43 protein-coding genes are annotated in these 40,722 nt (G+C 70.3%); 18 read left to right on the top strand and 25 right to left on the bottom strand.

The window, feature by feature from the left end; translation table 11 throughout:
• The 4 genes from dxs to A5714_RS18705 all read right to left on the bottom strand — a co-directional run.
• Positions 1–1,912 (bottom strand): 1-deoxy-D-xylulose-5-phosphate synthase (gene dxs, locus A5714_RS18720; RefSeq protein ID WP_068287653.1); only part of this gene is annotated, 1,912 nt, incomplete at its 3' end.
• A gap of 58 nt (positions 1,913–1,970) precedes the next feature.
• Positions 1,971–3,434: a cation:proton antiporter gene (locus A5714_RS18715; RefSeq protein ID WP_068287651.1), complete on the bottom strand. Its 1,464-nt coding sequence runs from the start codon at positions 3,432–3,434 to the stop codon at positions 1,971–1,973.
• Positions 3,435–3,549: 115 nt separating this feature from the next.
• The gene (locus A5714_RS18710; RefSeq protein ID WP_156747384.1) at positions 3,550–4,755 is read right to left on the bottom strand and encodes a class I SAM-dependent RNA methyltransferase; all 1,206 of its coding nucleotides are present in this window, start codon (positions 4,753–4,755) and stop codon (positions 3,550–3,552) included.
• A complete protein-coding gene (locus A5714_RS18705) occupies positions 4,755–6,749 on the bottom strand; it encodes an APC family permease (protein WP_068287642.1) in 1,995 nt (664 codons plus the stop codon). Before A5714_RS18705 ends, A5714_RS18710 begins: the two co-directional genes overlap by 1 nt.
• A gap of 124 nt (positions 6,750–6,873) precedes the next feature.
• Between A5714_RS18705 and A5714_RS18700 the strand changes: the two genes are divergently transcribed.
• Both A5714_RS18700 and A5714_RS18695 read left to right on the top strand, forming a co-directional pair.
• Complete coding sequence (locus A5714_RS18700; RefSeq protein ID WP_197502933.1) at positions 6,874–7,542, top strand: TrkA family potassium uptake protein; 669 nt, start codon at positions 6,874–6,876, stop codon at positions 7,540–7,542.
• Between the two features lie 55 nt (positions 7,543–7,597).
• On the top strand, positions 7,598–8,272 hold the full coding sequence (locus A5714_RS18695; RefSeq protein WP_068074035.1) for a TrkA family potassium uptake protein: 675 nt from the start codon (positions 7,598–7,600) through the stop codon (positions 8,270–8,272).
• A 3-nt stretch (positions 8,273–8,275) separates the two neighbouring features.
• Here A5714_RS18695 and A5714_RS18690 read toward each other — a convergent pair whose 3' ends face one another.
• Positions 8,276–8,932 (bottom strand): DUF3159 domain-containing protein, encoded by a 657-nt coding sequence (locus A5714_RS18690; RefSeq protein WP_068074037.1) that lies wholly within the window; start codon positions 8,930–8,932, stop codon positions 8,276–8,278.
• Between the two features lie 59 nt (positions 8,933–8,991).
• Positions 8,992–9,360, bottom strand: a complete 369-nt coding sequence (locus tag A5714_RS18685; protein WP_068074039.1) for an OB-fold nucleic acid binding domain-containing protein — start codon at positions 9,358–9,360, stop codon at positions 8,992–8,994.
• A gap of 137 nt (positions 9,361–9,497) precedes the next feature.
• Between A5714_RS18685 and A5714_RS18680 the strand changes: the two genes are divergently transcribed.
• A complete protein-coding gene (locus A5714_RS18680; RefSeq protein WP_068287641.1) occupies positions 9,498–10,199 on the top strand; it encodes a hypothetical protein in 702 nt (233 codons plus the stop codon).
• Here the strand turns inward: A5714_RS18680 and A5714_RS18675 are convergent.
• On the bottom strand, positions 10,196–10,972 hold the full coding sequence (locus A5714_RS18675; protein WP_068287638.1) for a DUF3710 domain-containing protein: 777 nt from the start codon (positions 10,970–10,972) through the stop codon (positions 10,196–10,198). The genes A5714_RS18680 and A5714_RS18675 overlap by 4 nt on opposite strands.
• Positions 10,973–11,012: 40 nt before the next feature.
• Positions 11,013–11,477, bottom strand: a complete 465-nt coding sequence (gene dut / locus A5714_RS18670; protein WP_068287635.1) for a dUTP diphosphatase — start codon at positions 11,475–11,477, stop codon at positions 11,013–11,015.
• A 25-nt stretch (positions 11,478–11,502) separates the two neighbouring features.
• Here dut and A5714_RS18665 point away from each other — a divergent pair, with 25 nt between their 5' ends.
• A complete protein-coding gene (locus tag A5714_RS18665) occupies positions 11,503–11,982 on the top strand; it encodes a DUF3093 domain-containing protein (RefSeq protein WP_068074047.1) in 480 nt (159 codons plus the stop codon).
• A 9-nt stretch (positions 11,983–11,991) separates the two neighbouring features.
• Here the strand turns inward: A5714_RS18665 and A5714_RS18660 are convergent, their stop codons facing one another.
• Entirely contained in the window at positions 11,992–12,294 is a 303-nt protein-coding gene (locus A5714_RS18660) for a DUF4193 domain-containing protein (RefSeq protein WP_067115263.1), read from the bottom strand.
• Positions 12,295–12,488: 194 nt separating this feature from the next.
• Between A5714_RS18660 and cei the strand changes: the two genes are divergently transcribed.
• Positions 12,489–13,139 (top strand): envelope integrity protein Cei, encoded by a 651-nt coding sequence (cei, locus tag A5714_RS18655; protein WP_068074049.1) that lies wholly within the window; start codon positions 12,489–12,491, stop codon positions 13,137–13,139.
• Between the two features lie 6 nt (positions 13,140–13,145).
• Here the strand turns inward: cei and A5714_RS18650 are convergent, their stop codons facing one another.
• Positions 13,146–14,015: an inositol monophosphatase family protein gene (locus A5714_RS18650; RefSeq protein WP_068287632.1), complete on the bottom strand. Its 870-nt coding sequence runs from the start codon at positions 14,013–14,015 to the stop codon at positions 13,146–13,148.
• 102 nt (positions 14,016–14,117) lie between these two features.
• Between A5714_RS18650 and ppgK the strand changes: the two genes are divergently transcribed.
• From ppgK to A5714_RS18635, 3 genes are all read left to right on the top strand, one after another.
• Positions 14,118–14,927, top strand: a complete 810-nt coding sequence (ppgK, locus tag A5714_RS18645) for a polyphosphate--glucose phosphotransferase (RefSeq protein WP_068074053.1) — start codon at positions 14,118–14,120, stop codon at positions 14,925–14,927.
• 176 nt (positions 14,928–15,103) lie between these two features.
• Positions 15,104–16,603, top strand: a complete 1,500-nt coding sequence (locus tag A5714_RS18640; protein ID WP_156747383.1) for an RNA polymerase sigma factor — start codon at positions 15,104–15,106, stop codon at positions 16,601–16,603.
• A gap of 122 nt (positions 16,604–16,725) precedes the next feature.
• Complete coding sequence (locus tag A5714_RS18635; protein ID WP_068287625.1) at positions 16,726–17,139, top strand: RidA family protein; 414 nt, start codon at positions 16,726–16,728, stop codon at positions 17,137–17,139.
• Here the strand turns inward: A5714_RS18635 and A5714_RS26730 are convergent.
• Positions 17,088–17,456 carry a DUF952 domain-containing protein gene (locus A5714_RS26730; protein WP_068287623.1) on the bottom strand — a complete coding sequence of 123 codons (369 nt, stop codon included), beginning with the start codon at positions 17,454–17,456 and terminating at the stop codon, positions 17,088–17,090. The two genes, A5714_RS18635 and A5714_RS26730, sit on opposite strands and share 52 nt — an antisense overlap.
• 126 nt (positions 17,457–17,582) lie before the next feature.
• Between A5714_RS26730 and A5714_RS18625 the strand changes: the two genes are divergently transcribed.
• Both A5714_RS18625 and A5714_RS18620 read left to right on the top strand, forming a co-directional pair.
• Positions 17,583–17,771: a hypothetical protein gene (locus tag A5714_RS18625; RefSeq protein ID WP_068074061.1), complete on the top strand. Its 189-nt coding sequence runs from the start codon at positions 17,583–17,585 to the stop codon at positions 17,769–17,771.
• A gap of 63 nt (positions 17,772–17,834) precedes the next feature.
• Entirely contained in the window at positions 17,835–18,824 is a 990-nt protein-coding gene (locus tag A5714_RS18620; protein ID WP_068287621.1) for a YihY/virulence factor BrkB family protein, read from the top strand.
• A 1-nt stretch (position 18,825) separates the two neighbouring features.
• Here the strand turns inward: A5714_RS18620 and A5714_RS18615 are convergent, their stop codons facing one another.
• Positions 18,826–19,065, bottom strand: a complete 240-nt coding sequence (locus tag A5714_RS18615; RefSeq protein WP_068074065.1) for a DUF3039 domain-containing protein — start codon at positions 19,063–19,065, stop codon at positions 18,826–18,828.
• 80 nt (positions 19,066–19,145) lie between these two features.
• Between A5714_RS18615 and A5714_RS18610 the strand changes: the two genes are divergently transcribed.
• The 3 genes from A5714_RS18610 to A5714_RS18600 all read left to right on the top strand — a co-directional run bounded on the left by A5714_RS18610 (position 19,146) and on the right by A5714_RS18600 (position 21,511).
• Complete coding sequence (locus A5714_RS18610) at positions 19,146–19,568, top strand: DUF3099 domain-containing protein (protein ID WP_156671283.1); 423 nt, start codon at positions 19,146–19,148, stop codon at positions 19,566–19,568.
• A 139-nt stretch (positions 19,569–19,707) separates the two neighbouring features.
• On the top strand, positions 19,708–20,697 hold the full coding sequence (sigB, locus tag A5714_RS18605; protein WP_068074069.1) for a sigma-70 family RNA polymerase sigma factor SigB: 990 nt from the start codon (positions 19,708–19,710) through the stop codon (positions 20,695–20,697).
• A gap of 124 nt (positions 20,698–20,821) precedes the next feature.
• A complete protein-coding gene (locus A5714_RS18600; protein ID WP_068074071.1) occupies positions 20,822–21,511 on the top strand; it encodes a metal-dependent transcriptional regulator in 690 nt (229 codons plus the stop codon).
• A gap of 21 nt (positions 21,512–21,532) precedes the next feature.
• On the opposite strand, the gene A5714_RS18595 is transcribed toward A5714_RS18600, so the two are convergent.
• Positions 21,533–22,585, bottom strand: a complete 1,053-nt coding sequence (locus tag A5714_RS18595) for a DUF4192 domain-containing protein (protein ID WP_068287620.1) — start codon at positions 22,583–22,585, stop codon at positions 21,533–21,535.
• A gap of 113 nt (positions 22,586–22,698) precedes the next feature.
• On the opposite strand from A5714_RS18595, the gene sthA reads away from it, so the two are divergent.
• Positions 22,699–24,114 carry a Si-specific NAD(P)(+) transhydrogenase gene (gene sthA, locus A5714_RS18590; protein WP_068074075.1) on the top strand — a complete coding sequence of 472 codons (1,416 nt, stop codon included), beginning with the start codon at positions 22,699–22,701 and terminating at the stop codon, positions 24,112–24,114.
• A gap of 10 nt (positions 24,115–24,124) precedes the next feature.
• On the opposite strand, the gene A5714_RS18585 is transcribed toward sthA, so the two are convergent.
• The gene (locus tag A5714_RS18585; RefSeq protein ID WP_068287616.1) at positions 24,125–24,961 is read right to left on the bottom strand and encodes a serine protease; all 837 of its coding nucleotides are present in this window, start codon (positions 24,959–24,961) and stop codon (positions 24,125–24,127) included.
• A gap of 229 nt (positions 24,962–25,190) precedes the next feature.
• On the opposite strand from A5714_RS18585, the gene A5714_RS18580 reads away from it, so the two are divergent.
• Genes A5714_RS18580 through A5714_RS18570 form a run of 3 tightly spaced genes read left to right on the top strand, consistent with a single transcriptional unit; the run spans position 25,191 to position 27,986 of the window.
• Entirely contained in the window at positions 25,191–26,180 is a 990-nt protein-coding gene (locus tag A5714_RS18580; protein ID WP_068074079.1) for a proteasome assembly chaperone family protein, read from the top strand.
• A gap of 42 nt (positions 26,181–26,222) precedes the next feature.
• A complete protein-coding gene (locus tag A5714_RS18575; RefSeq protein WP_068074081.1) occupies positions 26,223–27,254 on the top strand; it encodes an alpha/beta fold hydrolase in 1,032 nt (343 codons plus the stop codon).
• 33 nt (positions 27,255–27,287) lie between these two features.
• Positions 27,288–27,986 carry a PhzF family phenazine biosynthesis protein gene (locus A5714_RS18570; RefSeq protein ID WP_068287613.1) on the top strand — a complete coding sequence of 233 codons (699 nt, stop codon included), beginning with the start codon at positions 27,288–27,290 and terminating at the stop codon, positions 27,984–27,986.
• 15 nt (positions 27,987–28,001) lie between these two features.
• Here the strand turns inward: A5714_RS18570 and A5714_RS18565 are convergent, their stop codons facing one another.
• From A5714_RS18565 to A5714_RS18555, 3 genes are all read right to left on the bottom strand, one after another.
• Positions 28,002–28,487 (bottom strand): peroxynitrite isomerase, encoded by a 486-nt coding sequence (locus A5714_RS18565; protein ID WP_068287610.1) that lies wholly within the window; start codon positions 28,485–28,487, stop codon positions 28,002–28,004.
• A gap of 18 nt (positions 28,488–28,505) precedes the next feature.
• Positions 28,506–28,970, bottom strand: coding sequence for a transcriptional regulator NrdR (nrdR, locus tag A5714_RS18560; protein ID WP_068074087.1), 465 nt, complete (start codon positions 28,968–28,970; stop codon positions 28,506–28,508).
• A 140-nt stretch (positions 28,971–29,110) separates the two neighbouring features.
• A complete protein-coding gene (locus A5714_RS18555; RefSeq protein ID WP_068287607.1) occupies positions 29,111–29,608 on the bottom strand; it encodes a LysM peptidoglycan-binding domain-containing protein in 498 nt (165 codons plus the stop codon).
• A 296-nt stretch (positions 29,609–29,904) separates the two neighbouring features.
• Here A5714_RS18555 and lexA point away from each other — a divergent pair, with 296 nt between their 5' ends.
• Complete coding sequence (gene lexA / locus A5714_RS18550) at positions 29,905–30,603, top strand: transcriptional repressor LexA (protein WP_068074091.1); 699 nt, start codon at positions 29,905–29,907, stop codon at positions 30,601–30,603.
• 9 nt (positions 30,604–30,612) lie between these two features.
• Here the strand turns inward: lexA and A5714_RS18545 are convergent, their stop codons facing one another.
• The 8 genes from A5714_RS18545 to A5714_RS18510 form a co-directional block, all read right to left on the bottom strand.
• Positions 30,613–32,781, bottom strand: a complete 2,169-nt coding sequence (locus tag A5714_RS18545) for an LGFP repeat-containing protein (RefSeq protein WP_068287605.1) — start codon at positions 32,779–32,781, stop codon at positions 30,613–30,615.
• A 422-nt stretch (positions 32,782–33,203) separates the two neighbouring features.
• Positions 33,204–34,364 carry an acyl-CoA dehydrogenase family protein gene (locus tag A5714_RS18540; RefSeq protein ID WP_068287604.1) on the bottom strand — a complete coding sequence of 387 codons (1,161 nt, stop codon included), beginning with the start codon at positions 34,362–34,364 and terminating at the stop codon, positions 33,204–33,206.
• A gap of 114 nt (positions 34,365–34,478) precedes the next feature.
• A complete protein-coding gene (gene hflX / locus A5714_RS18535; RefSeq protein ID WP_068287601.1) occupies positions 34,479–35,900 on the bottom strand; it encodes a GTPase HflX in 1,422 nt (473 codons plus the stop codon).
• A 46-nt stretch (positions 35,901–35,946) separates the two neighbouring features.
• Positions 35,947–36,816, bottom strand: a complete 870-nt coding sequence (gene dapF / locus A5714_RS18530) for a diaminopimelate epimerase (protein ID WP_068287593.1) — start codon at positions 36,814–36,816, stop codon at positions 35,947–35,949.
• A 4-nt stretch (positions 36,817–36,820) separates the two neighbouring features.
• Positions 36,821–37,744, bottom strand: a complete 924-nt coding sequence (miaA, locus tag A5714_RS18525; protein ID WP_068287657.1) for a tRNA (adenosine(37)-N6)-dimethylallyltransferase MiaA — start codon at positions 37,742–37,744, stop codon at positions 36,821–36,823.
• Positions 37,745–37,752: 8 nt separating this feature from the next.
• Positions 37,753–38,454, bottom strand: coding sequence for a hypothetical protein (locus A5714_RS18520; protein ID WP_068287590.1), 702 nt, complete (start codon positions 38,452–38,454; stop codon positions 37,753–37,755).
• Positions 38,455–38,494: 40 nt separating this feature from the next.
• Positions 38,495–39,463, bottom strand: coding sequence for a DMT family transporter (locus A5714_RS18515; RefSeq protein ID WP_068287588.1), 969 nt, complete (start codon positions 39,461–39,463; stop codon positions 38,495–38,497).
• A gap of 199 nt (positions 39,464–39,662) precedes the next feature.
• On the bottom strand, positions 39,663–40,589 hold the full coding sequence (locus A5714_RS18510; RefSeq protein ID WP_197513791.1) for a DMT family transporter: 927 nt from the start codon (positions 40,587–40,589) through the stop codon (positions 39,663–39,665).
• Positions 40,590–40,722: the final 133 nt, after the last annotated feature.

The following is a 40,722-nucleotide window of genomic DNA, read 5'->3' as shown; positions in this document are numbered from 1 at the left end:
AGTCCAGGCGCTCGCGGATCTCGGGCTCCGCCTCGGAGCTGCCGAGCGCGGCGACCCACCCGGTGATGCGGCGCGCCACGTCCTGATCGGTCAACCCCAGCTCGGCCAGCAACTCGCCGCGCGAGGCGTGCTCGAAGAACTCCTGCGGCAGGCCGACGTCGCGGCAGGGCACGTCGATCTCGGCGCGCCGCAGCGCCGCCGACACCGCCGACCCGACGCCGCCGTTGACGCCGTTGTCCTCCAGCGTCACCAGCAGCTTGTGCCGCGTCGCCAGGTCGAGGATGCCCGGCGACACCGGTAACACCCAGCGCGGGTCGATCACCGTCACGCCGATGCCCTGGTTGTGCAGCCGCTTGGCCACCGACAGCGCCATCGACGCGAACGCGCCCACGGCCACCAGCAGGACGTCGTGGTTGGACCCGCCCGCCGGCACCGCGAGCACGTCGACGCCTCCCACCCGTTCGACGGCCGGGATGTCCTCGCCGACGTCGCCCTTGGGGAACCGCAGCGCGGTGGGACCGTCGTCGATGTCCAGGGCCTCGCCGAGTTCCTCGCGCAGCCGGGTGGCGTCGCGGGGCGCGGCCACCCGGATGCCGGGCACGATGCCCAGCATCGACAGGTCCCACATGCCGTTGTGGCTGCCGCCGTCGGAGCCGGTGATGCCCGCCCGGTCGAGCACCATGGTGACGGGCAGCTTGTGCAGCGCCACGTCCATCATGATCTGGTCGAAGGCGCGGTTGAGGAACGTCGAATAGATGGCCACGACGGGGTGCATGCCGCCCATCGCCAACCCGGCCGCCGACGTCATCGCGTGCTGCTCGGCGATGCCGACGTCGAACAGGCGGTCGGGGAACTGCTCCCCGAACGGCGCCAGCCCGGTGGGCCCCGGCATCGCCGCGGTGAGCGCGACGACGTCGCGACGCTTGCGGGCGTAACCGATCAGCGCCTCGGAGAACGTGGCCGTCCAGCCGGGGCCCGCGATGGCGGTGGCCTGCCCGGTGACCGGGTCGATGACGCCGCAGGAGTGCATCTGCTCGGCCTCGTCGTCCTCGGCGGGGCCGAAGCCCATTCCCTTGCGGGTCACCACGTGCACGATCACGGGGCGGCCGAAGCCGCGGGCGTGCCGCAGCGCGGCCTCCACCGCGCGTTCGTCGTGGCCGTCGACCGGGCCGACGTACTTGAGCCCGAGGTCGGTGAACAGCAGCTGCGGGGACAGCGAGTCCTTGATGCCGGCCTTGACGCTGTGCATGAAGCGGTAGGCGATCTTGCCGAACAGCGGCATGGCCCGGATGGCGTCGCGGCCCCTCTCCAGGGCCTGCTCGTAGACCGGCTGCAGGCGCAGCGTCGCCAGGTGGTCGGCGACGCCGCCGATGGTCGGGGCGTAGCTGCGGCCGTTGTCGTTGACCACGATGATCACCGGGCGGCGCGACGCCGCGATGTTGTTGAGGGCCTCCCAGCACATGCCGCCGGTGAGCGCCCCGTCGCCCACCACCGCGACCACGTGCCGGTTGCGGTGCCCGTTCAGCTCGAACGCCTTGGCCAGCCCGTCGGCATAGGACAGGGCGGCGCTGGCGTGGCTGGACTCCACCCAGTCGTGTTCGCTCTCGGCGCGCGACGGATACCCCGACAGGCCACCCTTTTTCCGCAGGCCCTCGAAGTCCTGCGCCCGCCCGGTCAGCATCTTGTGGACGTAGGCCTGGTGCCCGGTGTCGAAGATGATCGGGTCGTGCGGCGAGTCGAACACCCGGTGCAGCGCCAAGGTCAACTCGACAACGCCGAGGTTGGGCCCCAGGTGTCCCCCCGTGGCAGCCACTTTGTGGATCAGGAACTCGCGAATCTCGCCGGCCAGTTCCCGCAGCTGTTGACCCGACAGGTGCTGCAGATCAGCGGGGCCGCGGATCTGTTCCAGCATCCCGACAGTCTACGCAGCCAGCGCGGCCGGCACCGGGTAGCGGCGGGCGCCGGTCGGCTCAGGGGGCGCTGAAAAGCCCGGTCAGCGTGTGATGAAGTTCCGGATCGGCCAGGATGACGACCTCGTCACCGGCCCGCAGTTCGGTGTCGCCGCGCACCGGGACCAGCCCGGTGGCACGCACCACGATGCTCACCCAGATGTCGCCGACGCGGTCGCCGAGCTGCTCGACGGTGCAGCCCTCGGCGGCGGACCCGGCGGCCACGCTGAGCCGATGAGCCCCCTCGGGCTCGTCCGCGAGCCGCACGCCGATCTCCCAGGGCCGGGTCGTCACGGTGCGCATGGGCACCCGCAGCAGCCGCGCGACGCCGGGGACAGCGCCGCCCTGCACCAGCACCGAGAACACCACGACGACCACCACCACGCCGTAGAGCCGTTCGGCGTCACCGACGTGGGCGACCCGCACGAGTTCGCCGAGCAGGATCGGCACCGCGCCCTTCAGCCCGGCGAACAGGATGAAGGCGCGTTCGTTGCGCTCGAGCCGCACCCCCAGCAGACAGGCGCCCACCGCCACCGGGCGAATCAGCGCCGTCAGGGCCACCCCGAGCAGCAGCCCGGTGAGCCAGACGTCCGGGTGGGCGAGCACGGCGAGGTCGACGGTCAGGCCCAGGATGGCGAACGCGACGATCTCGGCCAGGCCCGCCAGGGCGGCGTGGAACCGCTTGATGTCCGGCTTGTAGGGCGCGTGGGCGTCGCCGATCACGATGCCGGCGACGAACACCGCCAGGAATCCCGAGCCGTGCGCCAGGGTGGCGATGCCGTAGAGCATCAGGCTGCAGGCCAGCGTCCGCAGCGGGTAGAGCGCCTCACTTGGCAGCGCGACGCGGCGCATGAAGACGAGCAGGGCGCGGCCGCCGAGCAGCCCGACGGCCAGGCCGACCGCCATTTGCAGTGCGAATTGCGTTGCGACATCCGCGAATCCGGCAGCGCCGAGGCCGCCGGCGGCGAGCAGGCCGGCCATCAGCGAGATGCCGACCGGATCGTTGGCGCCGGACTCGCCCTCGAGAATGGTGCCGCTGCGACCCCGGATCTCGCGCTTGCCCAGCACGGAGAAGACGACGGCCGGGTCGGTGGGAGCGACCGCGGTGGCGACCAGGACCGCGGGGAACCAGTCGATGCCGCACACGTAGTGCAGCACCAGGGCCGCGCCGGCCGCGGTCAGCGCGGTACCCGCGACGCCCACCGACAGGATGGGGGCCGCCGCCGCGCGGAACCTCGAGGGCCCGATGTGCATACCGCCGTCGAACAACACCAGCACCAACGCGATGGTGATCACCCGTTCGACGATCCGCTCCGACGGCGGCTGCACGGCCGGTGCCACGTGCGCCGCCACCGCGGCGCCGATCAGGACCAGCAGCGGCACCGGGACCTTCACCCGCTCGGTCAGGCGGTTCGCCAGGACGGCCACCAAACCCAATGCGCTGCAGAACAATACGATGAGCGCGTAGCGCGGGACGTCGGTCATGGTCGCGGCGATCCGACGCGGGTGGTCAGCACGCAGGCCTCCTCGTGGCACGACAACGACTTCGCCGACCAGACTTCCCGGCACACCGCGATGGAGTCTAGCCGCCAGGCGCCCGCTAGGAGCGGCTCAGCAGCGCGACGCATTCGGTGTGGTGGGTCAGCGGGAACGCGTCGAACACCTTGATCCGCTCGACGACATAGCCCTGGCCCAGGTAGCACCCGATGTCGCGCGCGAAAGACGCTGCCTCGCAACCGATGTGCACCACCCTCCGGACTCCCGCCGCGGCCAGCGCGTCGATGACCTCGCGCCCGGCGCCCGCGCGCGGCGGGTCGAGCACCGCGACGTCGGCGCCGGCCCGCTGCGCCGCGAGCGCGCGCCGCACCGAATCGGTGACCACCTGCACCTGCGGCAGGTCGGCCAGCGCGGCGCGCGCCGCCCGGGTCGACGCGCGCGAGGTGTCGACGGTGAGCACCCGGCCCGACTCCCCCACCGCGTCGCCGAGCGCCGCGGCGAAAACGCCTGCGCCGCCGTACAAGTCCCAGGCGCTCATGCCCGCGCTCGGCTGCGCCCAGTCCGCGACGAGGGCGCTGTAGGCCGCCGCCGCGTCGCGGTGCGCCTGCCAGAAGGCCGTCACCGGGATTCGCCAGGTGCGGCCGGCCACCCGCTGCACGGCCTCGTAACTGCCCTCGGCCACCGTGGTGGACGTCCGCTTGCCCTGCCGCGTCGTGCGCACGATGTGCCGCGCACCGTCGTCGTCGAGCGCCACGTGCAGCTGCGCCGACGGCGGCCAGTCGGTCTCGGCGATCCCGTCGAGCATGCCGTCGGGCACCTGCGCGCAGCGCAGGTCGGTCACCAGTTCGTCGCTGTGGTAGCGGTGGAAGCCCGGCCGCCCGTCGGCGCCCACCTCGAGCCGCACCCGGGTGCGCCAGCCGGAGGGCGCGCTGTCCGCCAGCGGCTCGGCCTCGCCGCGCCACCGGTATCCGCCAAGGCGTTCCAGCTGATTGGCCACCACCTCGGCCTTCAGCGCGCGGGCCGCCTCGGGAGCCACGAACGCCAGGTCACAGCACCCGGCGCCGCTCACGCCCGCGATGGGGCACAACGACGCGGTGCGGCCGGCCGCCGGCTCGAGCACCTCGATCGCCTCGGCGTGCCAATAGGATCCGCGCTGCGCGGTGACCCGGGCCCGGACCCGCTCACCCGGCAGCGCGTAGCGGACGAAGACCACCCGGCCCTCGTGATGGGCCACGCAGCTACCACCGTTGGCCGGGGCGCCGGCGACCAGGGTCAGCGACTGCGGCGGCGCGCCGGACGATTCGCGGATCAATCGAAGATCCCCCGACGGGCGTCACCGGGCGCCATGTGCGGTTGCAGCGTCTTACGCCGCTCCGACGAACTCAATTGCCACGGAACCGAAGTCACCATGACGCCGGGCATGAACAGCAGCCGCCCCTTGAGCCGCAGCGCGCTCTGATTGTGCAGCACCTGCTCCCACCAGTGGCCCACCACGTACTCCGGGATGAACACCGTGACCACGGTGCGCGGTGACTCCTCCCGCGCCCGCTTGACGTAATCGAGGACGGGCCGGGTGATTTCGCGGTACGGCGAGGCGATGACCTTGAGCGGCACGCTGATGTCGCTCTCCTCCCACTTATGCACCAGCTCGCGGGTCTCGGCGTCGTCGACGCTCACCGTCACGGCCTCCAGCACGTCGGGGCGGGTGGCCCGGGCGTAGGCCAGCGCGCGCAGCGTCGGCAGGTGCAGCTTCGACACCAGGACCACGGCGTGGTTGCGGCTGGGCAACACCACGTCATCCTGGTCGGCGGCCTGCTCCTGAAGCTCCCGGTTCACCGTCTTGTAGTGCCGGTGAATCATTTTCATGATCACGAACAACAGGCTCATCGCGAACAGCGCGATCCACGCACCGGCGAGGAACTTGGTGACCAGCACGACCAGCAGGACGGCGCCGGTCGACAGCAACCCGACCGTGTTGACCACGCGGGAGCGCATCATCTTGCGACGCGCCCGCGGGTTTGTCTCGTTGCGCAACAGGCGGGTCCAGTGCCGGACCATCCCGATCTGGCTCAGCGTGAAGGAAATGAACACCCCGACGATGTAGAGCTGGATCAACGCGGTGACCTCGGCCCGGAAGGCGATGATCGCCAGCAGCGCGGCGGCCGAGAGGAACAGGATCCCGTTGGAGAACGCCAGCCGGTCGCCGCGGGTGTGCAGCTGGCGCGGCAGGTAACTGTGCTGCGCCAGCACCGAACCCAGCACCGGGAAGCCGTTGAACGCGGTGTTGGCCGCCAGCACCAGGATGAGCGCGGTCACGGTCGCGATCAGCAGGAAGCCGAGGTGGAAGCTGCCGAACACCGTCTGCGCCAGCTGCGTCACCAGGGTCTTCTGGTAGTACCCGGGCGGCGCGCCGGACAGCTGCGTGGCCGGGTCCTCGACCAGCTGCACCCCGATCTGCTGAGCCAGCACGATGATGCCCATCAGCAGGGCCACCGCGATGCCGCCCATCATCAGCAGCGTGGTAGCCGCGTTGCGCGACTTGGGTTTTTCGAACGCAGGGACCCCGTTGCTGATCGCCTCGACACCCGTCAGCGCCGCGCAGCCCGAGGAGAACGACCGGGCCACCAGGAACGCCAGCGCCAGGCCGACCACCTGGCCGTGCGCGGCGTGCATCTGAAATCCGGCGGACTCCGCGCGCAGCGGGTTGTTGAGCACGAAGATCCGGATCAGCCCCCAGCCGATCATGATGAACACCCCACCGATGAAGGCGTAGGTGGGCACCGCGAAAGCGACCCCGGACTCCCGGATCCCGCGCAGGTTCAAGCCCATCACCAGCAAGATGGCGACCACGCAGAAGGCCACCTTGTGCTCGGCCACCAGCGGGATCGCCGAGCCGATGTTCGACATCGCCGAGGCCGTCGAAACGGCCACCGTCAGAACGTAATCCACCATCAACGCGCTAGCCACCACGAGGCCGGCGGTGTCGCCGAGGTTGGTGGTGACCACCTCGAAGTCGCCACCCCCGGACGGGTAGGCGTGCACGTTCTGCCGGTAGCTGGCCACCACGACCATCATCACCGCGGCCACCGCCAGCCCGATCCACGGCGTCAGCGCGTAAGCGGTGACCCCGGCGACCGAGAGCATGAGGAAGACCTCCTCGGGCGCGTAGGCGACCGAGGACAGCGCGTCGGAGGCGAACACCGGCAAGGCGATCCGCTTGGGTAGCAGCGTGTGCGCCAGGCGGTCGCTGCGAAACGGCCGACCGATGAGCAACCGACGAGCCGCGGTTGAAAGTTTGGACACGAGAGCCAAGAGTAAGCCCACCGGCCTATCGCGGTAGGTTTCATAGGAGAATGTTCGCCGACCGCAACGGTTGCCCGACGTGGTTTGCCGGTGGGGGCGCGCGACGCAGCCGAGAGGACCTCAAGTGCGCGTAGTGGTGATGGGCTGTGGCCGCGTGGGCTCCTCGGTCGCCGACGGGCTGTCGCGAATCGGCCACGACGTCGCGGTGATCGACCGCGACAGCACCGCCTTCAACCGGCTCAGCCCGGAGTTCGCCGGCGAGCGGGTGCTGGGCCAGGGGTTCGATCGCGACGTTTTGCTGCGGGCCGGCATCGAGGAGGCCGATGCGTTCGCCGCGGTGTCATCCGGCGATAACTCCAACATCATCTCGGCGCGGCTGGCCCGAGAGACGTTCGGCGTCAAACGGGTCGTCGCCCGCATCTACGACGCCAAGCGCGCCGAGGTCTACGAACGCCTGGGGATCCCGACCATCGCGACGGTGCCGTGGACCACCGACCGGCTGCTCAACGCCCTGCTGCGGGAGAGCGAGACCGCCAAGTGGCGCGACCCGACCGGGACCGTCGCCGTCGCCGAGGTGGTGTTGCACGAGGATTGGATCGGCCAGCGGGTCACCGACCTCGAGCAGGCGACCGGCGCCCGGGTGGCGTTCCTCGTCCGGTTCGGTTCGGGCGTGCTGCCGGAACCGAAGACGGTCATCCAGGCCGGCGATCAGGTGTACGTCGCCGCCATCTCCGGGCGCGCCGCCGAGGCCGTGGCCATCGCGGCGCTGCCGCCCAGCGAAGACGCGCAGTGAAACCGAGCCCCGGGGTCCTGGGGGGACCACCCGCTTGCGGGGGAAAGTGGCGGACATGAAAGTAGCTGTCGCCGGCGCCGGCGCGGTCGGCCGCTCGGTCACCCGCGAACTGCTCGGCAACGGGCACGACGTGACCCTGATCGAGCGCAACCCGGACCACGTCGACGTCGACGCCATCCCGGCGGCGCACTGGCGCCTCGGCGACGCCTGCGAGCTGAGCCTGCTGGAGTCGGTGCACCTGCACGAGTTCGACGTGGTGGTCGCCGCGACGGGCGACGACAAGGCCAACGTCGTGCTGAGCCTGCTGGCCAAGACCGAGTTCGCGGTGCCGCGGGTGGTGGCCCGGGTCAACGATCCGCGCAACGAGTGGCTGTTCACCGACGCCTGGGGCGTGGATGTCGCCGTGTCGACGCCGCGCATGCTGGCCTCGCTCATCGAGGAGGCGGTGGCCGTGGGGGATCTGGTGCGCCTGATGGAGTTTCGCAAGGGGCAGGCCAACCTCGTCGAGATCACGCTGCCCGACGACACCCCGTGGGGCGGCAAGCCGGTGCGCAAGCTGCAGCTGCCCCGCGACACCTCGCTGGTGACGATCCTGCGCGGCCCGCGGGTGATCGTCCCCGAGGGGGACGAGCCGCTGGAAGGCGGCGACGAGCTGCTGTTCGTCGCCGTCGCCGACGCGGAAGAGGCCCTGCAGAAGCTTCTGCTGCCGGGCGATCAGACCCCGGACTAATCGCTAATCGCGCACGGCGTCCGGCCGCGCCGCGGCGTCGTCGGTGGCGGCCGCCGCGAGGGCGCGCTGCGCCGCCTTGATCGCCGCGTAGGTCACCAGCGCCGCCAGCGCGGTGAGCGGCCAGCCCATCCCGATCCGCGCCGTCGCCAGCCAGCCGGTCTTGTCGGCGTCGTAGAGCAGCCGCTGGACCACGAAGCGGGCGGCGAACACCAGCACCCACCCGATCGTGGCGATGTCGAAGGCGTGCACGGCGCGCGGAACGGCGCGCCAGGCGGCGTCGCGACCGGTGGACCAGGCCCACCCGAAGCCCACCAGCGGCCGCCGGATCGCCACCGACGCCGCGAACACCACCGCCCACAGCAGCGACGTCCAGATCCCCAGCAGGAAGTAGCCCTTCGACTGCCCCACCACGTAGGCGATCGCCGCACAGATCGCGACGCCGAAGAACCCGGAGACGGCCGGCTGCACGGAATCGCGTCGCAGCAGCCGCCACAGCAGGACCAGCGCGGCCACCCCCAACGCGGACAGGACGGCGGTCGATAGGCCCGACACACTCGACGCGCCGACGAAGACGACCACGGGCAGCGACGAATAAACGATGCCGCTCAGCCCGCCCAGCTGAGCCAGCAGGCGTTCGGGATTCATCCGGTCGGCGCTCACCCCCTCGGGCGGCTCCGATTCTCCTGACGACGAAGGTGCCCCCGCATCACCGCGGGTGGTCACCGCTGAATTTCGTAGTGGGGGTTGTAAATCGCCTTGGTGCCGTTCTCCAGCTTGCCCAGCCGGCCGCGGACCCGCAGCGTGCGCCCCGAGTCGATGCCGGGGATGCGGCGCTGACCCAGCCACACCAGGGTGACCGTGTCGCTGCCGTCGAACAGCTCGGCGCGGACCCCGCCCGCGCAAGCCTTGCCGTTACATTCCACGCTGCGCAGCGTCCCGACCATCGTGACCTCCTGGCCCCGCTGGCAATCGATTACGCGTTGCGCGCCGGTACTTGCGACCTCGTCGGACAGTTCCTCGGAGTCGCGCAGCTCCGGATCTTCCGTCAACCGACGGGTGAGCCGGCGCAAATACCCTTGGGCCCCCATGGCCACTCCTACAGTGCTGCTACAGCTATCGGCGCTTCCAACAAATCAACGGCCACCGTAGACCTCTTGGTTCCCCGGCGCCAACCGAATCAAACTTGACGTTGGAGCGTGGGTGAACGCCGGGGCACTATCGAGGAGTGGTTGCCCATCTGCGCGGTGTCACGACCGTGCTGCTACCCGGAACCGGTTCCGACGACGACTACGTCGACCGGGCGTTTTCCGGTCCCCTGCGCGAGGTCGGCGCCGTGCCGGTGACACCGGCGCCGCGGCCGGATCGCCTGATCGACGGCTACCTGGCGGCGTTGGACGACGCCGCGGAGACGGGCCCGATCGCGGTGGGCGGCGTGTCCATCGGGGCCGCCGTGGCGGCGGCGTGGGCGCTGGCCCACCCGGACCGGACGACCGCCGTGCTGGCCGCCCTGCCGGCCTGGGCCGGTGAACCCGGGGCAGCGCCCGCGGCGCTGGCCGCGCGCTATTCGGCGGCGCGGCTGCGCGACGACGGCCTGGCGGCGACGACGGAGCAGATGCGGGCGTCCAGCCCGCCGTGGCTGGCCGACGAGCTAACCCGGTCGTGGCGGGCGCAATGGCCCGTTCTGCCCGACGCCATGGAAGCCGCGGCCGGTTACGCGGCGCCGAGCCTTGCCGAGCTGGGCCGGCTGTCGGCCCCGATGGGGGTGGTCGGCGCGGTCGACGACGCGATTCACCCGCTGCAGGTCGCGCGCGCGTGGGCGGGCGCGGCGCCGCGGGCGGCGCTGCGCACGATCACCCTCGATCAGTTGGGCGCCGATCCCGCGGCGCTCGGCGCGGCCTGCCTGGCCGCGCTGGGCGAGCTGGGTTAGCCCCCGGTGGTGGTGCGCAGTTGCTGCATGGCCGACCCGTCGGCGCTGCGTCGGGCCGCCGGCTCGGCGGGCGGCGGGGCCTGCTGGCTCTCGGCGGCGGCGGCCTGTTGCGCCGCGGCGGCCTCGCGCAGTTGCTGCGTCATCGGCTCGGGCAGCTGCACGGTCAGCGGCGTGCGCACCGGCAGCGGGGTGTCGCCGCGCCGTACCACGGTGTCGGCCAACGCCGCTCGCGCCTCGGCCTCCAACGCTTCCATCGTCTCGTGGGTGCCGTTGATGACGCAGCGGATCATCCATCGGTAGCCGTCGACGCCGATGAAACGCACCACGCCGGTCGCGGTGCCGACCACCTCGCGGCCCCACGGCCCGTCCTTGATGCTGACCTGAGCCGAGTCCTTGCGCAGCGACTCGGCGAGTTCCGCGGCCACCTCGCGCCACAGGCCGCCCGTCTTCGGCGCGGCGTAGGCGGCGATGGTGAACCGGCCGTTGGGCGTGACAACCCAGACGGCGCTGGGCACCCCGGTCTCGGTCAGCTCCACCTGCAGCTGCCCGGCCTCGGGCATCGGAATGAGCACCGACCCCAGATCGAGGCGGGCCAGCTCGGCGACCGCGGGGTCGTCGAAGTCGTCGATGTCGAACGGGCCCTCGAGGTCGTCGAGGGCGTCGGCCGCCGGCGCGTCAGCGGCCTGCGCCGCGGCGTCGTCCGATCGGTCGTCCCCGCCGGCGGGCGTGGCGCCGCCGTCGTCGTCGCCCGAGCGCCTACCAAATCCCACCATCAGCGCCGCCCACTTTCCCTCGTCGCTTCGCTTTGCACCGTCACAGGCTCGCATGCCCGCCGGAAGAACCATGACCGCCGTCGCCGCGGGAGGTCCCCGCCAGGCCCGCTTCGTCGAACGACGACACCTCGACCAGCTCGACCAGCTCCACCCGCTGCACCAGCAGCTGCGCGATGCGGTCCCCGCGGTGCACCTCGATGGGCTCGTCGGGGTCGAGGTTGATCAGCGAGACCTTGATCTCGCCGCGATACCCCGCATCAATGGTGCCGGGGCTGTTGACGATCGAAAGGCCCACCCGCGCAGCCAATCCCGAACGCGGGTGGACCAGGCCGACCATCCCGAACGGGATCGCGACGGCGACCCCGGTGCCCACCAGCGCGCGCCGGCCGGGCCCCAGGGTGACGTCCTGCGCGCTGTAGAGGTCCACGCCGGCGTCACCCGCGTGGGCGCGACTCGGCAACGGCAACTCGGGGTCGAGGCGGACAATGGCCAAACTGGTCGACACGGGGCCACAGATTACCCTTGACTGCGTGTCCGCTACGCGCGTCGCGCCGCACAGTGTGCGATATCGCGAACGATTATGGGTCCCGTGGTGGTGGTGGCCGCCAGCCTTCGCGCTGGCCGGGCTGATCGCCTTCGAGGTCAACCTCGGCGTCCGTTCACTGCCCCAATGGTTGCCGTACGCGGTGCTGTTCGTAGTCGCCGCCGCGACGCTGTTGTGGCTGGGCCGCATCGAGGTCCGCGTCACCGCCGACCCCACCGGTGGAGTGGAGTTGTGGGCCGGCGAGGCGCACCTGCCGGTCACCGTGATCTCCCGGTCGGCGGCGGTAGCGCCGTCGGCCAAGTCGGCCGCGTTGGGCCGCCAACTCGATCCGGCGGCGTTCGTCGTGCACCGCGCCTGGGTGGCGCCGATGATCCTCGTGGTGCTCGACGACCCGGACGACCCGACCCCCTACTGGCTGGTGAGCTGCCGGCACCCGGACCGGGTGCTGTCGGCGCTGCGAAGCTGAGGACGGCGGTCAGGCCGCGCAGTCGGTACAGATCATCACGCCGTTCTTCTCGCTGGCCAGCCGGCTGCGGTGCTGCACCAGGAAGCAACTCGAGCAGGTGAATTCGTCCGCCTGCTTCGGAATGACGCGGACCGACAACTCCTCACCGGACAGATCGGCGCCCGGCAGCTCGAAAGATTCGGCGGTTTCTGACTCGTCGACGTCGACCACGGCCGAGGCCGCCTCGTTGCGTCGCGCTTTGAGCTCCTCCAGCGAATCCTCCGAAACATCATCGGTTTCGGTCCGCCGTGGCGCGTCATAATCGGTAGGCATATCTGTTCCCCTGCCCCTATTGCCTTCGCATGCCCTCGTAACCCAAGCATCGCTTTGTACCAGCGTCGAACGCATCCACCAAACGATTCGTGCCCGGATGACCGGCATCTAATGTGTGATTTACGTCACACTGCCGCTCTGGGCCTTGAGTTCGCCCCTGAACAGTGCGTTTGGCGTGCCGCTAGAGTGCAGCTGTGGTCGCACAAATCACGGAGGGAACCGCCTTCGACAAGCACGGCCGGCCCTTCCGGCGGCGCAACCCCCGGCCCGCCATCATCGTGGTCGTCCTGCTCTCGGTCGTCACCGCCGTGGTCTGGACCATCGCGCTGACGCGGCCGGCGAAAGTGCACGAGGCGATCGTGTGCAACCCTCCGCCCAAACCCGCCGGCTCGGCGCCGGCCCAACTCGGCGAAGAGGTATCGCGCAGCGCGATGATGGACGTCACCCCCGCGAAGCTCGCCGACACCAAGGTGCGCGTCCTCAACGCCAGCGGCCGGGGCGGCCAGGCCGGTGACGTCGCGGGCGCGCTCAAGGACCTCGGCTTCGCCCAACCCACCGCCGCCAACGACCCCCTCTACGCCGGGACCCGGCTGACCTGCCAGGGCCAGATCCGTTTCGGCACCGCGGGCCAGGCCACCGCCGCCGCGGTGTGGCTGGTCGCGCCGTGCACCGAGTTGTTCAACGACAACCGCGCCGACGACTCCGTCGACCTGGCCCTGGGGACCGACTTCTCCGCGCTGGCCCACAACGACGACATCGACGCCGTGCTTGCCACCCTGCGCCCCGGCGCCACGGAACCCTCCGACCCCGCCCTGCTCGCGAAGATCCACGCCAGCAGCTGCTGAGGCGCGTCAGTCGGCGATCGGGTCCAGGCCGTTGAAGCGGCCCAGCACGGCCAGCAGCTCGTCGGCGATGCCGGGCGCGGCGGCCAGCACCAGCCCGGCCCCGGGCACGTCCGGCGAGGGCAGGGACACCCGCGCGCCGGCTTCGGCCGCGATCAGCGCCCCGGCGGCGCGGTCCCACACCTGCAGCCCGTGCTCGTAGTACGCGTCCAGGCGACCCTCGGCGACCATGCACAGATCCAGCGCCGCCGAGCCGATGCGTCGCACGTCGCGGACCACCGGCAGCAGGCGCGCCAACAACGCCGCCTGCGCCGCCCGGCGCTGGCGCGCGTAGCCGAATCCGGTCCCCAGCAACGCCATCGACAGATCGTCGACGGCCGCGCACTGCAGCGGGCGGGTGCCGTGCTGGTCGACGACGTGGGCGCCGAGGCCGGCAGCGGCCGAGAACACCCGTGCGCCGACGACATCGGCGACGGCCCCCGCCACCGACACGCCACCGATCTGCACGCCCACAGACACCGCGTAGGCGGGGATGCCGTAGACGAAGTTCACCGTGCCGTCGATGGGGTCGAGCACCCAGGTGACCGCGTGCTCGTGGTCGGCCGCGGCGTCGGCCGGGCCGCCGCCCTCCTCGCCGAGAATCGGTTCGCCAGGCCGTAATTCGGCCAACCGGTCGCGCAGCAGCCGCTCGGTCTCGGTGTCGACCACCGTCACCGGGTCCGTGGGCGTGCTCTTCGAGCGCACCGCCCCGTTCGGGCCGCCCGGGGCGTCCGCGCCGAACACCTCGGCGCGGCGGCGGCGCGCGAATTCGGCGGCCTCGCCGGCCAGGGCCTCGGCCACGGAACGCAGCCGCCAAAGCTCTTCATCGGGTGGCGTCACGGGTACATCGCATCACAGCGCCCGGCGCCGCGCAGACGCCGCCGACGGCGTCGTCACCGGGCTAAGGTGATCGGACACAGCCCCGCTCGACCAGGAGTCTCGATGACCAGCACCGACTCGACCACGGATCCGCCCGGCACCGACGCGTCCAACGGCGCCGGCCCGCGTCGCGGGTTCGGCATCGACGTGGGCGGCAGCGGCATCAAGGGCGGCATCGTCGACATGGACACCGGCCAGCTCATCGGGGACCGCATCAAACTGCTCACCCCGCAACCCGCGACACCGACGGCCGTCGCCAAGACCATCGCACAAGTCGTCAACGGCTTCGGCTGGACCGGCCCGCTCGGCGTGACCTACCCCGGCGTCGTCACGCACGGCGTCGTGCAGACGGCCGCCAACGTCGACAAGTCCTGGATCGGCACGAACGCGCGCGACATCATCAGCGCGGAACTCAACGGCCAGGAGGTGACGGTTCTCAACGACGCCGACGCGGCCGGCCTGGCCGAGGAGCACTACGGGGCGGGCAAGGGACAGTCGGGGCTGGTGGTGTTGCTGACCTTCGGCACCGGCATCGGCTCCGCGGTGATTCACAACGGCGTCCTGATACCCAACACCGAATTCGGCCACCTCGAAGTCGGCGGCAAGGAGGCCGAGAAGCGCGCGGCGTCCTCGGTCAAGGAGAAGAACGACTGGTCGTTCGAGAAGTGGGCCAAACAAGTCACCAAAGTGCTGGTGACCATCGAGAACGCGGTGTGGCCGGACCTGTTCATCGCGGGTGGGGGCATCAGCCGCAAGGCCGAGAAGTGGGTGCCGCTGCTGGAAAATCGCACCCCGGTGGTCGCCGCGGCCCTGCTCAACACCGCCGGTATCGTCGGCGCGGCGATGGCCGCCACCTCGGACGTGACGCACTGATTTTTGCCCGGCAGAGCCGTTTGACGGCGCACTGTCGTTACAATGGTGTTCGGCGACCGCCCGAACGAGAGCGTGCTGGCACGCACGCAGATACCAACGCCGACATCGACATAGCAGACACTTTCGGTTAACCATGCCCTTACCCACCGGAAGTGAGTCCAAACGAAGGGGTGTAAGTGGCAGCGACCAAGGCAAGCCCGGCAACCGAAGCGCCGGTGAAACGCAGCGCCACGAAGGCGCCCGCGGCACCCGCCAAGCGCCCGGCCGCCAAGGCCGCTAACGGCTCGGCCCCCGCGAAGCGGGCCGCCAAGGCCGACGGGGGCGACGCGACCGCGAAGGGCCGCGGCGCCGCGAAGGCGCCGGCGGGTCGCGGGACGAAGGCGGCCAAGGGCGGCCCGTCGGACCCCGACGCCGACCTGAACGCCGCCGAGTCCGACGGTTCGGAGGAGCTGGAGAGCGAGCCCGATCTCGAGGGCGAGGACCTCGATATCGACACGGACCTGGCCCTCGACGACCTGGAGGACGAGGTCGCATCCGACGGTGACGAGGCCGAGGCGAGCGACTCCGACGAGGGCGAGGACGAGGAAGCCGAAGAGCCCGGCGAAGCCGCGCCCAAGGCGAAGGCCCCGGCCGCCGCCGAGGACGACGAGGAGATCGCCGAACCGTCCGAAAGAGACAAGGCTTCGGGTGATTTCGTTTGGGACGAGGACGAGTCCGAGGCGCTGCGGCAGGCGCGCAAAGACGCCGAGCTCACCGCCTCGGCCGACTCGGTGCGCGCCTATCTCAAGCAGATCGGCAAGGTGGCGCTGCTCAACGCCGAGGAAGAGGTCGAGCTCGCCAAGCGCATCGAGGCCGGCCTGTACGCCACCCAGCTGATGGCCGAGCTGTCCGAGCGGGGCGACAAGCTGCCCGCCGCGCAGCGCCGCGACATGATGTGGATCTGCCGCGACGGTGACCGCGCCAAGAACCACCTGCTGGAGGCCAACCTGCGCCTGGTGGTGTCGTTGGCCAAGCGCTACACCGGTCGCGGCATGGCCTTCCTGGACCTGATCCAGGAGGGCAACCTCGGCCTGATCCGCGCGGTCGAGAAGTTCGACTACACCAAGGGATACAAGTTCTCCACCTACGCCACCTGGTGGATCCGGCAGGCGATCACCCGCGCCATGGCCGACCAGGCCCGCACCATCCGCATCCCGGTGCACATGGTCGAGGTGATCAACAAGCTGGGCCGCATCCAGCGCGAGCTGCTGCAGGACCTGGGCCGCGAGCCCACTCCCGAAGAGCTGGCCAAGGAAATGGACATCACGCCCGAAAAGGTGCTGGAGATCCAGCAATACGCGCGTGAGCCGATCTCGCTGGACCAGACGATCGGTGATGAGGGCGACAGCCAGCTCGGCGACTTCATCGAGGACAGCGAGGCCGTGGTTGCGGTCGACGCGGTGTCCTTCACCCTGCTGCAAGACCAGTTGCAGTCGGTGCTGGAGACGCTGTCCGAGCGCGAAGCCGGCGTAGTACGGCTGCGCTTCGGCCTCACCGACGGCCAGCCCCGTACCCTCGACGAGATCGGGCAGGTCTACGGAGTGACGCGCGAGCGCATCCGTCAGATCGAGTCGAAGACGATGTCGAAGTTGCGCCACCCCAGCCGTTCTCAGGTGTTGCGCGACTACCTGGACTAGTCCTGGGCTAATCGCGTCGCGAAAAGCATTCGCGCGCAGCATCTTCCGACGTGTGCTTGAATCTTGCTGGAAATCCGGCACATTCGGCTGCGCTCGGCGGACGTCGGTCGTACCGTGAGGTCATGTCGGTAGGCCGCACGCTCGTCTCGTCAGGATCCGGTTTCGAGGACGCCGTGGGGTATTCGCGCGCCGTGCGCGTGGGCCCGCACGTCGCGGTCGCCGGCACCACCGGGGCCGGGCCGGCGAACGACATCGCAGCTCAGACGCGAGACGCCTTGCGACGCATCGAGATTGCGTTGCACGAGGCGGGTGCCGCGCTGGCCGACGTGATCCGCACCCGGATCTACGTCACCGACATCTCACGCTGGCACGAAGTCGGGGCGGTGCACGCGCAAGTGTTCGGCGCGGTCCGGCCGGCCTCCACCATGGTGCAGGTCGCCGCCCTTATCTCGCCGGAGCTGCTTGTGGAGATCGAGGTCGACGCCTACGTCGACTCCCCCACGGGCGGGAAGGTGCCGTCGGGCAACGGCCGGTAGGGGGCGACGCGGACCACGGCCCGCACCGGCAGCGGGCCGTACAAGTGCGGGAACAACATGGCCTGCGGGTCCGTTGGAACACCTGGCTCCCACCGCACGGGTGAGTCGAGCAGCGCCGGGTCGATGTGCAACAGCACCAGGTCATCTCGGCCGCGGAATAGGCGGTTGGCGGGCAGGTGCACCTGCTCGGGCGTCGACAGGTGGAGGAACTCGGCGGGGGCCTGCGGCCGGATTTCACCGCGTTCACGCGCCGCGCTCCAGTCGGCGGTTCCGCATAGGTGGACCAGCGCGTTTAAGGGGGACGTCACGGTCGTCAACTCTAGGAAAGTTCGCCGAAACCAAACCTTTACAACCCGTGAGAAACGACACACCCGATAACGATCGGGGAACAAGGCGAAAACGCGATACGTCTGAGAAAGTGAAAGTACGAGAACGGAGAAGCCATGAATGCAACTCTGACGACAAGTCGAGAACTGACCAGAGCCGACCGGTGCGACCGCTGCGGTGCCGCAGCCCGCGTCCGGGCCAAGCTCCCCTCGGGCCATGAGCTTCTCTTCTGCCAGCACCACGCCAACGAGCACGAGGCGAAGCTGATCGAGTTGGCCGCCGTGCTGGAGGTCAGCGAAAGCTAATCCGCCGAACTCGCCCGCCGCCAATGTGGAGCGGGCGAGTGTTTATCGGTAATGCTGGACTGAATGAGCGATCAGGTCGCAAAACCATCGCGCCACCACATCTGGCGAATCAGTCTGAGGACCCTATCGAAAAGCTGGGACGACTCGATCTTTTCCGAGTCCGCGCAGGCGGGCTTCTGGTCGGCGCTGTCCCTGCCGCCTCTGCTGCTCGGGATGCTGGGCACCCTGTCCTACGTTGCGCCGTTGTTCGGCGCGGACATGCTGCCCAGCATCCAACGCCAGCTGATCTCCACGGCGCACAACGTGTTCTCCCCCAGCGTCGTCAACGAGATCATCGAGCCGACCGTCCGGGACATCGGCCACAACGCCCGCGGCGAGGTGGTGTCGCTGGGGTTCTTGATCTCGCTGTGGGCGGGATCGTCCGCGATTTCGGCGTTCGTCGACTCCGTCGTGGAGGCGCACGACCAGACCCCGTTGCGCCACCCGGTGCGGCAGCGGCTGTTCGCGTTGTTCCTCTATGTGGTCATGCTGACGGTGGTGGTCCTGACGGCGCCCCTCGTGGTCGTCGGCCCTCGCAAGGTCGCCGAACACATCCCCGTCGGCCTGGAAAACGTGCTGCGCTACGGGTATTACCCGGCGCTGCTGCTGGGCCTGATGCTGGGCGTCATGATTCTCTACCGGGTGGCGCTGCCCGAGCCGCTGCCCTCGCACCGGCTCATCCTGGGCGCGATGCTGGCGACGACGGTGTTCGTGGTCGCCACGCTCGGCCTGCGGTTCTACCTGAGGTGGATCACCAGCACCGGCTACACCTACGGGGCGCTGTCGACGCCGATCGCGTTCCTGCTGTTCGCGTTCTTCGGCGGGTTCGCCATCATGATCGGCGCCGAACTCAACGCGGCGGTGCAGGAGGAATTCCCGGCGCCGACCACCCACGCGCACCGGGTCCGCAACTGGTTGGTGCAGCGGGTGCGCGGGCTGCGGCACCGCCCCGAGGCGCCGGCCCCACCCGCCGCCCGGCCCCGCGACGCGGTGGCGGCCGAGCCGCCGGTGTAGATCAGTCGCGCTTGAGCCGCTCGTAGATCTCCTTGCATTCCGGGCACACCGGCGACCCCGGCTTCGCCGCCCGGGTGACGGGGAAGACCTCGCCGCACAACGCCACGACGTGGTTGCCCATCACCGCGCTCTCGGCGATCTTGTCCTTCTTGACGTAGTGGAAGAACTTCGGGGTGTCGCCGTCGGTCCCGTCGTCGACGCGTTCGTCGGTCTCGGTGCGTTCGATCGTCTGGGTCTGCATGCCTCACATTCTGCCCTGGCCGGCGCGTCGCCGGCAGCGCGCCGTCGCTCGGCAAAATCGCTCAAGCCGGAAACCTGATCTTGTGGGACAGTGGAGAAATGAAGCACGGCTCCGACTTGGGGTTCGACGACGACGGCAGGCCGGTGCTGATCACCGGTGCCGCCGTCTCCTACGAGGAGCAGCACCGCGCCCGGGTGCGCAAGTACATGACGTTGATGGCGTTCCGGATTCCCGCGCTGGTCCTGGCGGCGCTGGCGTACGGCGCCTGGCACAACGGGCTGATCTCGCTGGCCATCGTGGCGTTGTCGATCCCGCTGCCCTGGATGGCCGTGCTGATCGCCAACGACCGACCCCCACGCAGCGCCGACGAGCCGCGCCGCTTCGACGACGCGCACCGGCGCACCCCGCTATTCCCCCGCGCCGAGCGCGCGGCGATCGAGCCGCCGCGCCCCCCGCAGGCGGGTTGGCCGACAAGTCCGCCCGGCGGCTACGGGCCGCGCTAGGGCCCGGCCGGTTCCGGCGCCGGCGCAGATCTTTCGCACTTCTCAGGACATTCTCAGGTCGCAGGCACATTTCTGCACGTCACGACGTGTGAAGTGAGAAGGCGCTGGGAACTCACAGGGCTGATCTGTCGTTAACTCAATGACAGAACAAGCCGAACGGGAGGTCGCTATGGCGAACGCCAGCACGAGCAGATTTGACGGCGATCTGGATGCCCAAAGCCCGGCAGCGGACCTGGTGCGCGTGTATCTCAACGGAATCGGTAAGACGGCCTTGCTCAACGCGGCGGGTGAAGTCGAACTGGCCAAGCGCATCGAGGCCGGCCTCTACGCGGAGCATCTGCTGGAGACCCGCAAGCGCCTCGGAGACAACCGCCGACGCGACCTGGAGGCCGTCGTCCGGGACGGTGAGGCGGCCCGCCGCCACCTGCTGGAGGCCAACCTGCGCCTGGTGGTGTCGCTGGCCAAGCGTTACACGGGTCGCGGGATGCCGTTGCTGGACCTCATCCAGGAGGGCAACCTCGGACTGATCCGCGCGATGGAGAAGTTCGACTACACAAAGGGATTCAAGTTCTCGACGTACGCCACCTGGTGGATTCGTCAGGCGATCACCCGCGGCATGGCCGACCAGAGCCGCACCATCCGGTTGCCCGTGCACCTGGTGGAGCAGGTGAACAAGCTGGCGCGGATCAAGCGGGAGATGCACCAGAACCTGGGCCGCGAGGCCACCGACGAGGAACTGGCCGCCGAATCCGGCATCCCGGTCGAGAAGATCAACGACCTGCTCGAGCACAGCCGCGACCCGGTGAGCCTGGACATGCCGGTCGGCTCGGAAGAGGAAGCCCCGCTGGGGGACTTCATCGAGGACGCCGAGGCGATGTCCGCGGAGAACGCGGTGATCGCCGAGCTGCTGCACACCGACATCCGCAGCGTGCTGGCCACTCTCGACGAGCGCGAGCATCAGGTGATCCGGTTGCGCTTCGGCCTGGACGACGGTCAGCCGCGCACGCTGGACCAGATCGGCAAGTTGTTCGGTCTGTCCCGCGAGCGGGTCCGGCAGATAGAGCGCGACGTGATGAGCAAGCTGCGTCACGGCGAGCGCGCGGACCGGCTGCGGTCCTACGCAAGCTGACGCCCCAGCACGGCCACGAGACAGTATGCCCGCCGCATCGCGGCGGGCATACTGCTTGCCTGGGAGCCGTTACAACCATTCATGCAGCTGGCCAAGTAGACTCAGCGTCGATGGAAGGTGCTGAATGAACGACCTGGTTGACACCACCGAGATGTACCTGCGGACCATCTACGACCTCGAGGAAGAGGGCGTGACACCGCTGCGTGCCCGCATCGCCGAACGCCTCGATCAGAGCGGGCCGACCGTCAGCCAAACCGTGTCCCGGATGGAGCGTGACGGGCTGCTGCACGTGGCCGGCGACCGGCACCTCGAGCTCACCGACAAGGGCCGCGCCTTGGCGGTGGCCGTCATGCGCAAGCACCGCCTCGCCGAGCGGCTGCTGGTCGACGTCATCGGGCTGCCCTGGGAGGAAGTGCACGCCGAGGCATGCCGGTGGGAGCACGTGATGAGCGAGGACGTCGAGCGCCGGCTGGTCAAGGTGCTCAACCACCCGACCACCTCCCCCTTCGGAAACCCGATCCCCGGCCTGCTGGACCTGGGCGTCGGGCCCGACTCGGGCGCCGAAGAGGCACCCCTGGTCCGGCTGACCGAGCTGCCCGCGGGCGCGCCGGTCGCCGTGGTGGTCCGGCAGTTGACCGAGCACGTGCAGGGCGACATCGACCTGATCAGCCGACTGAAGGACGCCGGCGTGGTGCCCAACGCCCGGGTGACGGTCGAGACCGGGCCCGCCGGCGTCACCATCTTGATCCCGGGCCACGAAAACGTCACCCTGCCGCACGAGATGGCCCACGCCGTCAAGGTCGAGAAGGTCTGAGCGCGCGCCGGCCGCTGCCGCCTACCCGGCCCGGCGGCCGAACGATCGCCGCGGCGGCAGCCGCACCCCGAGCCGCTTGGCCAGCCGGTAGCCGGTCATCGCGAGTTCCCGGATGTCTTCCGGCCGCAACCCCGATTGCAACGCGGTGTCCAGCATGCCCGCCATCCGATGGTCGGCGTCGCAGCGCAGCGCGGCCTCCAGCGACACCCCGGCCAGCGGACCGTCGCCCCGCGCGTAGGCGCTGAAGGCGAGCAGCACCAGCGCCTCGACCCGCCACGGCGGCGGCAGCACGCGGGCCAGCAGGGCCCACAGCGACTCGGCCGCACCCGCGTCCTCGCCGACCGCCAACGCGTAGAGCATGTCGCGCACCTGCGCGTCGCACAGCGCGCACCCCAACGCGGCCACCTCGTCGTCGGGCACCGACTCACCGGCGGCGACCCGCGCCGCGGCGGCCAGCGCCCGCTCGACGTCGGCGCGGGCGCACCGGCCCGGCTGCGCGCGCTGCGCCGCCCGGCGCAGCACGCCCTGGTTACGGACCGCGTCGGCCAGCCCGGCGCTGCGCGCCTCGGGCGCGATCACGGCCTGCAGGTCTGCCCGCCGGGCGTAGAGCCGCCGCCCTTCCAGCACCGCGGCGGCGGCCAGCGGTGACGCCGCCGGATCGTCGACGACGCCGCTCGCACCGCAGCCATCCACGCAGTGCCAGGAGCCGCCCGCGGCGACCCGGTCGACGACGTGCGCGGCCCACAGCGCAATCCCGTGTTGCGCCAGCGCCTCCGTGAGCGCCGTGCACAGGCGCCGGTAGTCGTCGTTGCAGCTGGGGCAGAGCGCGCCCTCGGCGTCGACGATGACCGCGATCGCGGCCTCGGGGCCGGCCGCGGCGGCGACGTCCGCCAGCTGCCCCACCGCGCCCGCGAGTTCTTCGGAGAGGTCGACCCGCAGTACCGACCCGAGTTCGCCGCCGTCCAAAGACACCAGAACCAATGAACTTTCGGGAACGAAGCCGAGAACGGCGGGCAGCGCGGCGATGAGCGCACCGGGGCGGGTCAGTTCGAAGTCAGGTTGATCCCTCGTCATGAGCACCAACGCTGACGGTCGCCACCGTCAGGCGGTGCGCACGCGGCCCGGTGCCCGTTCGGACCTGTGGACGAAGCCAGCACTGTGAGTGCAGCTGCTTTACTGTTTACGCCATGAGCTCGGCGCAAGAGTACGACATGGTGGTCATCGGATCGGGGCCCGGCGGGCAGAAGGCCGCCATCGCCTCGGCCAAGTTGGGCAAGTCCGTCGCCGTCGTCGAACGCGGGCAGATGCTGGGCGGTGTGTGCGTCCAAACCGGCACCATTCCCTCAAAAACGTTGCGGGAAGCGGTGCTTTACCTCACGGGCATGACGCAGCGAGAGCTGTACGGGGCGAGCTATCGCGTCAAGGAGAAGATCACCCCCGCCGACCTGTTGGCGCGGACGCAGCACGTGATCGGCAAGGAAGTCGACGTGGTGCGCAACCAGCTGATGCGCAACCGCATCGACCTGCTGGTCGGCCACGGTCGCTTCGTCGACCCGCACACCATCGAGGTCGAGGACCCGGCGCGGCGCGAAAAGATCACCATCAGCGGCGAATACGTCGTCATCGCCACCGGAACCCGGCCGGCCCGGCCGTCCGGCGTGGAGTTCGACGAGGACCGCGTGCTGGACTCCGACGGGATCCTCGACCTGAAGACGCTTCCCGCGTCGATGGTGGTGGTCGGCGCCGGCGTCATCGGCATCGAATACGCCTCGATGTTCGCCGCGCTGGGCACCAAGGTCACCGTCGTGGAGAAGCGCAGCGACATGCTCGACTTCTGTGACCCCGAGGTCGTCGAGGCGCTGAAGTTCCATCTGCGCGACCTGGCGGTGACCTTCCGGTTCGGCGAGGAGGTGACCGCGGTCGACGTCGGCTCGGCGGGCACCGTCACCACCCTGGCCAGCGGCAAGCAGATTCCCGCCGAGACGGTCATGTATTCGGCCGGGCGGCAGGGCCAGACCGACCACCTCGACCTGCACAACGCCGAACTCGAGGCCGACAACCGCGGCCGGATCTTCGTCGATGACTTCTTCCGGACCAAGGTGCCGCACATCTACGCCGTCGGCGACGTCATCGGCTTCCCGGCCCTGGCCGCGACCTCCATGGAGCAGGGCCGGGTGGCCGCCTACCACGCGTTCGGCGAGCCGACCGACGGCATCACCGAGCTACAGCCCATCGGCATCTACTCCATCCCCGAGGTCTCCTACGTGGGGTCCACCGAGGTGGAGCTGACCAAGAACGCGATCCCCTACGAGGTCGGCGTCGCCCGCTACCGCGAGCTGGCCCGCGGCCAGATCGCCGGCGACTCCTACGGCATGCTCAAACTGCTGGTGTCCACCGACGACCTGAAGCTGCTCGGCGTCCACATCTTCGGCACCAGCGCCACGGAGATGGTCCACATCGGCCAGGCTGTGATGGGCTGCGGGGGCACCGTCGAATACCTCGTCGACGCGGTGTTCAACTACCCGACGTTCTCCGAGGCGTACAAGGTGGCGGCGCTCGACGTGATGAACAAGGTGCGAGCGCTCAACCAGTTCCGCCGGTAGGGCCGCGGCGCTAGCACGCGTCGTCGAGGTCGCTGGGCACGGGGTCGCCGGGGCCCCCGGCCTCGGCGCGGGCCAGCAATTGCGCGGTGTGCGCGTCGAACGGGGCCGAGTACGACACGTTCGCCGCGCAGCCGCCCCGCTCCAGCCCGCCGATCAGCCCGATCAGCGTGGTCCCGCTGACCCACGGCCCGCCGCTGGTGCCGTCCACCATGCCCTCACACGCCAGCGCCGGGAAGCCGCTGTCCGAGACCGAGGTGCTGGCCTGGCAGCCGATCGGCGAGCCGCCCACCCCGGCCGGATAGCCGAGCACGGTCACGCGGCTGCCGGGCGGCGGGGTGGTCCCGAGCGTCAGCGCCAGGCCGACGCGCGACTCCACCGAGCCGCCGGCGTCATTGGTCACCCGGGCGACCGCATAATCGGCGTGCGGGTCTTTGCTGGCGGTCCAGCGCGGATCGAGGTAGACGGCGTCGGCCTTCCACACGTCGGCGGGCGCGGGCGCCGCGTCGCCGGCGAAGCCGGGGACGAACGTCACCTGCGAGGCGCCGGCCAGGCAGTGCGCTGCGGTCATCATCAGGTTTCCCGCCGACGAGTGCACCACCGAACCCGTGCAGACGTGCAAAGGACCGCCGTCGACGAAGATCGCGCCGACACGCCGGTCCGGCTCGACCGGCGCGGCGGCCGCCTGCTGTTGGGGCTGGCCGAGCCGTTGAACCGACCCCCCGATCCGCGGCGCGGCCACCGGGGCGCCCGACGCATGCTCGACCGGCCGGGCGCACGACGTCAGCGACGCGGTGACGCCGACCACCGAGCAGAGCACGACCACCGGTAAGCGCATCGGTTTCATCATGCCTGACGGGGACCGGCCCGGCCGACTCGCGCGCGCCACGGCGCCGGCGTCGGTTTGCTGGTCGAACGCCCGCGGGGCGTGCGGCCGCCCCGCCGGATTACCGTTACGCCAAGCCGCGTTTCACAGGCAGGACGCGAAGTGAGTTCGCTGTGCAATATCGATGTCCCCTGATTCGGGGGACACTTGGTAGGGCACCCTGGAGAAACCCCCGACAGGAGGCAAACCCACGATGGCTCACCACCAGGACCCGGACGACAGCTACTACCAGCCCGGTCAGGCCGGCATGTACGAGCTCGAGCTGCCGGCGCCGCACTTGTCGGCGGCCGACGGCCGCGGCCCGGTGCTGGTGCACGCCCTGGAGGGCTTTTCCGATGCCGGCCACGCCATCCGGCTGGCCGCCACCCACCTCAAGGCCGTGCTGGAGGGCGAGTTGGTCGCGTCGTTCGCCATCGATGAATTGCTGGACTACCGGTCGCGGCGGCCGTTGATGACGTTCAAGACCGATCACTTCACCAGCTACGACGACCCGGAGTTGAATTTGTACGCGTTCCGGGACACCGTCGGCACCCCGTTCCTGTTGCTGGCCGGCATGGAGCCGGACCTGAAGTGGGAACGCTTCATCACCGCCGTGCGGCTGCTGGCCGAGCGGCTCAACGTGCGGCAGACGATCGGCCTGGGCACGGTGCCCATGGCCGTGCCCCACACGCGCCCGATCACGATGACCGCGCACTCCAACAATCCCGAGCTGATCGCCAACTTCCAGCCGTGGATCTCCGAAATCCAGGTCCCCGGCAGCGCGTCGAACCTGCTGGAGTACCGGATGGCTCAGCACGGCCACGAGGTGGTCGGCTTCACCGTCCACGTGCCGCACTACCTCACCCAGACCGACTACCCGGCCGCCGCCGAGGCGCTGCTCGCCCAGGTCGCCAAGACCGCCTCGCTGGAACTGCCCCTGATGGCGCTGACCGAGGCGGCCGCCGTGATCCGCGCGAAGGTCGACGAGCAGGTCGAGGCGAGCGCCGAGGTCGCTCAAGTGGTGACCGCGCTGGAGCGCCAGTACGATGCCTTCATCGACGCTCAAGAAAACAGATCGTTACTAACGCACGACGAGGATCTGCCCAGCGGCGACGAGCTTGGCGCGGAGTTCGAGCGATTCCTGGCCCAGCAGGCAGAGAAGAAGTTCGACGACGACGACAGGCCTGACCCGCCCCGCCCTTAGCCCGGCCCGCTCTGCGCCCGGCCCGACAGCAAGGTTGGCGATATGACCGAGCGGAAGCGCAACAGCACGCTCCGCCCGGTGCGTGAAGTGACCGCACCCCGGCTGGAATTCCGCACCATCCACGGCTACCGGCGGGCCTACCGGATCGCGGGTTCCGGGCCGGCGATCCTGTTGATCCACGGCATCGGCGACAACTCCACCACGTGGAACGCGGTGCAGGCCAAGCTCGCCCAGCGGTTCACGGTCATCGCGCCGGACCTGTTGGGCCACGGGAAGTCTGACAAGCCACGGGCCGACTACTCGGTGGCCGCCTACGCCAACGGAATGCGGGACCTGCTCAGCGTCCTGGACATCGAACGGGTGACCATCGTCGGTCATTCCCTGGGCGGCGGCGTGGCCATGCAATTCGCCTACCAGTTCCCGCATCTGGTGGAGCGGCTCATCCTGGTGGGCACCGGCGGGGTCACCAAGGACGTCAACGTCGTGTTCCGCTGGGCCTCGCTGCCGCTGGGCAGCGAAGCCTTGGCGCTGCTGCGCCTGCCCCTGGTGCTGCCGGCCGTACAGATCACGGGCCGCGTGCTCGGCATGGCGTTGGGCAGCACGGGCCTGGGCCGCGACCTGCCCAACGTCCTGCGGATCCTCGACGACCTGCCGGAGCCGACCGCCTCGGCGGCGTTCAGCCGCACCCTGCGGGCCGTGGTCGACTGGCGGGGCCAGATCGTGACCATGCTCGACCGGTGCTACCTCACCGAGGCCATCCCGGTGCAAATCGTCTGGGGCAGCAAAGATGTGGTGGTCCCCGTCCGGCACGCGTGGATGGCGCACGCCGCAATGCCGGGGTCGCGCCTGGAGATCTTCGAGGGCTCCGGCCACTTCCCCTTCCACGACGACCCGGCCCGCTTCCTCGATGTCGTCGAACGCTTCATCGACAGCACCCAACCGGGTGAATACGACCAGGCCGCCCTGCGCCAGTTGTTGCGCACCGGCGGCGGCGAAAAGGCCGTCACCGGCCCCGCTCCCACGCGCGTCGCGGTGTTGAGCGCGATGGGCTCCGACGAACGCAGCGCCACCTGACGCGCGCCACGTCGCGGGTCGTACAGTCGCGGCATGGCCATCGACGTGACGGTTTTGCGGGTCTTCACCGATTTCGAAGGTAACCACGGCAACCCGCTCGGCGTGGTCGACGCGCGCCAGGTCGAGCCCCGCGATCGGCAGCGGCTGGCGACCCGATTGGGTTTCAGCGAAACGATTTTCGTGGAGGTACCCGCCGCGGGCGCGACGACCGCGCACGCCGTGATCCACACGCCGCGAACCGAGCTGCCGTTCGCCGGGCACCCGACCGTGGGCGCCGCGTGGTGGCTGCGCGAGACCGGCGCACCGATCAACACGTTAAGCATCCCGGCCGGTGTGGTTCAGGTCAGCCACGGCGTGGGTGCGCGCGGTGACGGCACCGGGATCAGCGCCCGATCGGAATGGGCACCGGAATTCGCCCTGCACGAATTCGATTCTGCAACAGCCCTTTTCGACGCCGACCCGGCTGATTTCACCGACGACACCTCGCATTACCTGTGGACGTGGACCGACCGGGCCGCGGGCGCGGTACGCAGCCGCATGTTCGCCGCGAATCTCGGCGTGACCGAGGACGAGGCGACCGGCTCGGCGGCCATGCGGATCACCGACTACCTGAGCCGGGATCTTTTCATCACCCAAGGCAAGGGGTCGGTCATCGAAACCACCTGGAACGCCGAGGGCTGGGTGGGAGTCACCGGGCGGGTGGTCAATGACGGTGTGCGCCAAGTCAACTGACGCGCCGACCGTCGCTCAGCGCTGCCGGTGCAGCACCGCGGCGAGGTGGTCCTGCAGCGGTTGCCCGACCCCGCCCATCTGCACCGTGTAGGACAGCTCGTCGCCGGCGAGGCGCAGCGAACGGCCCACGGCGGTCACCTCTTTGGCCGTCGGCGACAGGCCAATGGTCGCGGTCGCCGTCGCGATGTCGATCACGTCGCCGGCGCGCGAATAGGTGCCGACCTCGATTTCGGTGATGCCGCTCGGGTGGGCCAGCACCCACTCGACGCGTCCGGGCCGCGGCACGCGAAGGTATCCGGTTTCGGCGTGCAGCGGCGTGCCGTCGGCGACCGCCCGGGTCTTCTGGCCGTAGGCCAAAAACGGTTTACCGACGTGGCCGAACACCACTTCTTCGTCGTAGTCGAAGGGCTCGATGGTCGGATACTTCCCCGACCCCCGACCGGCCCAGGCGCCCAGCAGCGGGGCGAGCTCCGCCAGATCGGGATGCAGTTCGACGGGCATGGGTCCTCAGCCTAGACCTCAGCCCGGCGTCGAGACCTTCCGATGTTCGCGCAGCGCCTGGATCTCGCGCTCGAAGTCGGCGGCGGACGAAAACGAGCGGTACACCGACGCGAACCGCAGGTAGGCCACCTCGTCGAGGTCACGCAGCGGACCGAGGATGGCCAGCCCGACCTCGTGACTGGGCACCTCGGGTGAACCCGCCGCACGCACGGTGTCCTCGACCTGCTGGGCCAGTAGGTTCAGCGCGTCGTCGTCGACCTGTCGGCCCTGGCACGCCCGGCGCACGCCACTGATCACCTTTTCCCTACTGAAGGGTTCGGTGACGCCGCTGCGCTTGACGACGGCCAGCACCGCGGATTCGACGGTGGTGAAACGGCGGCCGCACTCCGGGCAGGAGCGGCGGCGGCGGATGGCCTGCCCCTCGTCGGTCTCCCGCGAGTCGATCACTCGCGAGTCGGGGTGCCGGCAGAACGGACAATGCATGACCGCTCCTTTGATGTGCCGACGACCGGGGACCGCAGAGCTTCGAGCCTACCCGCGCCCTGACCTGCGCGGCGAATGGAGGCGTCGGGCGCGGGCGGGCGCGGCGCGGCGGGCAACGCGGGCGACGGGCATGGCCGGATTCAGCCGATGGGGGCGATCAGCGTCTGGCCGGCGACCAGGCTCGGCGAGTTCAAGTCGTTGAGTTCGCGGATCCGCTGGGCGACCTGACCGGTCGGCGCGTCGGGCGCCACCCGGTGGGCGACGTCTTGCAGGGACTCCCCCGCTTCGACCTTGACGACAGCGAGACGGTTGGGGACGTGGGCGGTTGCGGCGGTGGACTCGCCGTTTAGCGCTTGCCCGACGTTGGCGACCAGGCCCAGCCAGAGGGTGATCGCGCCGGCGCCGAGCGCCAGTCCGATGGTGGTCAGCCAGGTGACGGCGCGCTTGCGGTGCGGGGCGCGTGACATCGCGACCCCGGTTCCGTAGTACCGCGTCGCCTGGCCCGCGGGCCGCGACGGGCCGGGGCGGCGGGAGCGGGCCGCCACGCCGACGTGGCCGTAGCGAGGGTCGTGCACAGGCCCGTTGATCGGACGACGCGCGCTACTGGGGCGCTGCGAGACTGTGTGGACGATTGTCATCTTGCGTTCCTCCGGTCAACTGATCCTCGCTCGTGCGTTCGACAGTATCGCTCGTGTGTTCGATAACCGAACATTTGAGCGAAGCGTGTCGCACGCGAGCAAAACGCTAGACCACGCCACCGACAACCCGCTGTCGGTCGTTAGCACTGGCATGAGGCTCAAATACCCGATTGTCCGAAGAGTTACACATTTGTGATTACCGACTTCAGCGGCGTTTTGTTCCCGGAGGCCGCACTCCGACACGCTAGTCGAACACATGTTTGATTCTTGTCGGCGGTGCGGCTACATTCAGTGCCATGAGCGACAGCAACGACACCTCAGCGGCCGATCCCGCCGTTCGACTGCAGTCTGTGGACTCCTCGCTGACCGAGCGGCAGCGCACCATCCTCAACGTCATCCGCACCTCGGTCACCACCCGCGGCTACCCGCCCAGCATCCGGGAGATCGGGGACGCCGTCGGCCTCACCTCGACCTCGTCGGTCGCCCACCAGCTGCGCACCCTGGAACGTAAGGGTTATCTGCGACGCGACCCCAACCGGCCCCGCGCGGTAGACGTCCGCGGCGCCGACGAGGACGTGGTGGCGCCCGCGACCGAGGTCGCCGGGTCGGACGCGCTGCCCGAACCCACCTTCGTGCCGGTGCTCGGTCGCATCGCCGCGGGCGGGCCGATCCTCGCCGAGGAGGCCGTCGAGGACGTCTTCCCGTTGCCGCGTGAACTGGTCGGCGAGGGCACCCTGTTCCTGCTGAAGGTGGTTGGCGACTCGATGGTGGAGGCCGCGATCTGCGACGGCGACTGGGTGGTGGTGCGCCAGCAGAACGTGGCCGACAACGGCGACATCGTCGCGGCGATGCTCGACGGTGAAGCCACCGTCAAGACGTTCAAGCGGGCCGGCGGCCAGGTGTGGCTCATGCCGCACAACCCCGCGTTCGACCCGATCCCGGGCAACGACGCGACCGTGCTCGGCAAGGTCGTGACGGTCATCCGCAAGGTTTGATGCCGCGGGTCAGTCCGCGCGGGTGAATCCGTTCGCCTCGGCGACTTCCTCGCTGGCCAACCAGATCTCGGCGAGCGTGTCCTGGTACAGGTCGCTGCCTGGCGTGTAGTACAGCCCGAAGCGGGCGCTCGCCTTGATCGGGTATCCGTCGGGCACCTGGTACGGGTCGTCCAGGGGCAGGTGAATGGTCGGCCGGCCGCTCGCCGCGGGCCGGCTTCCGTTCACGTCGTCGTCGGTGTCGGCGGCCGCGTGCCGCCCCGCCCGGCGCGCTCCGCCGGAGGCCGCGGCCGCACCGGCTGCCACGGCCTCCGGCGGGGCGCCGCCGTGCGACGAACCTTGGTCCGCGGATGCGGCCGGCCCGTCCGCATAGTCGGCGTCGTGCGGCGCGCTGGGTTCGGCCGCGTCGAGGTACTCCCCCGGTTCGCCGACGGCATCCTCCGGCACCACGTCGGCGTACTCGTCGCCGTACTGGTCGGCATACTCGTCGCCGTGCTGGTCGGAGTGGTCGTCGGGCTCGCGCGCCTCGTCGGGATAGCCGGCCTCGTCAAAGGGGTCCTCGGCGTACCCGGCCTGGTCGTAATCGGCCTGGCCGTAGCCCTCGTCGTAACCGGCCTGCGCCAGCATCGCTTCGGACGGGACCGGGAAGTGGTCGGTGTCGACGGCGTCGGGATCCTCGTCGTCGCGCCCGTAGTCGTCGTCACCGAACCCGCCGCGCCGCCAACCGACCCGCGCGGGCTCCGCGTCCTGCGGCGCGCCGAGCGCGTAGTGCTCGTCGGGGGCGTCCTCGGGCCCCCAGTGCGGGTCGGCGCCGTCGTACCCTGGCGCGTACCCGGCCCCGACCGGGGCGGCGCGGCGCCGGCGCCGCCATCCGACCGCCAGCACCGCCGACACCACCAACAGGACGAGCACCGGCACCCCGGCCAGCAGCCACCACCAGTTCCACTCGGCCTTCTTGGCGCTGGGCGGCAGGACCGACCCGCTCGGCTGGTTCTGACCGGAGATCTGCAGCCCGGACAACAGCGGCGCCAGGTTGGCCGGTTCCGTGCTGAAAGTGTTCTTCGCCCGGTTCCAGGACACCTTGCCGCCCGAGAACTGTTGGGTGATCACGTCGCCGTCGACGGTCTGGTCGGCGACGGGCGCGCCCAGTTTTCCGGTCGGGCCGCGCAGCTTGTCCCAGGCCGCCTTCATCGCGCCGCGCACGACGAACGCGCCGTGGTCGGAGGTCCAGAAGATCACCGGCTTGTCGGCGGCCGAGAAGGTGGCGATCCGGCTGGACGGCGGCAGGCCGCCGTCGGACTCGTTGGCGACGGGGAACCCGAGCCCGCTGCCCGCCGGGCCGCCCAGCTGCTCGTACTTGCCCAGGATGTCGTTCTCGATGGCGTTGGCACCGGTGGCGGCGTTGAAGAAGACCTTGCCGCCGGCGAAGTTCTGGACGATGCCATCGCCGCCGACGGGGTACTGGGCGCCCTGCTTGGCGCCCAACGGGCCGCCCGCCCCGCCGGCCGCGCGCCACGCCATGTTGATCGCCACGGTCGGGTCGATGGCGACCTGCAGGCCCTTCAACTGGTCGGCCAAGGCGGGCGGATCGGTGGTGAACTGCTTGGTCTCGCGGTTCCAGGACACCTGGCCACCGGAGAACTTCTGCGACGACACCTCGCCGCTGTAGGTCTCGTCACCGACCGGGACGCCCAGCACACCGCCGGAGCTGCCGAGCTTGTCCCAGGCCGAGTTGATCGCTCCGCGCACCACGAACGCGCCGTGCTCGGGCGTCCAATAGATCACCGGCTTGTCGCTGGCGGAAAAGGTGCTCACCCGGCTGTCGGGCCCGGCCAGGCCGGGCACCTCGTTGATGGCGGGGAATCCCAGGTCGCTGCTGACGGGGCCGCCGAGCGACTCGTACTTGTCCAGGATCGGCCCGTACATGAACTTGGCGCCGGTCGCGGGGGTGAAGAACATCTTGCCGCCGTCGAAGTCACAGGCGAAGCCGTCGGCCACCGGGTACACGTCGCCCTTGCGGGCGCCCAGCGGGGATCCGTCACCGCCGGCCTTGTCCCAGGCGGCCATGATCGCGGCCTCGGCGTCGCCGATGGGGCTCGCCCCGGCGGCCGGCGCAAGCAATACGGCGGCGAGCGCTGCGGTCGTCAAGCTGACGCACACACTCCCGATCAGCCTGCGCATGTGACCCCTCTGCCCAACACCTAGCCTCCCAGCCGACGGACGCCCCTATCTGCGACGATGCCGTACTTCCGTCCGGCGCGCGGGCCGTGCTCGTGCCAGGTAGCTACCCCCTGACGATCCGCGTATATCACCGGGCTCGCATAACTTTGCTCCAGCGAAGAAGAAATGCGAAGTCAAATGACGAATTTTATAAGAATGGAGACCCCGCCGATGTCGAAATGATGCGCACCGATCGCCGAATCGCAGCCAAATACGGTCCCGTTCGTGCTGCGGCGGCGTTATCGTGGCGCCCGACGCCGCAGGTCCTCAACCGCCGAACGGGCGGCCCGCGACAGCGCGGGTGACACGGGCCCGCCACAGCACAACGCGCCGCGGCGGCGGCCGATGCCGTTGTCCGGCAGCGGTTCTACCGGTCGCCCGGGTCAGGCCCCGAGGCTGCGACCGATGATCTCCTTCATGATCTCGGTGGTGCCGCCATAGATGGTCTGCACCCGGGCGTCGAGATAGGCACGCGCAACGGGGTATTCGCGCATGTAGCCGTAGCCGCCGTGCAGTTGCAGGCACCGGTCGATCAGGTGCACCTGCTTTTCGGTGCTGTACCACTTGGCCATTGCGGCCTGCTCGGCCGTCAGCTTCTTGTCCAGGTGCAACCGGATGAACTCGTCGACCATGACGCGCACCACGGTCGCCTCGGTGGCAAGCTCGGCCAGCACGAATCGGGTGTTCTGGAAGCTGCCGATCGGCTTGCCGAAAGCCTTGCGCTCCTTGGTGTATTGCAGCGTCTGCTCGAGCGTCTGCTCCATGGCGGCGGCCGCCATGATGGCGATCGAGATGCGCTCCTGCGGCAGGTTCTGCATGAGGTAGATGAACCCCATACCCTCTTGGCCCAGCAGGTTTTCGGCGGGCACGTGCACGTCGGTGAACGACAGCTCGGCCGTGTCCTGCGCGTCCAGGCCGATCTTGTCCAGGTGACGGCCGCGCTCGAAACCCTGCATGCCGCGCTCGACGACGAGCAGCGAGAACCCTTGCGCACCCTTGTCGGGATCTGTTTGGGCCACCACGATCACCAGGTCGGCGTTGATTCCGTTGGTGATGAAAGTCTTTGCCCCGTTGAGCACATAGTGGTCGCCGTGGGCGACCGCGCGGGTCTTGATGCCCTGCAAGTCGCTGCCGGTGCCCGGCTCGGTCATCGCGATCGCGGTGATCAGCTCGCCGGTGCAGAACTTGGGCAGCCAGCGCTGCTTCTGCTCCTCGGTGGCCAGCTCCAGCAGGTAGGGCGCGACGATGTCGTTGTGCAACCCGAAACCGATCCCGCTGAAACGGCCCCGCGTCGTCTCCTCGGTGATGATGGTGTTGTAGCGGAAGTCGCCGTCTCCCCCGCCGCCGTACTCCTCGGGAACCGCCATGCCCAGGAAGCCCTGCTTTCCGGCCTCCAGCCAGACACCGCGGTCGACGATCTTCGCCTTCTCCCACTCGTCGTGATACGGCGCGACGTGCCGTTCGAGGAACGACCGGTAGGACTCGCGGAACAGCTCGTGCTCCGACTCGAAAAGAGTGCGCTGGTATTTGATGGCACTGCTCATTGAAGGACCTCCGGCGAGTGGGTTGGCTGCCGCCCAACATATACCAACCAGACGGTTGGTCGGCGCGCGGCTGGGTGCCGCCCGGGGGTCGCGGTGCGTCGAACGGCGACGGGGTCAGCCGGCAGCAAACTCGCGCAGGCGCCCGGCGAGCGCGACGGGGACCCGCGCCTTGATCCGGGTGCCCTCGGCGCAGTGCTCCTCCTGCTGGATGCGCCCGTCGGCGTGCAGCCGCGCCACCAGATCACCCCTGTCGTACGGGATCACGACGTCGACGGCGGCGTCGGCGGGCACGGCGAGCTCCGCGATCCGGCGCCGCAACGCGTCGATGCCCTCGCCGGTGTGCGCCGACACGAACATCGCGCCGGGCAACGCGTGCCGCAGCTTGGCCAGCGTCAGGTCGCTGGCCGCGTCCACCTTGTTCACCACCACCAACTCCTGGGGCGCGTCGCTTCCGTCGGCGCCGTAGTCGGCGAGCACCTCGGTGACGACCTGGCGCACGGCGTTGATCTGGGCCAACGGGTGGGCGTCGGAGCCGTCGACCACGTGCACCAGCACGTCCGCGTCGGCGACCTCCTCCAAAGTGGAGCGGAACGCCTCGACCAGTTGGGTCGGCAGGTGCCGGACGAAGCCGACGGTGTCGGTCAGGACGAACGGGCGGCCGTCGGCGAATTCGGCCCGCCGGGTGGTGGGTTCCAGGGTGGCGAACAGCGCGTCCTGCACCAGGACACCCGCGCCGGTGAGCGCGTTGAGCAGGCTCGACTTGCCCGCGTTGGTGTAGCCGACGATGGCGACGGCCGGCAGGTCGGCGTGCAGGCGGCGGCTGCGCTGGGTGTCGCGCACCTGTTTCATGTCCTTGATCTCGCGGCGCAGCTTGGCCATCCGCTCGCGGATGCGGCGCCGGTCGGTCTCGATCTTGGTCTCACCGGGGCCGCGCAGGCCCACGCCGCCGCCGCTGCCGCCGGCCCGGCCGCCGGCCTGCCGGGACATCGACTCACCCCAGCCGCGCAGGCGCGGCAGCATGTACTCCATCTGGGCGAGCGAGACCTGCGCCTTGCCTTCCCGGCTGGTGGCGTGCTGGGCGAAAATGTCCAGGATCAGGGCGGTGCGGTCGATGACCTTGACCTTGACCGCCTTCTCCAGCGCGGTCAGCTGCGCGGGCGACAGCTCGCCGTCGCAGATGACGGTGTCAGCGCCGGTCGCCAGGACCACCGCGCGCAGCTCCTGGGCCTTGCCGGAGCCGATGTAGGTGGACGGGTCGGGCTTGTCGCGGCGCTGGATCAGACCCTCCAGCACCTGGGAGCCGGCGGTCTCGGCGAGGGCCGCCAACTCGGCCATGCTGGCCTGGCTGTCCGCGGCGGTGCCGTCGGTCCACACGCCCACCAGCACGACCCGCTCGAGGCGCAGCTGGCGGTATTCGACTTCGGAGACGTCGGTGAGTTCGGTGGACAGGCCCGCGACGCGGCGTAGCGCGGACCGGTCTTCGAGGGCGAGTTCGCCCGTACTGGGCTCGGGATCGCGATGTTCGGGATACGTCATAGGCAATATCCGATGATGCACGCGAAAACGCCGACGCGCACCCCGATTAACGTTGCTGGGACCACCACTGCTCGCTGATCTCTCCGTTGGCGACCAACACCGAGGGGCCCCGCAGGTAGCTGGTGTCGTCGGTGACGGTGACGTCGACCTCGCCGCCCGGCACCCGGACCGTGAGGGTGCCGGTGGCGGCACCACCGCCGATGAGGGCCGCGACCGCGGCCGCGACCGTGCCGGTGCCGCAGGAGCGGGTTTCCCCGACGCCGCGCTCGTGCACCCGCATGTGCACCACCCCGCCGGCCGCCGCGGTGACGATCTCGACGTTGACGCCGTCGGGGAATTGGGCCCCGTCGACGCCGACGGGCGCCGCCACATCCAGAGCGGCCAACGCCTCCGGCGTCAGCGTTGGGTCGACGCACGCCAGGTGGGGATTGCCCACGTCGACGGCGAGCCCGGAGAACCGCCGGCCACCGACCACCGCCGTGCCCGGGCCGCACGTGTTGGCCTTGCCCATGTCGACGGTGATTTCGGCGGCGGTGGCGTCGGCGTGGTGCACGGTCACGGGCCGCGGGCCGGCCAGCGACGCAACGACGAACGCGTCCCGCGACTCCAGGCCGCTGGCCCGCAGGTAGTGCGCGAAGACCCGCACGCCGTTGCCGCACATCTGCGCGACGGAACCGTCGGCGTTGCGGTAGTCCATGTACCAGTCCGGGGCGCCGACGCCCTCGGGCAGCCGGTCCAGCACGCCGGCCGACAGTGCGGCGCCGGCGGTGGTGACCCGCAGCACGCCGTCGGCGCCCAGGCCGCGCCGCCGATCGCACAGGGCCGCCACCCGCGCCGCGTCGAGGGTCAGAGCGGCGTCCACGTCGGGCAGCACGACGAAGTCGTTCTCGGTGCCGTGCCCCTTCGCGAATTTCACCAGCTCAGGATACGTCGCGCCAGACCCTCAGCGTTTCGGCGACGGCGGCGGACCGATCGTCCGCGGTGACGTCCACCCAGTGCACCCGGTGGTCACGACGAAACCAGGACCGCTGCCGGCGCACATACCGCCGGGTGCCCACGAACGTCTGCTCGCGGGCCGCGCCGATCGCGGTGGGTCCCCCGCCGGCGTCGAGCGCGGCGATCACCTGCGCGTAACCGAGGGCACGCCCGGCGGTGACCCCCTCGCGCAGCCCGTTGTCGAGCAGCGCTCGCACTTCCTCCACCAGCCCCTGCTCAAACATCGCGTCGGTCCGTCGGGCCAGGCGCTCGTCGAGAACCGCGGTCGCACAGTCCAATCCGATGATGGCGGCACCCCACCGCGGGGTGCCGATGCGCGGCGCGGACGCCGCGAACGGCAGCCCGGTCAGCTCGACCACTTCGAGGGCGCGCACCGTGCGCCGCCCGTCGGTCGGCAGGATCGCGGCGGCCGCGGCGGGGTCGCGGCGGGCCAGTTCGGCGTGCAGCGCGCCCACCCCCACTTCGGCCAGGCGCCGCTCCCAGCGGGCCCGCACCTCGGGATCGGTCGCGGGAAACGACCAGTCGTCGAGCAGCGATTGCAGGTAGAGCATCGAGCCGCCCACGATCAGCGGCACGGCACCGCGGGCCGCGATGGCGTCCACGTCGGCCGCCGCCGCGCTCTGGTAGCGGGCGACGGTCGCGGTCTCGGTGACGTCGAGGACGTCGAGCTGGTGGTGCGCGACGCCGCGGCGCGCCACGACGGGCAGCTTGGCCGTGCCGATGTCCATGCCGCGGTAGAGCTGCATCGCGTCGGCGTTCACCACCTCGGCGCCGACGCGCTCGGCGAAGTCCAGGGCCAGCTGCGATTTGCCGGTGCCCGTCGGGCCGATGATCGCCAGCGGTCGCACGGGCGGGCTCACGGCTGCCAGGCGCCGGCGAAATACCCCACGCCGTAGGGCGCCCCCCGGTAGAGGTCCTTGGCCGACCGCGGCCCGGGCTCGGCGAGGCCGGCGAGCACCTGGAAGGCGACTCGGCCCAGGATCTGGTCGGGTAGCCGCCGCAGGGCGGCGACGTCGCCGCCGGCCAGCGCGTCGTCCAGCGCGTCCTGCGCGCCGGCGTTGCCGGGGTCGTATCCGCCGGGGGCCGCGGGTGTCAGCGTGTTGGCGCCGTCGGCGACCACCAGGACGCCGATCGGGTCGCGTGACTGCTCGATGTCGGCACGCAGCCGCCGGCCCGTGGCGCGCGCGACGTCGGGATCGAGGTCGGCGCGGTAGGTGCGGACCTGCGCGCTGGCCTGCGGCTGCGCCTGGCCGCGCACCCAGCCGGCGATCAGCGCGCACACCGGCAGCGCGGCCGGCGGTCGCGGTTCCCCGGCGGCCGGCGCCAGGTGCACCCGGACGTCGACGCCGAAACCGGCGAAGGTGCCCGACGATTCGGGCCCCCACACGCGCTCGCTGTCGCCGCCGTCGCGGCAGCCCAGGACGATCCAGCGGTGCGGCAGCAGGGCGGCCGCAGCCACACACGCGGCGGTCAGCTCGGCCACCTCCGCGGCGGCCGCGCCGGAGAGCGCGGGCACCAGCACCGGCGCCGACGGGATGATCGCGATGCCGCTCAGCACGCCACCAAACTAACGGGCGCGCCCAGACGGGGTGTCCGGGCTACCGCACGTCGGCGATCACCAGGCGATCGCTGAAGGGGCCGCAGTCCTCGTCGTCGGAATGCGCGGGCCGCTCGGCCGGCGGGCGGCGATCCCCCAGGAGCTCGGACCGCTCGATGGTTGCGGCCTCGCCACGGGCCAGCGCGACGGTCGCGACGATCACCACGGCGACCGCGCCGACGAGCAGGAACGCCTTGGGGCCGGCCGCGTTGAGCGTCTCCCCCAACACCACCACCCCGAGCAGGCCGGCGACGACGGGTTTGGCGACGGTCATCGTCGGCAACGACGCAGTCAGGGCGCCGGCCCGGAACGCCGACTGCTGGAAGATCATCCCGGCCAGGGCGACCAGAATCCACGGCACGAACTCGGGGGACGTCAGGACGCGCAGCGGGTTGCCCTCGGCCATCTCGACGATTCCCTTGGTGAGCACCGCGAACAACGCCAGGGACGACCCGGCCACCACGGCGAGGAGCACCGCGGCGAACGGGCTGCCCGCCCAGATCCGGGCGGCCACGACGCACGCCACCAGCAGGGGCACCATCACCAGCGCCACCACGACCCAGGTCTGCAGCGGCGCGCGCTGGTCGCCGGCGGCGGGGTCGCCCACGATGATCACGACGGCCAGGGCGGCGGCCAGGACCAGCGCCCAGGCCCAGTCGCGCACGCCGACGCGGTGGCCGGCGAGGCGGGCGTAGATGGGCAACGCGAACAGCAGCGCCGTGACCTGCAGGGCCGTCACCAGAACCACCGACCCCCACGCCAGGGCCGCCGCCTGCAGGCTGTAATTGGCCACCGCCGCCAAGCCGCCGAGCCACCAACGGGTGTCGCGCAACGACATCCGGAACAGCTCCAGGTGGCCGACGTCGCCGTCGGTGACCTCGTGAGCGCAGCGTTGCCGGATCACATCACCCACCGCGGACGCCAGCGCGGCAAACAACGCAAGCAACGCCGCGACATCAACCTTGGACATGTATCGACCCCTCCGCCCCCTACCGCTTCGACTCAGCTTTCCCCGAAGCGCCCCCGAAGACACGCACAGTTTGCCATCGGTTCAGCTACGACTCTATGACGCTGGACACGTCGTCGAGGACGCCGCAGGTAACCCTTTGATTATTACTTCCTTAACCTATGTAACAGCTGGGCTACCGGTATGAAAACGGCGGTCGAACTCAGGCCTCGCGGGCCGCGCTGGACGGCACCAGCGGGTCGTCCTGCGGCTTCCCGGGCGGCACGTCGTGGGCGTTCATCGAGGCGGCTTCGCCGCGGGCCAGCGCGGTCGTGGCGAGCACCACCACCGCCACCGCGGCCAGCAGGGCCAACAGCTTGGGGCCGTTGGTGTTGAGGGTCTCGCCGAGCACGGTCACCCCCAGCACCGACGCGACCAGCGGCTCGCCCACCGTCATCGTCGGCAGCGACGCCGTGAGCGCACTGGCCCGGAACGCGGACTGCTGAAAGATGGTGCCCAGCACCGCGACCAGCAGCCAGCCGTACAGCTCGGGGGCGCGCAGCAGCGCCCCGGCGCCGCCCGGGAGCACGTCGACGACGGCCTTGGTGAACACCGAGAACAGCGCCCACGACGACGCCGAGACGAGCGCCAGCAGCACCGCGGCCAGCGGCCCCGACCATAGGCGCGCACCGAACACGCAGAACACCATGGCCGGCCCCGCCACCAGCGCCACGATCGCCCAGGAGTGCAACGGTGCCCGCTGGACGCCGGCCGCCGGTTCGCCGACGGCGACGAACACCGCCACGGCGCCGGCCAGCAGCAGCGCCCACATCCACTCCCAGCGGCTCAGCCCCTGCCTCGTCATCCAGGCGTACACCGGGAGCGCGAACAGCAGCGCCGTCACCTGCAGGGCCTGCACCAACACGACCGATCCCAGGCCGAGCGCCACGGCTTGCAACGCGAAACTCCCCACCGCTGCGCCGCCGCCCAGCCACCACCGCGCGTCGCGCAACGACATGCGCAGCAACTCCAGGTGGCCGACCTGTTGGTCGGTGATCTCCTGCGCGGAACGCTGCCGGATAACGTCGCCGACCCCGGACAGCAGCGCCGCGACCAGCGCCAGCAGCGCCGCGATATCCACCTTGGCTATGGCGACCGACCTCCCCATCGACACGCGGCACCCAGGGCCGCTGCACGAATCATGCGAACCGCGTCACCCGGCGCCCGGCTCTTACCGGCCCGCGACCCCGGGTACCGTCGAGCTATTGCGTCACCGCAGAGCG

Origin of the sequence: Mycobacterium sp. E2462, from assembly GCF_001672685.1 — a bacterium.
GTDB lineage: Bacteria > Actinomycetota > Actinomycetes > Mycobacteriales > Mycobacteriaceae > Mycobacterium.
Note: the sequence above shows the minus strand (reverse complement) of the source record. Positions and strands in the feature narration are given on the sequence as shown.

Excerpts from the sequence above, each read along its gene's own strand:
- A5714_RS18675 (WP_068287638.1), bottom strand. The coding sequence starts at position 10,972 with ATGGTGGGATTTGGTAGGCGCTCGGGCGACGACGACGGCGGCGCCACG.
- A5714_RS18570 (WP_068287613.1), top strand. The coding sequence starts at position 27,288 with ATGGCCATCGACGTGACGGTTTTGCGGGTCTTCACCGATTTCGAAGGT.
- A5714_RS18545 (WP_068287605.1), bottom strand. The coding sequence starts at position 32,781 with ATGCGCAGGCTGATCGGGAGTGTGTGCGTCAGCTTGACGACCGCAGCG.
- A5714_RS18575 (WP_068074081.1), top strand. The coding sequence starts at position 26,223 with ATGACCGAGCGGAAGCGCAACAGCACGCTCCGCCCGGTGCGTGAAGTG.
- A5714_RS18585 (WP_068287616.1), bottom strand. The coding sequence starts at position 24,961 with ATGATGAAACCGATGCGCTTACCGGTGGTCGTGCTCTGCTCGGTGGTC.
- A5714_RS18595 (WP_068287620.1), bottom strand. The coding sequence starts at position 22,585 with ATGACGAGGGATCAACCTGACTTCGAACTGACCCGCCCCGGTGCGCTC.
- nrdR (WP_068074087.1), bottom strand. The coding sequence starts at position 28,970 with ATGCATTGTCCGTTCTGCCGGCACCCCGACTCGCGAGTGATCGACTCG.
- A5714_RS18695 (WP_068074035.1), top strand. The coding sequence starts at position 7,598 with ATGAAAGTAGCTGTCGCCGGCGCCGGCGCGGTCGGCCGCTCGGTCACC.
- A5714_RS18625 (WP_068074061.1), top strand. The coding sequence starts at position 17,583 with ATGAATGCAACTCTGACGACAAGTCGAGAACTGACCAGAGCCGACCGG.
- sthA (WP_068074075.1), top strand. The coding sequence starts at position 22,699 with ATGAGCTCGGCGCAAGAGTACGACATGGTGGTCATCGGATCGGGGCCC.
- A5714_RS18615 (WP_068074065.1), bottom strand. The coding sequence starts at position 19,065 with ATGCAGACCCAGACGATCGAACGCACCGAGACCGACGAACGCGTCGAC.
- A5714_RS18715 (WP_068287651.1), bottom strand. The coding sequence starts at position 3,434 with ATGACCGACGTCCCGCGCTACGCGCTCATCGTATTGTTCTGCAGCGCA.
- A5714_RS18580 (WP_068074079.1), top strand. The coding sequence starts at position 25,191 with ATGGCTCACCACCAGGACCCGGACGACAGCTACTACCAGCCCGGTCAG.
- A5714_RS18540 (WP_068287604.1), bottom strand. The coding sequence starts at position 34,364 with ATGAGCAGTGCCATCAAATACCAGCGCACTCTTTTCGAGTCGGAGCAC.
- A5714_RS18660 (WP_067115263.1), bottom strand. The coding sequence starts at position 12,294 with ATGCCTACCGATTATGACGCGCCACGGCGGACCGAAACCGATGATGTT.
- A5714_RS18685 (WP_068074039.1), bottom strand. The coding sequence starts at position 9,360 with ATGGGGGCCCAAGGGTATTTGCGCCGGCTCACCCGTCGGTTGACGGAA.
- A5714_RS18515 (WP_068287588.1), bottom strand. The coding sequence starts at position 39,463 with ATGTCCAAGGTTGATGTCGCGGCGTTGCTTGCGTTGTTTGCCGCGCTG.
- ppgK (WP_068074053.1), top strand. The coding sequence starts at position 14,118 with ATGACCAGCACCGACTCGACCACGGATCCGCCCGGCACCGACGCGTCC.
- A5714_RS18565 (WP_068287610.1), bottom strand. The coding sequence starts at position 28,487 with ATGCCCGTCGAACTGCATCCCGATCTGGCGGAGCTCGCCCCGCTGCTG.
- lexA (WP_068074091.1), top strand. The coding sequence starts at position 29,905 with ATGAGCGACAGCAACGACACCTCAGCGGCCGATCCCGCCGTTCGACTG.
- A5714_RS18555 (WP_068287607.1), bottom strand. The coding sequence starts at position 29,608 with ATGACAATCGTCCACACAGTCTCGCAGCGCCCCAGTAGCGCGCGTCGT.
- hflX (WP_068287601.1), bottom strand. The coding sequence starts at position 35,900 with ATGACGTATCCCGAACATCGCGATCCCGAGCCCAGTACGGGCGAACTC.
- sigB (WP_068074069.1), top strand. The coding sequence starts at position 19,708 with ATGACAGAACAAGCCGAACGGGAGGTCGCTATGGCGAACGCCAGCACG.
- A5714_RS18600 (WP_068074071.1), top strand. The coding sequence starts at position 20,822 with ATGAACGACCTGGTTGACACCACCGAGATGTACCTGCGGACCATCTAC.
- A5714_RS18635 (WP_068287625.1), top strand. The coding sequence starts at position 16,726 with ATGTCGGTAGGCCGCACGCTCGTCTCGTCAGGATCCGGTTTCGAGGAC.
- A5714_RS18620 (WP_068287621.1), top strand. The coding sequence starts at position 17,835 with ATGAGCGATCAGGTCGCAAAACCATCGCGCCACCACATCTGGCGAATC.